Source organism: Novosphingobium gossypii, assembly GCF_050433305.1.
GTDB classification, from domain to species: Bacteria; Pseudomonadota; Alphaproteobacteria; order Sphingomonadales; family Sphingomonadaceae; genus Novosphingobium; species Novosphingobium gossypii.
Window position 1 is genome coordinate 664,060 of record NZ_JBNPXM010000001.1, and the last position, 56,238, is coordinate 720,297.

The following is a 56,238-nucleotide window of genomic DNA, read 5'->3' on the forward strand; positions in this document are numbered from 1 at the left end:
CATGCGGAACCACACGACGTCGTCGAAGCCGGGACGTTCGCGCTTCTGGCGGGCTTCGGGCGAATTGCCCAGCAGTTCCTCCGGCTGCGGCATCGCGGCGCGGTGTGCGCGCACCAGTGCAGCAGCGACGTCCTCTGCGCTCATCGTTTCGAGTACGACCTTGGCCAGTTCGCGGTCGTCGTCCTCGACCTCAACCGGGGCCAGCAGCTTTTCGAGCAGCCGGTCACGGTCCTGCGCCCGGATCGCTTCGGGGCTGGGTGCTTCGCCCCATTCGGCCTCGATGCGGGCGCCGCGCAGCATCATCTCGACGCGGCGGCGACGCGGATAAGGCACGAGGAGCACGGCAGTGCCCTTCTTGCCGGCACGACCGGTGCGGCCCGAACGGTGCTGGAGCGTTTCCGCATCGCGCGGGATTTCGACGTGGATCACCAGGCTGAGCGACGGCAGGTCGATGCCGCGCGCAGCGACGTCGGTTGCGACGCAGACGCGGGCGCGGCGGTCGCGCAGGGCCTGAAGTGCGTTGTTGCGCTCGTTCTGCGAATGCTCGCCCGAAAGCGCCACGGCAGAGAAGCCGCGCTCCACCAGCGTCGCGTGCAGGTGCTTCACGTTGTCACGGGTGGCGCAGAACAGGATCGCCGTTTCCGCTTCGTGGAAGCGCAGCAGGTTGACCACCGCATGCTCGATGTCGGACGGGGCTACCGTGACGGCCTTGTAAGAGATATCGCCGTGGCCACGATTTTCGCCGACCGTAGAAATACGCAGCGCGTTGGTCTGGTAGCGCTGGGCCAGCGCCTCGATCGGGCGCGGCATCGTGGCCGAGAACAGCAGCGTGCGGCGGCTTTCCGGCGTCGCGTCGAGCAGTTCCTCCAGATCCTCGCGGAAGCCCATGTCGAGCATCTCGTCCGCTTCGTCGAGCACGACGGCGCGCAGGGCCGAGAGGTCGAGCTTGCCGCGCTCAAGATGGTCGCGCAGGCGGCCTGGGGTGCCGACGACGATCGCCGCGCCGCGTTCCAGCTGCTTACGCTCCTTCACCGGGTCCATGCCGCCGACGCAGGTGACGATGCGAGCATGCGTCTTGGCGTAGAGCCATTCCAGTTCGCGGCTGACCTGCTGCGCCAGTTCGCGCGTCGGCGCAATAGCCAGCGCCAGCGGCTTGGCCGCGAAGGCCAGTTCATCATCGGCGAGCAGTTCGTCTGCCATGGCGAGGCCGAAGGCGACGGTCTTGCCGGAGCCGGTCTGCGCCGACACCACGAGGTCGCGGCCATGCGCTTCCGATTCGGTCACGGCGGCCTGAACGGGGGTCAGGGTTTCATAGCCATGTCCGGTCAGGGCGTCGGCAAGAAGCTGGGGAATCTGCGGAAAAGTCATTATAAGGTTCAACGAGTCCTGCCGCATCGAGGCGGCTTTCAAAGAGCATAAGGAGGGCTGCGTGGTCGCCCTCGGGCGCACCTGTTGCGCGGCCCATAGACCAGATCGCAGAAATTTGCGCGCTGAATTTCACGTTAGTGCGATTCGGCGGTTTCAGACACTACGGACTGGCGCCCGCGTCGGCAATTCAGGCGCGGGCGATACCGTGCGCAGCGCCTGCCGACGGCATGGCATGCGGACGTTCGGGCAGGTCTTCGAAACGAGGGTGAAAACCCAGCATCTCGTACATGTCGCGCTCAAGGAACGGCGCGGCGTCGCCTGCGCTCATCGCCACCCGCGCGCATTCGCCCATGCCGGGCAGCGTGGTGCGAAAAATTCCTTTGCGTTCAGGGTGCAAGCGCATCAATCTCATCTCGTGAAGGACCGACGCAATAGCATCGGACGCCAGGGAGCGCCCCGCTAACGGGGGCATCATCACTGATCAAGTCGCAGCTAAAACTGTCATAATTCCGCAAGACTGCCACAAAACGTTGATATTGAGCAATACTCAACGGTTCGTGAAACCCGGCGGGTCTGATGCCATCGCGCCAGACACCCTAAGTTGCAGCTGTCCGGATGCCCGACACGGGTTAGATCCGTCATACTATCTTTTTGTTCTCCAACCGTAAGGAACCACGATGCACGTTCACGCCTATGGCGCCCACGCCGGTGACCGCCCGCTCGAAGCCCTGACCATCGAGCGTCGCGAACCTGGCGCTCAGGACGTCTCGATCGAGATCGCCTACTGCGGCGTCTGCCATTCCGACCTGCACACCGTCCGCGCGGAATGGGGCGGCACGCTGTTCCCCTGCGTTCCCGGCCACGAGATCGTCGGCACCGTCAACGCCGTGGGCAGCGAAGTGACGCGCTTCAAGGTGGGTGACACCGTGGGCGTGGGCTGCATGGTGGACAGCTGCGGCCATTGCGGATCGTGCAATGAGGGCGTCGAGCAGTATTGCGAGAATGGCTTCACCGGCACCTACAACGGCGCCACCGCGGATGCGCCGGGCCATACGCTCGGCGGCTATTCGCGCGGCATCGTGGTGGACCAGCGCTTCGTCCTGTCGATCAGCCACCCGGCCGAGCAGCTTGCCGCCGTGGCGCCGCTGCTTTGTGCAGGGATCACCACGTATTCGCCGCTGCGCCACTGGAACGCGGGTCCCGGCAAGAAGGTGGGCGTCGTCGGCATCGGCGGCCTTGGCCACATGGCGATCAAGATCGCCCATGCGATGGGCGCCGAGGTGGTCGCCTTCACCTCCACCCCCGCAAAGCGGCAGGACGCGACCGATCTGGGCGCCGACAGCGCGGTGGTCAGCCGCGATGCGGAAGAGATGGCGGCGCAGGCGAACAGCTTCGACCTCATCATCGACACGGTGGCGGCCAGCCACGACCTTGACGCCTATGTAGCCCTGCTGAAGCGTGACGGCGCGCTGGTGATGCTGGGCGTGCCCGAGCATCCCCACCCCTCGCCCAACGTCGGCCAGATGATCTTCGGTCGCAAGTCGATCGCCGGTTCGCTGATCGGCGGTATCGCGGAAACGCAGGAAATGCTCGATTTCTGCGCGAAGCACGGCATCGTCTCCGACGTGGAGATGATCCGCATCCAGCAGATCGACGAGGCGTACGAGCGCATGCTGCGCAGCGACGTTCGCTACCGCTTCGTCATCGACAATGCATCGCTGGACGGGGCGGCCTGAGCATGAACTGAGGAAGACGGTCGCAGCTCCGCCACCGAAGCTGCGGCCGATCTTCTTTCGCGATGTACGGGAAAGTGGTGCGCCCGACGGGATTCGAACCCATGGCCCCCAGATTAGGAATCTGGTGCTCTATCCGGCTGAGCTACGGGCGCACTCAGGGGCCTCCTAGCGGCTGAGTTGCCGCTTGGCAATCAGTTCGCCTGATCGGGCGGAACCACCGGAAACGGCAGCGGCATCAGGCCGATACCCTCGTCCAGCAACTCCTGCGCCTGCGCCACGGTAGCGCGGCCGTGGATCGTCTCCGCCTCGCGATCGCCATAGTGCATCGCCCGCGCGTCGTTGACGAAGCTGTCGCCCACATAGCGCGAGGACTTGAGCGCCTCGGCCTGCATGGTAGCGAGGGTCTGCATCATCTCGGCCACTTGCGCAGGTGAAGGTGGCACAGGCGGCGTCGGCGCAGGCGGCAATGCCGGGGCGGCGGGGACCGCCCTTCCCTCCGGCTGCTGCACCGGCGCCTTCGTCTTTGCGCGCGGAGCATCCGGCAACTGGTTGCCCTTGCGCGCAAGGCGGGGCGCCTGCACGGCCTTGCCCACTTCGCCCGACCCGCAGTGCGGGCATGTGACGAAGCCGCGCTCATGCTGGCGCGCGTAATCGTCGGAGGACTTGAACCAGCCCTCGAAACGATGCTGCCCATCGCGGCATTCCAGGTCGTAGACGATCATCGCATGATTATCCTGCGATGACCCGGCGATTGGCCAGGCTGGGCAGTTGCGCGCGTACTTGCGCGATGCGCTCGGCATCGATGTCGACGAAGGCGACGTTCGCGCCCTCCCCGCCCATGTCGAGCAGCACGTCGCCCCAGGGATCGACCGCCAGCGAATGGCCGTAGGTTTCCCGCCCGTCATCGTGCGTTCCGCATTGCGCGGCGGACAGGACATAGGCGCTCGCCTCAACAGCGCGGGCGCGTTGCAGGAGGTGCCAGTGCGCCTTGCCGGTGGGCACGGTGAAGGCAGCCGGTATCGCGATGACGTCGCACCGCGCCCGGCCCAGCGCCTCGAACAGCGCCGGAAAGCGCACGTCGTAGCAGATCGCCAGACCCAGGCGGCCCACCGGCGTCTCCACCGTCACCACAGCATCGCCCGGCGTATAGGCGCTGGATTCGCGCCATGTTTCGCCGCTTGCAAGGTTCACGTCGAACATGTGGATCTTGTCGTAGCGGGCGCGGATCTCTCCGGCATCGTCGATCACGAAGGCGCGGTTGGCCCATTTGCCATCCTCGCGCGCGATCGCCAGCGAACCCAGATGCACCCACACGCCGTGCCGACGCGCCGCATCGCGCGCAGCGGCAAGGACGACGTCGTCCTGCTCGCTGCGGATCGAGGCGCGCGCGCGGGCGCGGTCCCGGTCCAGCAGGCCCGACATCTCGGGCGTGAACAACATCGCCGCGCCGCCCTCGCGGGCCTTGGTGACGGCGGCGGCGATGGCTTCGGCATTGACGTGCGGGTCGATGCCGGTGGTCATCTGGAACAGGGCTGCACGGATCATCGCGTCAAAGGCCCAGGATCGGGTCCAGCTTGCCCGCACGGTCGAGCGCGTTGATATCGTCGAACCCGCCATAGGCCTTGTCGTCGACCAGGATCTGCGGAACCGTGGTCGCGCCGGGCACGCGCTCCAGCATTTCGGCGCGCTTGGGTCCGCCCATGGTCAGGTCGTATTCCTCGTAGGAAACGCCCTTCTTGTCGAGCAGCGACTTGGCGGCGACGCAGTAGGGGCAGCCCCACTTGGTATAGATTTCGATCTTAGGCTGGCTCATGCCGAACTCCAGTTACGGACCCTTGAAAGCGCGGGCCGCTACCATATCTAGGAACGCGAGTCATGGCCCGCCATGGGCATGGCTCAGGAAACGGAGCGCCGACAGCGTCGGGCTCCATTTACACGAAGATTGCTCATCGGAGGATTTTTGTCATGAACCGCATCGATTTTTCCCCCTATCGCCGCACCATGGTCGGTTTCGATCGTCTTTTCGACATGATCGAGAACCAGAACCGCGCGAATACCGGGGACAAGTACCCCCCCTTCAACATCGAACGTCGCGGTCAGGATGCCTACCGCATCACGCTGGCGGTGGCCGGCTTCAAGCCCGCCGACATCGACATCACCGCGCAGGCCAACCTGCTGGTCGTCAAGGGCAACAAGCCCGAAGAATCGGCCGAGGGTGAGATGCTGCACGTCGGCATAGCCCAGCGCGGCTTTGAACGCCGCTTCGAGCTGGCCGACTACGTGCGCGTCGATGGCGCGGATCTGGCCGATGGCCTGCTGGTCATCGACCTTGTCCGCGAAGTGCCTGAGGCGATGAAGCCCAAGAAGGTCGCGATCGGCGGCAACGGCCTGACCGTGATCGACGGCGGCGAAAGCGCCACCGCGGCAGCATAAGCGGCGATTTCGGCGCGGCAGTTTCCCGTCCCTTTTCCGCCGTGCCGATATATGTTCGGGGGCGGCCTTCGCGAGAAGGCCGCCCCCTTTTGCATATCAGCTTAGAAAACGGAGCCGGCCTTGCGCCGGACCCATCGTCCGATCCGGCGCGGCGTCAGACCAGACGGGCCTGGCGCAGCGCGGCGGCGATGAAGCCAGCGAACAGCGGGTGCGGCTCGAACGGACGCGATTTGAGTTCCGGGTGGAACTGCACGCCGACGAACCACGGATGGTCCGGACGCTCGACGATTTCAGGCAGCAGGCCGTCGGGCGACATACCCGAGAAGATCAGCCCGTTGCCTTCAAGCGCCTCACGGTAGGAGCCGTTGACTTCGTAGCGGTGGCGGTGACGCTCGCTGATTTCGGTCGAACCGTAGATCGCGGCGACGTGGCTGTTGGGCGAAAGCGCGGCGGTATAGGCGCCCACGCGCATGGTGCCGCCTAGGTCGCCGCCCTCCGCGCGGATCTGCAGGCCGTCCTCGGTCATCCATTCGGTGATGATGCCGACGACGGGTTCCTCGGTCGGGCCGAATTCGGTGGAACTGGCCTTGTCGATGCCGGCCGACCGCGCGCCCTCGATGCAGGCCATCTGCATGCCAAGGCAGATGCCGAAGAACGGCACCTGACGTTCGCGGGCAAAGCGGACGGAGGCGATCTTGCCTTCGGTGCCGCGTTCGCCGAAGCCGCCGGGGACGAGGATGCCGTGCATCGGTTCGAGCGCGGCGGCGATCTCGGAATCTTCCTTCTCGAAGACTTCGGCGTCGATCCAGCGCACATTGACCTTCACGCGGTTGGCCATGCCACCATGGACCAGCGCCTCGTTCAGCGACTTGTAGGCATCCTGCAGGCCGACGTACTTGCCGACGACGCCGATCGTCACTTCGCCCTCGGGATTTTCGTAGCGGTCGGTGATGTCGTCCCAGCGGTCGAGCACCGGAGCCTTGGCCGCTTCCAGCATCCCGAAGTGATGCAGGACTTCGGCATCGAGCCCTTCGTGGTGGTACTGCAGCGGCACTGCGTAGATGTTCGGTGCGTCCAGCGCCTGGATCACCGCCTGCGGGCGCACGTTGCAGAACAGCGCGATCTTGCGGCGTTCGCTCTCGGGCAGTTCGCGGTCGGCGCGGCACAGCAGGATGTCGGGCTGAATGCCAAGGCCGGTCAGTTCCCGCACGGAGTGCTGCGTGGGCTTGGTCTTCAGTTCACCCGCAGCGGCGATGTAAGGCACCAGCGTGACGTGGACGAAGCAGGTCTGTTCGCGGCCCAGTTCATTGCGCAGCTGGCGCATCGCCTCGACGAAGGGCAGGCCTTCGATGTCGCCGACGGTGCCGCCGATCTCGCACAGCACGAAGTCCAGATCCTCGGTCTCCGCCAGCGCGAAGTCCTTGATCGCGTCGGTGACGTGCGGGATCACCTGTACGGTGGCGCCCAGATAATCGCCGCGGCGCTCCTTGGCGATGATGTCCTGATAGATGCGGCCCGACGTGATGTTGTCTGCCTTGCGGCCCGAAACGCCGGTGAAGCGTTCGTAGTGGCCAAGATCCAGATCCGTTTCCGCCCCGTCGTCGGTCACGAAGACCTCGCCGTGCTGGTACGGGCTCATCGTGCCCGGATCGACGTTCAGATAGGGATCGAACTTGCGAATGCGGACCTTGTAGCCACGCGCCTGAAGCAGCGCCGCAAGGCTCGCCGCCATGAGACCCTTGCCCAGCGAGGAGACCACGCCGCCGGTGATGAAAATATGCCGCGCCATGGGAATCGGGCCTTAAATTGCATGGGGGCCCTCAGGCAAGCGCCCGGAGCCTCATTCCACAGATCAAACACATGGAAATGCCGTCTGACTGCGCCAGACGGCATTCCGATTACGATGAAGCGCCCGCAGGCGCTCGCAAGGGTTACTGCTTGGCAGCACCACCAAGCGGATCGGCCGGGACCGAGTCGCCCTGCTGCGCAGGGGCCGGAGCAGCCGGGTTCGCCGCGCCGCCAAGCGGGTCGGCGGGCGCTGCGGGCTGGGCCGGGGCCGAGGCAGGCGCAGTATTGCGCTGAAGCGAGGTGTCGATGTCACGGCCCGAAGTCTCGTTGACCGCCAGCGCGGCGAGGCCGATGCTGAGCAGGACGAAGATCGCCGCCAGGATACCGGTGGCGCGGGTCAGGAAGTTGGCCGCGCCGCGTGCAGACATCAGGCCCGACGGGCTGCCGCCGACGCCAAGGCCGCCGCCTTCGGACTTCTGCACCAGGATCACGCCAACGAGCATGGCGGCAACCAGAGCCTGCACCACGGTCAGGAAAAGGAACATCTTCGTCTCAGCCTTATGTCGGGGCAAACCCCCGCGTTCTTGACGGCGCAGATAGGCGCTCTGTGTCGAGCGCGCAACCCGGCAACTTTATTGCGCTGCCGCCCCGACGGAGCGGCAGCGGATACCCGATCAGTCGACCAGCGAAACCGCCGCGCCGACGATCGCCAGAAAGCTTTCGGCGGTCAGGCTGGCGCCGCCCACCAGCGCGCCGCCCACTTCGGGCACGGCCAGCAGTTCTGCGGCGTTCTCGGCCTTGACCGAACCGCCGTAGAGAATGCGCACGTCCGCTCCCGCATCGCCATAGATGGCAACCAGCTTTGCACGAATCGCCTTGTGCATGGCGGCGACGTCCTCGACCGAAGGTACGCGGCCGGTACCGATCGCCCAGACCGGCTCGTAAGCCACCGAAAGCTTTTCCGGGGCGCCGTCGACGATCGGGCAGGAACCTTCCAGCTGTGCGGTAACGATGCCTTCGGCGTCGCCCGCATCGCGCTGCGCTTCTGTCTCGCCCACGCACAGGATCACCGCCAGCCCTGACGAGAGCGCAGCCTGCGCCTTTGCGTTGACATGTGCGTCGTTCTCGGCGTGGTATTCGCGGCGCTCGGAATGGCCGACGATGGTGAAGTCGGCGCCTGCATCCTTGAGCATCGGTGCGCTGAGGTCGCCGGTATAGGCGCCGTTCTCCTCGACATGGCAGTCCTGACCGCCGATGCCGATCAGATCGACGGACTCGCGCATCCGGTGAATCAGCGTGGCCGGGGGCGCAATGCCCACCTGTACCTTGGGAAAGCGGGCCGCCGCCCGGTCGATCGCGCGCGCTTCGTTCAGCATCGCGCGCGTGCCGTTCATTTTCCAGTTTCCGACGATGTAAGGCAATCCGGCCATATCAATCCCTTGATCCGATCTCGGCGAACCTTCGGGAACGCCCCCTCGGGTTCCCCTAAGCAGATTTCCGGTGATGTCGTTGCCGTGAGACCGGGAATCAGCTCGTCGCTTTCGCGGGCAGCTAGGGCACCGGCACCACGCTTGTCAAAATTCCTGCGCAGTTGCCTGCGCGGATTCTCCACCGTTGTCGTAGGAATGCCACGGGTGCAGTTTTGCCCCGCCCCTCGTGCAAGCGGCATTGCAGGATGGGCTAAGGCCCCTTAAAGCCTGCCCCCGTTTACACGCGACGCCGCACGGTTTCGCGCCAATATTCTGCTGATCGGCACGGTGCATGCTTCATTTTTTCCGCTCTTTTCTGAAGTCCAAGGTCGGCGCGGTAGTCGGCCTGTTGGTTCTCGGCCTTATCGCTCTGGCTTTTGCTAGCGGTGATATTGCGGGTCTTACGGGATCGGGCGGAGGTGCACCCGGTACTGCCGTAGCCACTGTAGGCGGAGAGAAGGTGACCGCCGACGAACTCGACCAGGGTGCCAAGCGCGGCCTTGAGCGGGTGAAGCAGCAGTCCCCCACCGCAACGATGAAGCAGCTGATCGCCGAGGGCGGCCTGCAGCAGATACTCGACAGCCTGATCGACGGTGTCGCCTTCTCCGTCTTCGGTGAGAAGCATGGCGTAGCCCTTAGCGATCGGCTGGTGGATAGCGAGCTGACGCAGATTCCGGCGTTCCAGGGCGTCGACGGCAAGTTCGACCAGAACGTCTTCCGGCAGGCACTAGCGCAGCAGCAGCTTTCCGAAGCGGCGCTGCGGGACGACATCCGCAAGAACATGATTGCGCAGGAACTGGTCGTACCATCGCAGATCGGCGCGATCATGTCGGAATATGCGGCGAAGCGCTATGCCTCGCTGCTCAGCGAAACCCGCAACGGCACCGTGATCGCCCTGCCCTCGCTGCTCTTCGCGCCGGAGCGCCAGCCCAGCGACGCCGAACTCGCCGCCTTCTACAAGGCGAACAGCGGCCAGTTCGTCCGCCCGGAACGCCGCACGATCCGCTATGCCGTGATCGACGCTGCCCAGCTGCCCGCGCCCCCTGCTCCCACCGATGCCGAAATTGCCGCGCGCTTCGACGCCAACAAGGCTGCCTATGCCGCCAAGGACGACCGCCGCATCACGCAGCTGATCGTCCCGACCGAAGCCGCCGCCAAGGCGATCGTTGCCGAAGTGGAGAAGGGCAAGTCGCTGGAACTCGCCGCCACCGAGAAGGGTCTTTCGGCGGCGAAGCTCGAAGCGTTCGACCGTCAGGATCTTTCCACGCAGTATTCGCCTGCCGTGTCGCAGGCCGTCTTCGCCGCGCCGGTCGGCAAGCTGGCCGCTCCGCAGAAGAGCGTGCTGGGTTGGCACGTCATCCGCGTCGATGCGGAAGTGAAGAGCCCGGCCAGGACGCTTGCCGAGGTCCGGGGCGAACTTACCAAGCAGCTCGTCGAGGAAAAGAGCCGCAAGTCCTACGCCGACGCGATCAACCGCATCACTGAACAGTTCACCGGCGGCGCCAACCTTGCCGAAGTCGCCAAATCGCTGAACGCGCAGGTCCAGCAGACGCAGCCGGTGACCGCCGACGGTCAGGTCTACATGAAGCCCGGCGAGACGGTGGCCGCGCAGTTGCAGCCGCTCATCAAGACCGCGTTCGATATGGACCAGGAACAGCCGCAGGTCGCCGAAGTCGAGAAGGGCAAGTCCTTCGCGATCTATGACGTGACCGACATTCAGGCCTCTGCTCCCGCCCCGCTGGCGCAGATCAGGAACGACGTGAAGGTCGCCTGGGCGATCGATCAGGGGTCCAAGGCCGCCAAGGCCGCCGCGATCAAAATGCAGGCCGCGATCCGGAAGGGTCAGACGGTGGAGCAGGTAATGGCCGCTTCCGGCAAGAAGCTGCCGCCCGCGCAGCAGGTTGCGATGTCTCGCCCCACTCTGGCTGCCGCGCTGCAGTCGGGCCGTCAGGTGCCGCCGCCGGTCTCGCTAATGTTCCACATGGCCAAGGGCACCGTAAAGGTGCAGTCGGCCGCCGGGGAACGCGGCTGGTTCGTGGTCCAGCTCAAGGACATCGTCCCCGCACAGGTAGACTCGCCCGACATGATCCGCCGCGCGCAAAGCGAACTGGGCCAGCAGTTGGGCCAGAGCTACGCCAAGGCACTGGGCGCCGCTATGCGCAAGGACGTGGGCGTGAAGCTGCACGATGCCGCCATCAAGTCGGTGCGCGACCAGCTCTCCGGCATCGCCGCCGCCAACTGACGTACAGGCAGGGGGCAGCGATGGAGCGCGAATACGATCGTCCGGCGGCGCTGGAGCAACTGGCTGCGGGCAAGCCCGTGCTGGTCTGGCGCAAGCTGGTGGCCGATACCGAAACCCCGGTGGGCGCAGCGCTCAAGCTGATCGAGGATGGGCGCGGCGACTTCCTGCTCGAATCGGTCGAGGGCGGCGAAGTTCGCGGCCGCTACAGCCTGCTCGGTCTGGACCCGGATCTGGTGTTCCGCGCCAGTGGCGAGGCTGCCGAGATCAACCGTGACTGGCAGGCTGATCGCAGCGCCTTCGCACCCCTGCCCGGCGGCACGCTGGCCGAATTGCGCACGCTGGTGGAAACCTGCCGCTGCGACGTTCCGGCGGCGCTGCCCAAGGCGCTGTCCTGTCTTGTCGGCTATTTCGGCTATGAGACGATCGGCCTCGTCGAAAAGCTGCCGCGCGCACCGCAAAGCCCGCTCGACGTGCCCGACATGCTGTTCGTGCGCCCCTCGCTAATCCTGATCTTCGACCGCCTTTCGGACGAACTGTTCTATGTCGCGCCTGTCTGGTCCACCAGCGGCGATGCGGCAACGCTGCTCGACCGCGCCGCCGAACGGATCGACGAAGCGCTGCGCAGGCTGGCCGCCCCGGCTCCCGGCCTGCCGCACGCCGCAGACCTGCCTGAACCCGTCCGCACGCCGATGATGGACCCTGAAGCCTACAAGGCGATGGCCCTGCGCGCGAAGGACTACATCGAGGCCGGCGACATCTTTCAGGTCGTGCTGGCCCAGCGCTTCACCTGCGAATTTCCGCTGCCGCCGCTGGCGCTTTACCGCTCGCTGCGCCGCGTGAACCCCTCGCCGTTCCTCTACTTCCTCGACCTTCCGGGATTTGCGCTGGTCGGCTCCAGCCCCGAGATCCTGGTGCGCGTGCGCGATGGCGAGGTCACCATCCGCCCCATCGCGGGAACCCGCCCGCGCGGCGCAACTCCCGCCGAGGACAAGGCGAACGAGATCGGCCTGCTCGCCGACCCCAAGGAGCGCGCAGAGCACCTGATGCTCCTCGACCTTGGCCGCAACGACGTGGGCCGCGTGGCGGCAGCGGGCACCGTGGAGGTCACCGACAGCTACACGATCGAGCGCTACAGCCACGTCATGCACATCGTCTCCAACGTGATCGGCAGGCTCGACACGGCAAGGCACGATGCCATCGATGCGGTCTTCGCGGGGTTTCCGGCAGGCACCGTTTCGGGCGCGCCCAAGGTCCGTGCCTGCCAAGTCATCGCCGAACTCGAACCGGAAACGCGCGGGCCTTATGCAGGCGGCGTCGGCTATTTCGCACCGGACGGCTCGGTGGACAGCTGCATCGTTCTGCGCACCGGTCTGCTCAAGGACGGCGTCCTTCACGTTCAGGCAGGCGCAGGCATCGTTGCCGACAGCGATCCCGCCTATGAGCAGCGCGAATGCGAAGCCAAGAGCGGCGCCCTCTTCGCCGCCGCCCGCGAAGCGATCCGCGTGGCCGGGGAACCGGGCTTCGGGCAGTGAACGCTGCCAGGGCGGTGGCACACAAGGCGACAGGCAAGGCGGCGTTTCTCTCGCTTGCGATGCTCAGCGCCCTCGCCGCCTGCTCCTCCGACCCCGCACCGCAGCCGCCCGCGCCACCGCCGCCGCCATGTCAGGGCGCGATGTTCGAGGGGGCCAGCTTCACGCACTGCACCGCCGTGCCGGGCCGCCACACCATTCATGCCGTACTCGGCCCCAAGGGCAGCGCGCCGTATCGCAGTCTGTCGCAGCTTGCGGTGGATCGCCCGGCCCGCAGCCACGAAGTCGCCTTCGCGATGAACGGCGGCATGTTCGATGCCGACGGGCAGCCCATCGGCTATTACGTCGAGGACGGCGAGAAGCGCCATGCGCTCAACCTCAAGGAGGGCTGGGGCAATTTCCACATGCTGCCTAACGGCGTCTTCTATGGCGACGCGGCGGGCAACTGGCATGTGCGTGCCGCCGACCGGTTCGAGCAATCGGTTACCGACCGCCCCGATTTCGGCACCCAGTCCGGACCGATGCTGGTCATCGACGGCAGGCTGCATCCCAGGATCACCGACAACGGCCAGTCTCTCAAGCTGCGCAATGGCGTGGGCGTCGATGCCAAAGGCCGCGCGCACTTCGTGATTTCGGACGAGCCGGTATCCTTCGGCAAGCTGGCGCGCTACTTTCGCGATGCGCTGAAATGCGACAATGCGCTGTTCCTAGATGGCAGCGTATCATCGCTGTGGGACCCGGAACATGGCCGGGTAGATGGCGGCCCCCCGCTCGGCCCCTTGATCGTCGTCGAGAAAAGCGCAAAGGCGGGTAAATGATCCTCGTCATCGACAATTACGACAGCTTCACCTGGAACCTGGTCCATTACGTCATGGAACTGGGCGTGGAAGTGGAGGTCGTGCGGAACGACGCGCTGAGCGCCGGACAGGCCATTTCCAGCGGAGCCAGCGGCTTCCTGATCTCGCCCGGTCCCTGTACCCCGAACGAGGCCGGTATCAGCCTCGACCTCGTCGGTGCGGCGGCGGATGCCGGGATGCCGTTGCTTGGCGTGTGCCTCGGCCATCAGTCGATCGGCCAGTATTTCGGCGGCAAGGTGGTGCGCGGTGGCCTGATGCACGGCAAGACTTCGCCTGTCTCGCATGACGGCACCGGCGTGTTCACGGGCCTGCCCTCGCCCTTCACGGCGACGCGCTATCACTCGCTCATCGTCGAGGACATTCCGGGGGCGCTTGTCGTGAACGCGCGTTCGGACGACGGCCACGTCATGGGCTTCCGCCACGCCACGCTGCCCATCCACGGCGTCCAGTTCCATCCGGAAAGCATCGCCACGCAACACGGCCACGCCATGCTGGCCAACTTCCTCAAGGCTTGCGGCATCGAAGCCCGCCTGCCGGAACGACTGAGCGCGTGACGGCCAGCATGACCCTGCCCGATCCCCGACACCCGATCCCTGAGGAAGAGGCGCATGCCGCTTTCGCCGCCATCCTGGATGGCGACGTGCCCGAGGCGGCGATCGCCGAGTTCCTGATCGCCTTGTCCGACCGCGGCGAAACGGCGGCAGAGATCACCGGCGCCGCCCGAGCCATGCGCGAACGCATGATCCCGGTCGAAGCACCTGCGGGCGCCATCGACGTCTGCGGAACCGGCGGTGATGGGTTCCACACCCTCAACGTCTCCACCGCCGTGTCGCTCGTGGTCGCGGCTGCGGGCGTGCCGGTCGCCAAGCACGGCAACCGCGCCGCCAGTTCCAAGGCCGGCGCCGCCGACACGCTGGAAGCACTGGGCCTCGACCTTGATCGCGCCGTGGAGACTGCGGAATCCACCTTGTCGGAAATCGGCATCGGCTTCCTTTTCGCCGCACGTCACCATCCGGCGATGGGCCGCCTCATGCCGCTGCGCAAGTCGCTGGGTCGGCGCACCATCTTCAACCTGATGGGGCCACTTGCCAACCCGGCCCGCGTTTCACGCCAGCTCGTCGGCATCGCCCGGCCTGCCTACGTGCCGATCTATGCCGAGGCGCTGATGCGGCTGGGCACCGAACATTCGATGGTGATCTCGGGCGACGAAGGGCTGGACGAACTGAGCCTTGCCGGCGGCAACGAAGTGGCGGATATCAGGGGTACCGAACTTTCCATGGGCCGCATCACCCCGCAGGCTGTCGGTCTGCCGGTGGCGTCCGTGGAAGCCATTCGTGGCGGCGACCCCGCCTACAATGCCGCTGCGTTGAATAGTCTGCTGCTGGGCGAACCTGGCGCTTATCGCGACGCCGTGCTCCTCAACGCAGCCGGTGCACTGATGGTGGCGGGCGAAGTCGAAACCTGGGAAGAAGGCGTCGAGGAAGCCGCCGAAACCATCGACAAGGGTCTTGCCAAGGGCCTGCTCGACTGCTGGATCGCGGCTACCCGCGCGTAAAGAGGAAGCGATGTCCGACAAGCTCACCGAGATCTGCAATACCAAGCGCCAGGAAGTCGCTGCGCGCAAGGCAGCTGCAACGCTGGACGATCTCGACGCCCGCGCCGCCACCCAGACCGCGCCCCGTGGTTTTGAGGCGGCCCTTCGCGCAAACGCTGCCAGCGGCTACGCACTGATCGCGGAAATCAAGAAAGCTTCGCCATCCAAGGGATTGATTCGCGAAGATTTTCGTCCTGCCAATCATGCCATTGCCTATGAGCGCGGCGGCGCGGCTTGCCTCTCGGTGCTGACTGACGCGCCCTATTTCCAGGGCCATGAAGACTACCTGATCGAAGCGCGCGCCGCCTGTACGCTTCCCGTTATCCGCAAGGATTTCATGGTCGATCCATGGCAGGTGGCCGAAGCCCGTGCGATCGGCGCCGACGCCATCCTCATCATCGTGGCCGCTTTGGACGATGGCCTCATGGCAGAACTTGAGGCTGCAGCACATGAGCGCGGCATGGACTGTCTTGTCGAAGTTCATGATGAACATGAGATGGAACGTGCAAGCGCCTTGAAATCCAGACTTATCGGTGTGAACAACCGAAACCTGAAGCTCTTCGCTACCGACATTGGCACCACCGAGCGGTTAGCTCCCCTGGCACCAGCGGGAACCCTGCTCGTCAGCGAAAGCGGCATCAACAGCCACGCTGACCTCCAACGCCTGTCGGCCTGCGGCGCCCGAACCTTTCTTGTCGGCGAAAGCCTGATGCGTCAGCCCGATGTGGAGGCGGCCACTCGATCGCTACTGACCGGCAACTGATAGGACTGTGGCAATGGCCAATTCATTGACCCATATCGACGCGCAAGGGATCGCCCGCATGGTCGACGTGGGCGGAAAAGCCGAAACGGCGCGGGTCGCCGTCGCTTCGGGTCGGATTGTCATGCAGCCTGAGACACTGGCCGCCATCCGCGAAGGGAACGCGCCCAAAGGCGACGTGCTGGGCCCGGCGCGCATTGCAGGTATTATGGCCGCCAAGCGCACTGCAGACCTCATCCCAATGTGCCATCCCCTTACGCTCGATGCCGTGAACATAGACTTCATCTTCGAGCAGGACGCTGTTCGCGCGGTGGCCACCGCTTCGCTGACGGGACGCACTGGAGTGGAAATGGAAGCAATGTCAGCCGTTTCCATCGCGCTCCTCACAATCTACGACATGGCCAAGGCGTTGGACAAAGGCATGGCCATCACGCAGATCGCTCTGATGGAAAAGCGCGGTGGCAAGTCCGGTCACTGGAAGGCCGAGGGTTGGCAAGGGTGACCACTGGTCCCCTTACGCTTGAAGAGGCCCAGGCCCGTCTGCTTGCATTTGCAGAGCCGCTGCCGATCGAACATGTAGACGTGGAGAACGCGATCGGGCGCTACCTTGCGGAACCGCTTCGCGCCCGCCGGACTAACCCGGCTGTCGATCTTTCCGCGATGGACGGCTATGCCATGGTGTCAGGCGACGTAGCCGGACCTTGGCAGATCATCGGCGAAAGCGCGGCCGGGCATCCGTTTACTGGTAGCATCACAGCCGGGCAGACCGTGCGCATCTCCACCGGCGCAATCCTCCCTGAAGGCGCGGCTGGAATCATCCTGCAGGAAGACGTCATGCGCACGGGCGATCGTGTCGCGCTCTCCGGCGATGCACCTCAGCCAGAAGACAAGCACGTGCGCCGTCGCGGAATGGATTTCGCCGCCAGCACGGAAATCCTGCCCGTCGGCGCGCGGATCGGCTCGGCTCAGGCAGCGCTTGCGCTGGCAGGCGGCCACCGTCACCTTCCTGTCCGGCGTATGGCCCGTGTCACCATCATCGACAGCGGTGACGAACTCTCCGCCGATCCCGAGAACTGCGCGCCCGGCCATATTCCCGCGACCAACGGGGTGATGCTGACAGCCATGGCGCGGACCCTCCCGGTCGATGCACGGCGGATCGGACCCGTAAAAGACACGCTAGCGTCGATCACGCAGGCGCTTGAAGCATCCGGCGACGCAGATCTTATCGTTACCAGCGGCGGCGCGTCGGTGGGAGACCACGACCTGATCCGCCCGGCACTTGAACGATGGGGTGCGCGGATGGATTTCTGGCGCGTGGCGATCAAACCGGGCAAGCCCATCCTGGTGGCGACGCGAGAAGTCGCCGGACGGCGCCAAATCATTCTCGGCCTGCCCGGCAACCCGGTCTCCAGCTACGTCACGGGACATCTGTTTCTGCTGCCGCTCCTGCGGGCATTGTCGGGGGCTGCTCAGCCATTGCCCCTCCGGATCGTGACACGGCTGGGTGCCCCGATCAGGGCAGCCGGCAAGCGCCGCGAGTTCCTGCGGGGTAGCTGGAACGGGCGCGAAGTGATCGCTCATCCTCTTCAGGATAGCGGCGCGCTGTCACCGCTTGCTTATTGCAACGCTCTGATAGACCGACACGCTCACGCAACCGCTGCCGAAATTGGCACGGAAGTGGAGATATTCCTGCTCGAAAACGGCTGTGGCGGATGAAAAACGCGAATTTGGTTGCTTGATTGTTCCCGCAATGTTCACTACGAGAACAAAAAGGTCAGGAAGGTCCTGATCCGGCGGCGAAGAAAAGGCAGCGACAATGTTGACGCGCAAGCAGCACGAATTGCTCCGGTTCATCCAGACCCGGCTGGAAGAAAGCGGCATATCGCCCAGCTTTGAAGAGATGAAGGAAGCTCTCGACCTCAAGTCGAAATCCGGCGTCCATCGCCTGATATCCGCGCTGGAAGAACGCGGCTTCATTCGCCGCCTGCCCAATCGCGCGCGGGCTTTGGAAGTGCTGCGGCAGCCTGACGACACTAGCGTCAAGACGCCCAAGGCTGCAGCTGCGAACGGCAACGATAACGCTTTGGCAGGCACTGTCGCAGCGCCGAGCATCCGACCAGTGGTTCCCGCCAACGACGTCATCGAAATTCCCCTGCACGGTCGCATTGCTGCTGGTGTTCCGATCGAAGCGCTGGAAGGGCAGTCTACCCTTCCCGTTCCTGCGGCGCTGCTCGGGTCCGGAGAACATTATGCTCTGGAAGTATCAGGGGATTCGATGGTCGAGGCCGGCATTCTTGATGGCGATTTCGCGCTTGTGAAACGTACCAATTCCGCACGGGATGGGGAGATCGTGGTCGCGTTGGTGCGCGGAGAGGAAGCGACGCTGAAATACCTGCGGCGTGAAGCAGGTATGGTCCGTCTGGATCCCGCCAATGCCGCTTACGAGCCCCAGATCTACGGCCCGGACGAGGTCGAGGTGCAGGGCAAGCTGGCGGGCCTGCTGCGCCGTTATCACTGAGAAGCGCTTTTCAGTCCGCACCGGGATTGAGCTGCACATCGGTATGGAGGCCATCGATTACGCGGGAGAGATGGACGGAGCTCAACTCTTCGTGGAGGGATGACTTACCTCGCCTCCTTTTTTACGGCTTCCGACATCCTCTGCCGGTGGCGTTTACTCCTTGATGTGAGGAGCAGCCCAGTAGCCTGATCACGGTGCACGATCGCCATCTTGGGGCGTTTTCCCGCCTACCTTGTTCGTCCTGGATTCATTGACGGAAGATGGGTTTGTGCCGGTAAATGGGCGACGATTTCGCGAAGGTGGTTCCCGCCGCCAGTCATGTTCGCCCTGAGTTTCTGTCACGGTGACGATCCGATGGCTCGAAAGATACAGCGCCAGCCCGCCCGTGCGTCCAAGGCTGTCGCGATCGGCTTTCAGCCAGCGCGGATGGCAGCTGCGCGGCAGCCATCGGTCTGAAATCACAATGTCGCTGCGTTCACAAGATGCCGCCAGTCCGCGTTCCGGAACCGCATCACGACCTCGTGAAATGAGCAGCCGCCAAGCCTTGTCAGCACGCATGACGGTGAGCATACAGAAATCGCGATTGCACAGCGCGCCCGGCCATTTCTCTATAGATGTGGGAGCACCGTCCATACCGGCCAGTTCGATGAGATTGTCCCTCGCATATCCTTCACCGCCGTCGCGGAGCAGGAACAGCTTCTCCCCTCCGTTTTCGACTATGCCGACATGGCGACCATCGCCCGATATCAGGACATCCGCCGGGGGCGCCATCGCCAGCAAGGCCGCTCCTGTTGTCGCAGCGATCAGGCCCAGCCAGCGGATACGGCCGGTCCACAAGCCCAGCCACAATCCTCCGGCAACGAACAACAGGAACGCGCCAGCTCCCGTTCCGGGGAGCACTTTGACGGCACCTGGGCGGGAGGCGAACCAATGTGCAAGATCGGTTAGCAGATCGATGGAAAGCCCTGCCAACCACCAGAAGGGCGCGCCCAAACCAACGACGTCGAACATCAGGGCAAGTGCCAGAAGCGGCATGACGATGAAGGTCGAGAGCGGGATTGCCAGCACATTGGCCAAGGCGCCATAAACGCCCGCGCGATGGAAATGGTATAAGCCGATCGGCATCAGGGCAAGGTCGATCACAGCTCCTGTGACCAGCAGCATCCCAAGATGCCTCAGTGCCCGCCCGCCCAGTGATTCGTCCCGCGGGCCAAGGAACCGCCGCACCGGTTCGGCAGTGCTTATGGCAACAAGTGCAAGCACGGCACCGAAGCTCATCTGAAAGCTGGGCCCCATTACCGCTTCGGGCCACAACAACATGACGCAGAACGCCGCCGTGGCCAGCATCCGCAACGACAGCGGCTCTCGGCCGAGGGCCAAAGCGGCCAGCACCAGCAGAGAGCCGATGCAGGATCGCACCGTCGGCACTTCGCTGCCCGACAGCAGCGTGTAGGCAACGCCGGCTAGCGCTCCCGCTCCGGCGGCGATCACCGGCAGCCGGAAGCGCAGCGCCACCCATGGAAACAACACCAGCAGCCGGACTACAACGACGTATACGGCACCGACCATCGCGCTGACGTGCAATCCACTGATCGAAAGCAGATGCGCCAGCCCCGAATCGCGCATCGCCGCCGCGTCCGCTTTGGATATGCCGCCCCGGTCCCCTGTCACGAAGGCCGCCGCTATGCCGCCAGCCTCCGGACCGATGCGGGTCTGGATGTGGGCAGTCAAACTGCGACGCAGGCCGCTGAGCACCCCCTCGTCTGCACCGCGCCCTTCGATCATGCGCACTTCGCCGATTGCCGATCCGGTGGCGGCAATCCCGTTGAACCATGCCGTTCGAGCGAAATCATACGCGCCGGGAAGCATAGGCGGCGCCGGCGGCATCAATCGCGCTCGAAATTCGACCACGTCACCGTCGTGAATGGCCGCCGCAGCGCCTGCTCCCGGGACATTCACTCGAACCTTGATGGTTCTCCCGCCTCCTGGCTCGTGCATCGCCACCGTGAGGCGGTCCCGTTCGAGCGCCGGCTGCGGCTCCACACCCAGAACCCGCCCTCTGAAAACGCCCGATAACGGCCGCTCGATCGCCGGCTCGCCCACCAGTTCCGACCTGGTCCAGATGACAAGGCAGCCTGCTCCGACAAGGAGTGGCAACACTACCAGCGCCCGCGCTATGTGCGGGTATGCCTCCAAGCGTGGAAACCACGCATGCGCGATTGCAAAAACAACAACAAGGGACGCGCACAAACCCGCCCACCACGCAGCGGAAGGCAGCACAAACCAAGTAATTATGCCGGTTGCAAACGCCACCGCCACCCATGGACCCTGCTCGAAACCAGCTTGCGAAAGAAATCGCTCGACGACCGCCAAAAGCCTCGACAAGAGGCGTTGGGCGGTCCATGGCCCATGCTGCAATGCAGCGGCTCCGGATGCTTCCGGGGGCTGAATTTCGGAAATTGCGGCGTGGGTCCCCATAGCCGCCAATAGGCAGGAAGGTCGGGAAGATGGCAAGCGGCAGTGCATCGGGCGAAGCGATTGGCAGCGAGGGCGCTGCGCCCCGGCCCGTCGTCACGCGCTTTGCTCCCTCGCCCACCGGCTACCTGCATATCGGCGGCGCGCGCACCGCGCTGTTCAACTGGCTCTTCGCGCGTCATCACGGCGGCAAGTACCTGCTCCGCATCGAAGACACCGACCGTGCCCGCTCCACCGATTCCGCGATCGATGCGATCTTTGACGGGCTGTCATGGCTCGGCCTGGACGGCGATGAAGCGCCGGTCTTCCAGTTCGCCCGGTCCGACCGCCATGCACAGGTCGCTGCCCAACTGTTGGAAAACGGCCATGCCTATCGCTGCTACCTGACGCAGGAAGAACTGGCCGAACGCCGCCAGAAAGCGCAGGAAGAACGCCGCCCGTTCCGCATCGACAGCGAATGGCGCGATGCCGATCCCGCGACCTGGCCGGCCGACCGTTCGTGGGTCGTGCGTGTCAAGGCACCACGTGAAGGCGAGACGACCATCGACGACCTCGTCCAGGGCACGGTCACCGTGCAGAACGAAGAGATCGACGACTTCGTTATTCTGCGTAGCGACGGCACGCCGACATACATGCTGGCCGTGGTGGTTGACGACAACGACATGGGCGTGACGCACGTCCTGCGCGGTGACGATCACCTCAACAATGCGTTCCGCCAGTTGGTCATCACCCATGGCATGGGCTGGGACGTGCCGGTCTACGGTCACGTTCCGCTGATCCACGGCTCTGACGGTGCCAAGCTGTCCAAGCGCCACGGCGCGCTGGGTGTGGACGCCTATCGCGATGAGATGGGCCTGCTGCCGGAAGCGGTGTTCAACTACCTGCTGCGGCTGGGCTGGGGCCACGGCGATGAGGAAATCATCAGCCGCGAGCAGGCCATCGAATGGTTCGACATGGTCGACGTGGGCAAGAGCCCTTCGCGCTTCGACCTTGCCAAGCTTCAGAATCTCAACGGGCACTACGTGCGCGAAGCCGACGATGTGCGGCTGGCCGGCCTTGTCGAAGCGCGCCTGACTGGCGTTAATGGCGACATCTCGGCAGACCAGGGGGCCGACCTGCTGGTTCGCGCCATGCCCGTGCTCAAGGTCCGTGCCAAGGACCTCAACGAACTTGCAGAAGGCGCGGCCTTCCTGTTTGCCCAGCGCCCGCTTGCCATGAGCGAGAAGGCGCTGGCCCTCCTGACCGTCGAGGGGCGTGAGCGCCTTGCGGCGATTCACGAGCGCCTGTCCGGCCAGGCCGACTGGACACTCGAGGCATTGGAAGCCAACCTGAAGGCAATGGCCGAGACCCTGGGATTGGGGCTCGGCAAGCTCGCGCAACCCTTGCGGGCAGCCCTGACAGGTCAAACGACCTCGCCGGGGATTTTCGACGTACTGGTATTGCTCGGACGGGAAGAGAGCCTCGCGCGCATCGGCGAGCAGGCGCAGATTCCCGCCGGGTCGCAGTCATAAGGAGATAATAGGTGGGTGATCAGGCTAAACTGAGCGTCGCTGGCGCCGAACACGACTACGCGGTTCTCAAGGGAAGCGTGGGTCCGGACGTCATCGACATCCGCAAGCTCTATGCCCAGACGGGCGCGTTCACGTTCGATCCGGGATTCACCTCGACGGCCAGTTGCGAATCCGCGCTGACCTACATCGACGGTGACGAAGGCGTCCTGCTCCATCGCGGCTACCCGATCGGCCAGCTGGCCGAAAACTCGTCGTTCATGGAAACCAGCTACCTGCTGCTCAATGGTGAACTGCCGAGCAAGGATGAGCTGGCCTCTTTCGAGAACACCATCACGCGCCACACCATGCTGCACGAACAGCTGGCGAACTTCTACCGCGGTTTCCGCCGTGACGCTCACCCGATGGCGATCATGTGTGGCGTCGTCGGCGCGCTTTCGGCGTTCTACCACGATTCGACCGACATCTCCGATCCCGAGCATCGCAAGATCAGCTCGCATCGCCTGATCGCCAAGATGCCGACGATCGCCGCTGCTGCCTACAAGTATTCGGTCGGCCAGCCCTTCGTCTATCCGGACAACAAGCTGAGCTACACCGGCAACTTCCTGCGCATGACCTTCGGCGTGCCGGCGGAAGAATATGAAGTGATCCCGGCCGTCGAAAAGGCGATGGACCGCATCTTCATCCTCCACGCCGACCACGAGCAGAACGCGTCGACCTCAACCGTGCGTCTTGCCGGCTCATCCGGCGCCAATCCCTTCGCGTGCATCGCGGCGGGCATCGCCTGCCTGTGGGGCCCCGCGCATGGCGGCGCCAACGAAGCGGCGCTCAACATGCTCAAGGAGATCGGTACGCCGGACAGGATCCAGCACTACATCGATCGCGCCAAGGACAAGAACGACCCGTTCCGCCTGATGGGCTTCGGCCACCGCGTCTACAAGAACTACGACCCGCGCGCGACTGTCATGCAGTCGACCGTGCGCGAGGTGTTCGACGCGCTCAAGGTCAACGATCCGCTGTTCGAAACCGCGCTGCGCCTGGAAGAGATCGCCCTCAGCGATCCCTACTTCGCGGAGAAGAAGCTGTTCCCGAACGTGGACTTCTATTCGGGCATCATCCTTTCGGCGATCGGTTTCCCGACCACGATGTTCACCGTGCTCTTCGCCCTTGCCCGCACCGTGGGCTGGGTTGCGCAGTGGAACGAAATGATCTCCGATCCCGGCCAGAAGATCGGCCGCCCGCGCCAGCTCTACACCGGCCCGACGCAACGCGACTACGTGCCGCTCGACCAGCGCTGAGTCCGAAGCCCGCGAAGCCTCGCGGGTCATACCGGAACGAAGAGGCCCTTGCGAAAGCGGGGGCCTTTTTCGTTGCCCCGCTCAATCGCGCGCCCGCCACATTCCCGCCGCATCCGTCACGCAATATCCGAAGCTTGAATGGGGCGCTGGAAAACAATGATATTCATCCGAATCCTGGCCGTAGCCATCGGCATACTGGCCATTGCCGCCGGGCTCTTCGTGGTTCTTCAAGGCACGGGCGTGCTGAGATGGCCGGCTGACAGCTTGATGGTCAACGATCGCGCATGGGCAGTAAGAGGCGCTGTGCTGGCGATGGTCGGCGGCATCGTCGTCTGGCTGGGCCGCCGCTGCTGAGCACTGCCGGGTTCTGAGTTTCAGCCAGTCGGAAGGTCAGCCTTCCGGGTCGGCGGGTACGGTCAGGATGAAGCGTGCGCCCTGCCCCGGCATACTTTCGACACCCAGATCTCCGCCCATAGCCCGGGCCAGGCGGCGGGAAATGTAGAGGCCCAGACCGGATCCGCCGTCGCCACTCCGGCCCAGACGCTCGAACTTTTCGAACACCCGTGCCTGCTGCTCCGGCGACAGGCCCGGACCTTCGTCCGATACTATGGCGCAGACATGCGCGCCCTCGCTGCTGACGTTCACGGAAATGCGGGATTTTTCAGGCGAATAGCGGATGGCATTGCCAATGAGGTTGAGGAGAATCTGCAGCACGCGGCGAAATTCCGCCAGCGCAGGTGCTTCCGGCCCACAGGGCGGCGCGTCCAGCGTGATGTCTTTTTCACGCGCACGCACCCCAAGGATGCCCACTGCCTGTCGTGCCACTTCGGCAAGGTCGATGGAGTCGGCCGTGGTTGCGAAGCCTTCATCCTCGACGACTTCGAGGTCGGCCATGTCTTCGAGCAGGCTCAGCAGCAGCTTGCCCGCACTGGCGATCTCGCCCGCATAGTCGGCGTAAGCGTCGGGCAACGGCCCAGCCAGGCGGGTGCGTATCGTCTCCGCATTGGCGACGATACGCGCGATCGGCTGCTGCAGAACCGGTGCCAGGTCCCGCCCAACCAGCCCTCGACGTGCAGCGACCGGCGCAGGCAAGGGCGCTGGTTCTCCGACTGCGGGTGCCTGGTCCGAAAGCAACAGCAGTTCGAAGCCTTCAGGCTCAAATCCGGGGCGCATCTGCGGGATCAGCGTGACCCGCCAGTCACGGCTGGAACCCGGCACCGTCACGGGCGCGCCATCCAGCAGGCGCCAATGCAGCGGCTGCGCGTGCGTTACGTTTTCGGGAGCCAGAAAATCGGTCCAGCTGCGCCCCGCCCCGCCCTGCATGGCAGCTGCAACGCCTGCGAGTTCGGGAACGTCGGTGGTCACCGCCATTACCCGTTGGCCGGAGTCGAGCCATGCAGTCAGTTCGGCAAGATGGCGATCGGTCTCCGCGCGGCGCTGCTCGGCTATGGCCCCTTCTTCCGCAATCAGCGGCGTCGCCCGCCAACTGCGGATGCGGATCGCGCAGCCGGGGCCATCCGGCTCGGCCTCCACCCACATCGCTATGGCGTCGCTGCCGTCCTGCGCACCGACCATGCCAGCCACCGGCAGTCCGGTCAGGCGGACCTGCCGGGTGAGCGACAGAAGTTCGGGCACCGCAATCGTGCCCGGCAATTCCCCGCCACATCGCAAGTGCAGTCCGGCCAGCGGTTCCTGGACGTCAAGCAGACGATCATGCTGATCGCTGCGGGCGTGTGCCAGAATGGCCCCGCTCATGCCGCATCTCCCGACAGGATGGCGGCCGCAAGCGCACGATCGGGCACGATCCGTTCGACAGGGTCATCAGCGCCATGGAACATGGCCAGTTGGCGCTTCACCGTCGCGGTGGAAGCACCCGCTGCCGCCAGCGCCAGCGTCAGGCGCGCCTGCTGCCCCGGCTGCGTGGCCAGCAACGCCGCTTCGCGTGCTATCCCGGAACGCTGAGCCAAGGCTGTCAGGAACAGCGCCGCCCCCGCCTCTTCGACATGGAGCAGCGCTTCATCCTGCAGACGTGCGGCAAAGCGGGCGGCGGCATCCAGACGGCTCGAACCTGCCGCATGGCGTTCTCGCACATCGGCCTCCACCTGTCGTGCCCGCTCTGCAAGCGACGGTTCAGCACCCACCAGCCTGCGCAGAATGCCGAGAACCGCGTCCAGCACGAATTCCGGCAGTTCCGACAATGGCAGCGACATACCTTGCTGAGCCTGGGTCCAACGAGCCTGCGTGCTCACGAAGGCGCGTGCAGCAGCCTCGTCTGCCAGCAGGAACTTGCGCACGAGCGGCGAAACGACCGGGTCCAGCGCGAACTGCGCTCGCAGTCGTCCGGTCAGGTGCCATTCCAGCGCCAGCGTATGAACATGGCCCAGCAGATCCGCGTCATGCAGGAAGGCCCCGGTGAGCACCGCGATTTCCTCAGGCGCGTGAGAGCGGCGGTCGGCGTCGCCGATCAGGCCGTCAAGCAGTTGCGCGGCGATGTCGGCCAGCATGGCCCGTACCCGCGTCATTACTTCTTCGCTGAGCAGGGCGTTTTCCTCTGCCGCTATAAGATGCCGCAGCACCGGCAAGGCGGATGCAGCGGCAGCATCGCCACGCGCAAGGTCGCGACGCAGGATGGCCTCTGCATGCTGTCTGTCCGCCGCGTGGATGTCCAACGGAGGAGCCGCCTGATCGATCATGGAGTTCGTCTAACGCGCATCTGGTTAATTCGCGGTTAGCCGTCGCGTCGGCGCGGCAGCACGAGTGCCGCGATGACCAGTGCAACCGACAACAGCCGAACGACCACCAGCACCTGCCCCAAGCCCGATGCGAAACCCAGAATCAGGCCCAGCAAGGCGCGATCTCCGAACAGCCCGGCAAAGCGCCCGGTGGCGACCCGCGGCAGCAACAGCAGCAGGAGCAGCAGGATCACCGGCGTACACAGCCATGCGATCACCGGCTCGCCCATGAACCGCGGCGTATCGAGAAGGATCAGCGCGGCGAATCCGACATCGACCAGCCACACCAGAGCATCCGCGCGCGGGATGGCCGGACATGCCTGCCCCAGCGCATGGCGTTCCGTCGCACGGAGGAGGCGGCTGGCCTCCACCAGCAGCCACGCGATCGCTAGGAATGCGAAGGCGCACCACATGAAGCCGAACCAGCCCGCGCCTGCAGCAATAGCCACTGCGCCCAAAACGGCCGCGGACACCACATTGCTGGCGTTGCCGGCGTGCAGCAACGAGGAACCGAAGCTTAACACTGCGAATCGCGCTACGGTACGCCCCGGTGTCCGGGGCCCTTCCTGCGCGAACCGGGCGCGCATCCATTCGTCTTCCAGTGCGTAGGCTTCTGCCTCGCTGCGGACCATCCGCCAGCCTGAACCGGTGCGCGCCGCCGCCGGGACTTCGCGCATGGCGATCCCGGACTGCAGTGCGATGCGCGTCAGCGCGGAAACGGCGTCAACATCGACCGGCAATTCATGCAACCGCTCTACCAGCGCACCGGGCACGCGCATCAGTCCGGCGGTTGCACGGTTGATATCGATCCGCTCGAAACCTGCTGCCAGAGCACCCTCGACAGGCTGGACCACCACCACCGGAGATCGCCCTTCAAGCAAGGCGCTTGCCTGCTCGGGATCGGCGAACAATCCTTCGGAGATCACGACCAGCTCGTCCGCAGCCGTCACCAGCCCGGCAAGTTGGCCCGCACTTGTGGCGATGGCGAACTGCAGCCCGGCATCCTCGGCATCATGCTGCAGCGCGATAAGCTCCGGCGACGTACCGCGCGCCATGCAGATGATCCGATGGCACTCCAAAGCCATCGCCATGCCGAGTTGATGTTGCGCGACGCTTGCACCCGCAACGCGCAGGAATGCGCGCGGGAACGGCTGCCCTGTTACGGCAGGCTCCGTCATGGCCAACAATGCTATGCGCAAATCGCGAAAACTCCAGCACCCGGCCTTCGATGTAGGCAGGTCCGCGCCGGGTGCCAAGCCCCGGCGCCATCCAGGGTGGATCAGTCTCCGGAAAACTCGGCGACATAACCTTTCAGGCGTCGGACCACGGTGGGCTCGCCGGGCGCCGCATCGAGCGCGGCCTGTGCCAGCACCAGCAGCTGCGCGGAATGGAAACTCGCGGCCAGCCCCTTGAGCCGGGTCGCTGCGACAACCCAGTTGCCGTCACAACGTGCCCGCTCCAGCAGATCGACCTGCCGCCCCACGCTTTCGATGTAAGCGGCGCGCAGTTCCGCCATGAGTACCGGGTCGCCGCCTGCAGCCGCAGCGAGAGTTGCTTCGAGGGCGCCTGCTTCATAAGCCATTTCCCCAGATTTATGGCGCAAGTGTTAAGGCGGGGTTTATCGGCGCGACGATCTTGGTATCTTCGCCCGATGGCTGGGGAAAACAGGATCATCGCATTCGGCACCGGTAACGGCGAGCAGCCCACACCGGAAGCGCCCGAAACCGGACAGGATCAGGCCGCCGCGCCCGCTGCCGAAGCTTGGGACGACGCCTGGGTAGCTGCCGACACCGAAGATGCGCAGGCTGGTGAACCCGCCGTCCGCTCTTGGTTGGCGCCTGCACTTGCCGGCGCTGCCGTTGTTGGATGGAGCGCCCTGTTCATCGCCGCGCAGTTGCCGGCATTGCGCACCGGCATCGCGCTGGCGCAGGCCGTCGCGCTGGTAACGCAATGGAGCGTTCCTGTGCTGCTGATCGGTGTCGTCTGGCTGCTGGTTATGCGGCACAGCACCCGCGAAGGCCGGCGCTTTGGCGATGTCGCGCGCGCTCTTTCCGCTGAGTCCGCGACTCTCGAACAGCGCCTGCTGACTGTCAATCGCGAACTCAGCCTCGCGCGCGAGTTCATCGGCGCACAGTCTCGCGACCTGGAAACACTGGGCCGCCTTGCCGCAGAGCGTCTGTCCCAGAATGCGGACCGGTTGCAGGAGCTCGTGCGCGACAATGGCGCCCGGGTCGATTCGATCAGCACCGTCAGCACCGCCGCGCTGGACAACATGGAGAAGCTGCGCGGACAGCTGCCTGTCATCGCCAGCTCCGCCAAGGACGTCACCAATACGATCGCCAACGCCGGCCGAACTGCGCATGCCCAGCTGGAGGACATGATCAACGGCTTCAACCGGCTCAATGAATTCGGCTCCGCCAGCACGCGGCAGGTCTCGGTCCTGCGCGAACAGGTGAACGAGACGCTGGACGGCTTCAACGCGCGCGGGGCGGAACTGGAACAGGCGCTTGCCGCCCGGTTCACTGCTCTGGATGAACGCGGCGGCGAGTTTCGCGTGCAGCTCGAACGGCACGAAGTGGAGGCGCTGGCCGCCATCCGCACCCGTGCTAAGGCCCTGTCCGACGAGATCGACGACAGCCGTCGGCAGCTTGACCGTCAGGAAGCCGAAAGCCTCACGTCGCTGCGTGCCCGACTGGTCGCACTACGTGATGAGAGCGATGTCGTTTCGCGCGCGCTGCATCAGGCCGAGGAACGAGCGACCGACGCGCTGCGCACGTCGCTTGCGGAACTTTCCGACGAACGCATCGCAACCGGGGAAGCCATCACCGAAGCGCAGGAAACCGCCATAGACGCGCTGGCAGCCCGCTTGGTGACCATTGCTTCCGAGGCGCGCCAGATCGACGAATCCATTGGTCTGCGCGCTGAACGCCTGACCATGGAAGCCGAAGAGCGGCAATCGCGCCAGGTTGAGCAGGAACGGCACGCCATCGCCCGGATCGACCACATGCTGAGCGAACTGGACGCATCGATCGCCGAACGGCTTGAACGCCATCGCATCCAGGCAGAAGCGCTGGCGGATCGCGCCAACGCCGTCACCGGCGAACTCGGTCGGTTCGAGGCCCGGCTGGAAACCATCGCCTCGCAGACCGGTGAGGCGGAGGGACGCCTTTCGGCCAGCCTCGCCTCGCTGACCGAGCGCCTGACGGCGGCCCGCGCCACCCTGGCCGCGACGGACGACGAGGTCGAGAAGCTGACCGACGACAGCGTCCGCCTGCTCGAACTGATCCAGGCCAGCGCGCGCCAGACGCACACCGCCCTACCCGAGGCACTGGCGGTGTCCGAAGACCGTCTGCGCCGTGTGCAGGAAGGGCTCGGCATCGTGCTGGCGCAACTACGCGAAGCAGCGCAAGGTGGCGAGGAGATCGTGGCGGAGATCGGCGTTTCGGCGCAGGATCTGGATGCACTTATCGCCGGGCTATCGCAGGCCCAGGCTCAGATCGCCGCACGGGGCGAGGATCACGCGGCGCTGTTGGCCCGCCTGAAGGACACTGTCGCCGAGATCGACACCGCTACCCAGGCCGCCGCCGACAAGGCAGGGGGTGCGCTCGTTGGGGCATTGGCATCGCTGGGATCGACGCTGGATGAAACCGTCTCCGCCATCGAGGACGACAGCGCAGAACGCATCGCCCGCGTCGCCGATACGCTAGCTGACGACAGCGCGGCAGCGATCGAGAAGGCGATGCGCGGCAAAGTGGCGGAAATTTCCGGCCAGCTCGAACAGGCGGTCGCCCATGCATCTGGCGTCACCCGCGAGGCCAGTGCGCAATTGCGAGAATCGGTGGCCAAGGTCGAGGATCTTGTCGGGAACCTCGAAGGCCGGGTCGCCAAGGCGCGGCAGGATGCCGAGGAGCAGGTGGACAACGACTTCGCGCGCCGTGCCGCCGTCATCACCGAATCGCTTAACTCCAACGCCATCGACATCGCATCGGTGCTTTCGGGCGAAATCGCCGACAGCGCCTGGGCGGCCTATCTGCGCGGCGATCGCGGCATCTTCACGCGCCGGGCGGTCAGCCTGCTCGATGCCGGAGAGGTCAAGGCGGTTCAGCAGATCTTCGAGCGGGACGACGCATTCCGCGCCAACGTCAGCCGCTATATCCACGATTTCGAGAGCATTCTGCGCCAGGTTCTCTCCACGCGTGACGGCAATGCGCTGGGCGTAACCCTGCTGTCATCGGACATGGGCAAGCTCTACGTTGCGCTGGCTCAGGGGATCGAGCGCCTGCGGGGATAAGGGGCGGCGGCCACGGCGGGCCCTGCTCCCCGATAACGGTCAGGCCGCACGAAGCCTCCGCCTTCCTCAGTCCGGGCGCCCTTCGTACACCGCGCCGACATGCGCCTCGCCGCGCTTTGCGGCCAGTTTCTCCTGTCGCTCACGCTCTCGATAGGCGGCGCGCTGTTCGTCCGTCCGCTCACCGTGGCAAGCCGGGCAGCTGACGCCGATCTCGTAGAGTTCGGAAGCGCGGTCCTCTGCGCTGATCGGCCGGCGACAGGCGTGGCACAATTCGTAAGTGCCTTGCGCCAGACCGTGGCCGATCGTCACCCGCTGGTCGAAGACGAAGCACTCGCCCTCCCAAAGGCTCTCATCCTGCGGTACGGTTTCCAGATATTTCAGGATGCCGCCCTTGAGGTGGAAGACCTCCTCCACCCCTTCCTGCTTGAGGAAGGCGGTAGATTTCTCGCAGCGGATGCCGCCAGTGCAGAACATCGCAACCCTGGGCTTTGTCCCTTCGCCCAGCAATCGCTCGCGCTGGTCGCGGAACCACTGCGGAAATTCGCGAAACGTCCGGGTCTGCGGATCGATGGCTCCGGCAAACGTGCCGACAGCCACTTCATAGTCGTTGCGGGTATCGATCACGATCGTGCCCGGATCGGAAATCAGGGCGTTCCAGTCCTGCGGGTCCACATAGGTGCCGACGCTTGCCAGCGGATCGATGTCGGGTTCGCCCATCGTCACGATCTCGCGCTTGAGGCGGACCTTCATGCGATGGAACGGCATGTCCGGCGCGTCGGAAAACTTCACGTCCAGATCCGCGCAGCCCGGCAGGCCGCGCACATGCGCCACCACGGCGGCGATGCCGTCCGGCGTTCCCGCGATCGTCCCGTTGATCCCTTCAGCCGCCAGCAGCAGCGTGCCACGAATGCCGTTGGCGTCGCACAGTCCCTCCAGCGGGGCTTTCAGCGCAGCGGGATCGGCAAATCGGGTGAAGCAGTAGAGCGCTGCCACGCACAGGCGCGGCGCGCTGGTGTCCAGCGGTTCCATGGCGCGCCTCTAGAGCATTTGGGCGGGAGGTGGAAAGCCCCGATCAGTACCCCAGATCCTTGACCGGCGGCGTGCCGAACAGGTTGAGGTCGTCCACCGTGATCCACTGGTTCGCATAATTGGCGTAGTAGAGCACGAAAAGGACCGCAGCGACCACCGTGGCGCGCCTTGCTACCAGCAGCGGACGGAAATTGACCGGCGCGCTGGTGGCATGGCCCTTGCCGATGACATGGCCGTCCACCTCGTCCGGCGTGCGCAGGCCCACCGGCAGGACAAGGAAGGCGCTCATCACCCAGAACAGCAGGTAGATCGCCACCATCGACGTCCAGTTCATCGCCATGCCCGTCAATCCTCCAGCAGCAGCACCTGCACCTGCGGCTTCTTGCCCGACCAGCGGGTTGCCGCCCGCCGGGCCGCCAGACGCGCAGCCTCGGAGCGGGTGTCGCGGTCGGCCTTGCCGGCCCGCTTCAGCGCTTCGGCGACATCGCGCTTCGCCTCTTCCACGAACCCGGCATAATCCTCGTCCAGCGGGAGGCCAAGCGCGGAAATCTCCACCCTGCCCTTACGATCCGCCGCGACCGAGACGACGCCGTTGAAGGCGATGCGGCGCCGAACGACGATGGCCTCGCCGTCAGCCGGGGCGATGATGTCGCCATCCAGCACCAGACGGCCCGAATGCACTTCGCCAAACTTGCCGGCGTGGCTGGGCGCAAGCCGCACGAGGTCGCCGTTCTTCTGGAAGATGGCCTTGGGGATGCCGCTGTCGATGCCGAGGCGCGCCTGCTCCTTCATATGGCGAATTTCGCCATGGACAGGCAGCAGGATTTGCGGCCGGATCCACGAATAGAGCGCTTCGAGCTCGGGACGGCCGGGATGACCCGATACGTGGATCGGGCTCTGCCGGTCAGTGACGACGATCACGCCCTGATCGGCCAGACGGTTCTGGATGCGGCCGATCTGAATCTCGTTCCCGGGGATCTGGCGGCTGGAAAACAGCACGACGTCGCCCTTGTCGAGCTTGATCGGGTGATTCCCTTCGGAGATGCGCGCCAGCGCCGCACGGGGTTCGCCCTGCCCGCCGGTTGCCACGATCAGCACATCGCCGCGCGGCAAGTCCATCGCCGTATCGGGATCGACAAGGTCAGGCAAATCCTTGAGATAGCCACACGACTGCCCGGTCTGGATGATCCGGTCCAGCGAACGGCCCGCGACGCACAGCTGCCGCCCGGTCTTCTTCGCCACGTCGCCCAGCGTCTGCAGACGCGCGACATTGGAGGCGAACGTCGTCACCAGAACCCGGCGGCCCTTGTGCTTCTTCACTTCCTCCAGCAGCCCGCGATAGACCTCGCCTTCGGACCCGGACGCTTCCGGATTGAAGACATTGGTGGAATCGCAGACCAGCGCCAGCACGCCTTCGTCACCGATGGCGGTCAGTTCTGCCTGAGTTGCGGGCGTGCCGACCTGCGGCTCGTCATCCAGCTTCCAGTCGCCCGTGTGGAAGATGCGACCGTATGGCGTGTCGATCAGCAGGGCGTTGCCCTCTGCGATGGAATGCGCCAGCGGAACGTAGCGGATGTCGAACGGGCCAAGCTGGAAATTTTCCAGATCATCGACGACATTGAGTTCCGCCTGGTCGAGGATGCCCGCCTCTTCCAGCTTGGCGGCGACCAGCTTGGCGGTGAACGGCGTCGCATAGAGCGGCACGTCCAGTTCCTGCGCAAAGTACGGCACCGCGCCGATGTGATCCTCGTGCGCGTGCGTCAACACGATGCCCAGCAGGTTCTCGCGCTCGTTCTCGATGAATTCCAGATCGGCGAAGACCAGATCGACGCCGGGGTATTCGTTGCCGGAGAACGTCATCCCCAGATCGACCATCAGCCACTTGCCCTGACAGCCATAGAGATTGACGTTCATGCCGATCTCGCCCGAGCCGCCGAGCGCACAAAATAGAAGTTCCTTACCGGGAATCACTTAGAAGCTGCCCTTTCGGCAATGATAGCGAGGCCGTCGATCGTCAGATCGGCATCGACCGCGTCGAAAATATCGGTGGCTTCGTCGAACAGGACGGCAAGGCCGCCGGTCGCGATGATCTTGGCGGGACGACCGATCTCTGCGCGGATGCGGGCGATCAGGCCCTCCATCATGGCGACGTAGCCCCAGAACACGCCGATCAGCATCTGGTCCTCCGTGTTGCGCCCCACTACGCTGTTGCTGCGCGGCGCTGCGATGGCGATGCGCGGCAGCTTCGCCGTGTTACCCACCAGAGCGTCCAGCGACAGATTGATGCCCGGCGCGATGATGCCGCCCTTGTAGGCGCCGTTGAAATCGATGACGTCGAACGTGGTTGCGGTGCCAAAATCGACGACGATGAGGTCGCCCGAATGGCTGGCATGTGCCGCCACTGCGTTCACCGCACGGTCCGCGCCCAGCGAGCTGGGCTGCTCAACGTCGATGTCGATGCCGTATCCGGCCCTGCCTTGCCCGGCCACCAGCGGCTCTATGTCGAAGTAGTGCCGTGACAGGATTTCCAGGTTGTGCAACGCGCGCGGCACCACCGTGGAAATGATGATCTGCGTGACCTGCTTCGCCTCGTACCCGCGAATGGCCAGAAGCTGCATCAGCCAGACGGCGTATTCGTCCCCGGTGCGGCGCGGATCGGTGGCGATGCGCCAGCGCCCGCGAATCTCGCGGCCTTCCAGCAGCGCGAAGACCACGTTGGTATTGCCGGCATCGATGGCGAGCAGCATGGCTCTTCAATTCCTCATACGAGCAGGACGTCGCCCGCGTGGATCGTGCGGATCGATCCGTCGGGCAGCGCTAGACGCAGGTTGCCGTCATGCGCCAGCCCCGCGAACGCGCCGTCCACAGCGCTCTCGCCGGGGGGGAGCACCCGAAGCGGCGTGCCCTGCGGATGCGCCGCACTCTGCCAGCGCCGCAGCAGCGGGGCAATACCGACCGTACGCCAGCGTTCCAGTTCGGTGTCGAAGCAGGTGGCGAGCGCATCGGCAAACGCATCCCGCCCGGGACTGCGCTCACCTAGAGCGGCAGTCTTGCGGTCAGATAACAGGGGCGCATGGACGAGGTTCACCCCGATCCCGACGATCACCGTGCCCTTCACCATTTCCAGCAGGATTCCGGCGACCTTGGCGGCATCCAGCAGCAGATCGTTCGGCCACTTGAGCATCAGCCCCTGCGGCACGAAACGCGACAGCGCCTCATGGACGGCAAGTCCCGTCATCAGCGCCAGTGTCGCTGGCGGCGGGTCTTGCGGGCTGACATGCACGACCGTCGAGCCCATGAAATTGCCCACTCCGTCGTCCCAGACCCGGCCAAGCCGTCCACGTCCCGCAGTCTGCCGGTCCGCAACGAGCCAGCGGCCCTCGGACAGGTGATCCCCATCCGAAAGCCGCTGCGCCAGATCCCCGTTCGTGGACCCGGTCTCTGCCAGGATTTCGATCAAAGCGTGTGGAACAGCGCAGTCGCGGCCGTGTCGGTCAGGCCCTGAAGCCATCCGCTCAGCAGATAGCCCAGCGGCGAGATGAACAGGCAGGTGACGATCAGGATCGCCTTGTGCCACACGTCGCTCTCACCCTTCACCACATCGGCAGGCTCGTCGAAATAGACGACCTTGACGATCTTGAGATAGTAGAACGCGCCGATCACCGAAGCTGCGAAGCCGATAGCGGCAAGCGGCATCATGCCGGCATCGACTGCCGCCTTGAAAACCAGGAACTTACCCCAGAAGCCGAACAGCGGCGGGATACCGGCAAGGCTGAACATCACGATCGCCAGACCCAGCGCCAGTCCCGGGCGGGTGCGCGAAAGGCCTGCGAAGCTGCCGATGTCCTCTACTTGCTGGCCGTTCTCGTCCTTGAGCATGAGCACGGTGACGAAACCCGCCACGGTCATGGCAACGTAGATCACCAGGTAGAACAGCATGGCCGACGCGCCCTGCATGTTCGCTGCGGCCAGGCCGACGAGGATGAAGCCGACGTTGTTGATCGACGAATAGGCCATCAGGCGCTTGATGTTCTTCTGGCCGATGGCGCCCAGCGCACCGATCACGATCGAGGCAAGCGCCACGAACACGATGATCTGGCGCCATGCATCCGCCTGCCCGCCGAAAGCGTCGAGCATGACACGCATGGTGAGGCCAATGGCCGCGACCTTGCCCGAGGTGGCGAAGAACTTCGTCACCGGGGTCGGCGCGCCTTCGTAAACGTCCGGCGTCCACATGTGGAACGGCACGGCGCTGATCTTGAAGGCAAGACCGGCGAGCATGAAGATGATGCCGAACAGCGCCCCGTGCGAAAGGCCGCCGCTGAGCGCGGCGTTGATGCCCGCGAACGAGGTCGTCCCGGTGAAGCCATAGGTCAGGCTCATGCCGAACAGCAGGATGCCCGAAGCGAGCGCGCCCAGCACGAAGTACTTGAGGCCCGCTTCCGCCGAGCGCCCGTCCGTCCGCACGAAGGCAGCGAGAACGTAAGCGGCCAGCGAGTTCATCTCGAGCCCGATGTAAAGGGTCAGCAGGTCTCCGGCCGACACCATCAGGCCGCTACCCAGCGCCGCGAAGACGACGAGGATCGGGAACTCAGCGCGCATGGCGCCGAGCCGGTCGAAGAAGGCAGGCGCGACGACGAGCGTGGCGGCTGCCGAAAGGTAGATCAGTATCTTGCCGAAGCTGGAAAACGCGTCGGCATGAACCTGGCCGAAGAAGGCTGAGGTTTCCGGCCCCATCGCGCCGCCGCACAGGGCAGGCGCGACCAGGAACGTGGCGCCCACCAGCGCCGCGACGGCGAGTATCGAGATCAGGCGGCTTGCCTTGTCACCACCCCAGGCGGCGATCAGGAGCAGGACGAGGCCTGCGATGCTCAGCGTTTCTTCCGGCGCGATAAGGCGCAGGGAGTGCGACCAGTCCATCAGTGTGACCCCCCATGCGCAGCGGCTTCTTCGTGCGCAGGCTTAGCTTTTCCAGGTGTAGGCGCGCTGTCCCCTTGCGGCTTGGCACGGGCGAGGCGCGCGTCGAGCGCGGCAATGTCGGCGCGCATAGGAGCGATGAAGCTCTCCGGATAGATACCCATCCACAGCGCGGCAAGCGCGAGCGGGATGACCATCGCCAGTTCGCGACCGTCGAGATCCGGCATGGCGGCGGCATCGGCGTTCTTCTGCTCACCGAACACAACACGGCGGTACAGATACAGCATGTAGGCCGCACCCAGGATGATGCCGGTGGTGCAGATCAGCGCCGCCCAGGTCGATACCTGGTAGATGCCGCCGAGGCTCAGGAACTCACCAACAAATCCGCTGGTGCCCGGAAGGCCGATGGAGGCCATCGTGAACAGCAGGAAGAACAGCGCATAGCGCGGCATGTTGATGGCCAGACCGCCGTAGCGGCTGATCTCACGCGTGTGCAGGCGGTCGTAGATGACGCCGACGCACAGGAACAGCGCGCCCGAGACCAGACCGTGGCTCAGCATGACCAGCATCGAGCCTTCGAGGCCCTGCACGTTGAAGGCGAACAGGCCGATCGTCACGATCGCCATGTGCGCGACCGACGAATAAGCGATCAGCTTCTTCATGTCGCTCTGCACCAGCGCGATCAGCGAGGTGATGACGACCGCGGCCATCGACAGGCCCCAGACCAGCGGCGCAAAGTAGGCCGACGCTTCGGGGAACATCGGCAGCGAGAAGCGGATGAAGCCGTAGCCACCCATCTTCAGCAGCACGCCGGCCAGGATTACCGAGCCCGCAGTCGGCGCCTGAACGTGGGCCGCCGGAAGCCAGGTGTGGACCGGCCACATCGGCATCTTCACCGCGAAGCTGGCGAAGAACGCGAGCCACAACCAGGTCTGGACGTGAGGATCGAAATCATAGGCCATCAGCGTCGGCACGTCGGTCGTGCCGGCGGTGTGGACCATCCACAGCATCGCCACGAGCATCAGCACCGAGCCGAGCAGCGTGTAGAGGAAGAACTTGTACGACGCGTAGATGCGGTCGGCCCCACCCCAGATGCCGATGATCAGGTACATCGGAATCAGGCCAGCTTCGAAGAACATGTAGAACAGGAAGATGTCCTGCGCCATGAACACGCCGAGCATGAGGGTTTCGACCAGCAGGAACGCGGCCATGTATTCGCCCACGCGCTTTTCGATCGAGCGACTTGCGCCGATGCAGATCGGCATGAGGAAGACTGACAGTTCGATCAGCAGCAGGGCGATGCCGTCGATGCCCAGCTTCCAAGAGAAGCCGGAGAAGATGTCGAGCCGTTCGGTGAACTGCCACTGGGCGCCACCGATGTCGAAGTTGAGCCAGAGCACCACGCCAAGGGCGAGGTTTGCCAGCGTGGCAAGCAGCGCGACGGTGCGTGCTGCTTGCGCCTGAAGGAAAAGACAGGCCAGTGCCGCCGCAAGCGGCACCAGCAGCATCAGACTGAGGATCGGAAAACCGTTCATCATCTTATCCCGCGATCACCCAGCTGATGGCGCCGACAAGGCCCAGCAGCATGACAAGTGCGTAACTGTAGAGATAGCCCGACTGGACTTTCTGAGCGTAAGTCGCCCCCTTGGCGACGACAGCAGCCGCGCCGTCCGGACCGAAGCGGTCGATGATGCCGATATCAAGCACCTTCCAGAACACCTGCCCAAGCCAGAATGCCGGCTTGACGAAGATGTTGTGGTACAGTTCGTCGAACATCCACTTGCGGTACACGAAGGTGTGAACTGGCCCGAGCTGGTCCGCGACGGCCTTCGGGAACGCGGTGTTCCGGATGTAGCCGTACCAGGCCGTGACGAAGCCGATGGCCATTACCGTGAACGGTGTCCATTTCACCCAGGTCGGCACGCCGTGCATGGCGTGGATCAGGTGTTCGTGGAAGACCAGCGCGCCCTTCCAGAACTCGCCCTCGCCTTCGGAAACGAAGGCATGGTTGAAGACGAAACCGGCGGCGACGGCGCCGACCGACAGGATCAGCAACGGCAACAGCATCACCAGCGGGCTTTCGTGCGGGTGGTAGCCACCCGTCCCATCGCCCTGCCGGGTATAGTCCGGACCGCGCGAACCGAGATCGTGCGCACCATGAGCATGGGCATCGTGATGATCGGTGCTTTCGCCCGCATCTTCCTCGGCAGCGGTGCCGTGGCCATGCGTGTCGTGAGCATCATCGTCATGGCCGTGACCGTGTGGGTCGTGGATGGCGTGCTGGATGTGCTCGGACTGGTTCCAGCGGGCTTTTCCGAAGAAGGTCAGGAACACCAGACGCCACGAATAGAAGCTGGTCATCAGAGCTGCGAAGATGCCCATCCAGAATGCGAACGAGCCAACCGAAGTGCCCGATCCGAACGCAGCCTCGAGAATCGCGTCCTTCGAGTAGAAGCCCGCGAAGCCCACCACGCCGGCGATGCCGACGCCGGTGATGGCCAGCGTTCCCGCCGTCATCGTCCAGAAGGTGATCGGAATGCGCTTACGCAGCGCGCCATAGAAGCGCATGTCCTGTTCGTGGTGCATCGCGTGGATGACCGAACCGGCACCCAGGAACAGCAGCGCCTTGAAGAAGGCGTGGGTGAACAGGTGGAACATGGCCGCGCCATAAGCGCCGACGCCCGTGGCGAAGAACATGTAGCCCAGCTGCGAGCAGGTCGAATAAGCGATGACGCGCTTGATGTCCCACTGCGTGCAGCCGACGGTGGCGGCGAAGAAGCAGGTGCAGGCACCGATCACGGCGATGACGTGCATCGCGGTTTCGCTCTGCTCGAACATCGGCGACAGACGGCAGACCATGAAGACGCCTGCAGTGACCATGGTCGCCGCGTGGATCAGCGCCGAAACCGGAGTCGGGCCTTCCATTGCGTCCGGAAGCCAGGTGTGCAGGCCAAGCTGCGCCGACTTGCCCATGGCGCCCACGAACAGCAGCAGGCAGATCACCGTCATGGTGTCGAACCGCTGGCCAAGGAAACCGATGGTCGAACCGGCCATCGAAGGCGCGGCCTGCAGGATCTCGGGGATCGAGACGGTGCCGAACACGAGGTACGTGCCGAAGATACCGAGCATGAAGCCGAGGTCGCCGACACGGTTGACCACGAAGGCCTTGATCGCGGCAGCGCCGGCCGAAGGCTTGCGGAACCAGAAACCGATCAGCAGGTACGAGGCCAAGCCCACGCCTTCCCAACCGAAGAACATCTGCACCAGGTTGTCCGCCGTCACCAGCATGAGCATGGCGAAGGTGAACAGCGACAGATACGCGAAGAAGCGCGGCTGATCCGGCTCCTCGCTCATGTAGCCCCACGAGTAGAGGTGCACGAGCGCCGAGACCGATGTGATGACGACCAGCATGACCGCAGTCAGCGTATCGACGCGCAGCGCCCAGTCGAAGGTCATCGTGCCCGACGCCACCCACTTGAGGACGGGCGCCACCGATGCTTCAGCCGAACCGGTCAGGAACGAGATGAAGATTGGCCACGACAGGGCGCAGGCGATGAACAGGGCGCCAGTGGTCAGTACTTTGGGCACGACCAGACCGAGCGACTTGTTCGCAAACCCGGCGACGATTGACGCAAGAAGCGGAAGGAAGACGATGAAGTGGATCGGTTGCACGAACTTATCCCTTCATCCGGTTGACGTCGTCGACGGCGATGGTGCCGCGGCCACGGAAGTAGATCACGAGGATAGCAAGCCCCACTGCGGCCTCGCCGGCGGCCACCGTCAGCACGAACATGGCGAATATCTGGCCAGTCAGGTCGTGCAGGAAGGCGCTGAACGCGACGAGGTTGATGTTCACCGCAAGCAGGATGAGTTCGATCGACATCAGGATGACGATGATGTTCTTGCGGTTGATGAAGATGCCGAGCACGCCGAGCACGAAGAGGATCGAGCTGACAACGACATAATGTTCGACGCCGATCACAGCTGTACCCCCTGCCCGACTTCAGGCTTGACGTTGAACGTGGCATCCTGCGGACGGCGCTGGTTCTGCTTGGCGATCTTCTGACCCCGCGTATCGTTGCGCTGACGGTGCGTCAGGACGATGGCGCCGATCATCGCGACGAGCAGGATGACGCCGGCGGCCTCGAACAGGAACAGGTAGCGACCATAGAGCAGCCCGCCGATAGCCTCGATGTTAGAGAGGCCCGGCGCCGTTGCGGCCGTGCCGTCAGGCGTGCCCAGTTCGAGCGAACCGGCGCGGTAGGCACCGATGCCCAGGACGATTTCCGCCAGCAGCACGATCGCGACAAGCGCGCCGAACGGGAAATAGCGGACGAACCCGGCGCGCAGTTCGGCGAAGTCGATGTCGAGCATCATGACGACGAACAGGAACAGCACCGCGACCGCACCGACGTAGACGATGACGAGCAGTGCCGCGATGAATTCGGCGCCGGTCAGCACCATCAGGCCGGCGGCGTTGAAGAACGCCAGGATCAGCCAGAGCACTGAGTGCACCGGGTTGCGCGAGAGGATGGTGATGGCGCCGGAGGCCACCGTCATCACCGCGAAGAGGTAGAAGGCGATAATATGGATCATGGGAAGCCCGTTTCCTTGCGCGCGCCGGTTAACGGTACGGCGCGTCGGCTTCAAGGTTCGCGGCGATAGCACGCTCCCACTTGTCCCCGTTCGCCAGCAGCTTGGCCTTGTCGTAGAGCAGTTCTTCGCGCGTTTCGGTCGCGTATTCGAAGTTCGGCCCTTCGACGATGGCATCGACCGGGCAGGCTTCCTGACAGAAGCCGCAGTAGATGCACTTGGTCATGTCGATGTCGTAGCGCGTGGTGCGGCGCGAACCATCCACGCGGGGTGCCGCTTCGATGGTGATCGCCTGCGCCGGACAGATCGCCTCGCACAGCTTGCAGGCAATGCAGCGCTCCTCGCCGTTGGGATAACGGCGCAGGGCGTGCTCGCCGCGGAAGCGGGGCGAAAGCGGGTTCTTCTCGAACGGGTAGTTGATCGTCGCCTTGGGCTTGAAGAAATACTTCAAGGTCAGCCAGTGCGCCTTCACGAACTCCCAGAGCGTGAAGCTCTTGATGAGGTATCCGACGGTCATGCGAAGTGTCCGGTAGCCATGAGGTAGCCGCTGACGATGACAACGAAAGCGAGCGAAACGGGGAGGAAGACCTTCCAGCCCAAACGCATCAACTGGTCGTAACGATAACGGGGCACCGTCGCCTTGATCCAGCTGAACACGAAGAAGAAGAAGAAGATCTTGAGCAGGAACCACACGAAGCCGGGGATCAGGTAGAGCACCGGAATGTCGAGCGGCGGCAGCCAGCCACCCCAGAACAGCGTCGCGTTGAGCGCGCACATCAGGAGCACGTTGGCATATTCACCCAGCCAGTAGGCGGCGAAGGCCATCGACGAATATTCGGTCTGGTAACCGGCGACGAGTTCGGATTCCGCCTCGGTAAGGTCGAACGGTGCACGCTGCGTTTCGGCCAGGCTCGACACCAGGAACATCACCCACATCGGGAACAGCAGCGGGTTCGCCACGAAACCGTTGATGATGCCGAGGACGTGCCCCTTCTGCGCGAGGACGATGCCGTTCATGTTGAACGTGCCCGACCACAGCACAACGCAGATCAGGATGAAACCGATCGAGACTTCATAGGAGATCATCTGCGCCGAAGCGCGCATCGCCGAGAAGAACGGGTACTTCGAGTTCGAAGCCCAGCCCGCCATGATCGTCCCGTACACGCCCAGCGAACTGATCGCGAGCACGTAGAGCAGGCCGATGTTGATGTTGGCCAGGATCGCGTTCGAATTGAACGGGATCACGGCCCACGCCATTAGCGCAACGGTGAAGGTCACCACCGGCGCGATCAGGAAGATGCCCTTGTTGGCTGCCGACGGGATGATGGTTTCCTGCAGGAAGACCTTCAGGCCGTCAGCGAAGGACTGCAGCAGACCGAACGGACCGACGACGTTGGGGCCACGGCGCAGCGCCATGGCGGCCCAGATCTTGCGGTCGACGTAGATGATCATCGCCACGGCCAGCATCAACGGCAGTGCGATTAGCAGGATGCCGCAGATGGTCGAGAGCAGCCAGGCGCCCTCGAAGGGCATGCCGAGCGACTGGAAGAACGAGGTCATTCCGCCGCCTCCGCAAAGTCCTGGCCATGCAGCAGTTCAGCCGAACAGCGCTGCATCGTCGCGCTGGCGCGCGCGATCGGGTTGGTCATGTAGAAGTCCTTGATCGGATAGGCGATCGCGCCCGAAACCGAACCGCCGCCTGCCGGAAGCCCTGCTCCGTAATCAGCCAGACCCTCGACGCCAAGCGCGGGGACTGAAGCCACCATCGCGGCGCGAAGCTGGTCGAAGCTGTCGAAACCGACCGAAACGCCGAAGGCGTCGGCAAGAGCGCGCAGGATCGTCCAGTCCTCACGCGCATCGCCGGGCGCGAAGACGGCCTTGTCGGCGAACTGCACGCGGCCTTCGGTGTTGACGTAAGTGCCCGCCTTCTCGGTGTAGGCCGAAGCCGGCAGGACGACGTCGGCGGCATGCGCGCCCTTGTCGCCGTGGTGGCCGATGTAGACGATCATCGAGTCCGCGAACCGGGTGTAGTCCACTTCGTCGGCGCCGAGCGAGATCAGCACCTTGGGCTTGGCGGCGACGAGGTCGGCGATGCCACCCTTCTGCGCGTAGCCCAGCATCAGGCCGCCCATGCGCGACGCCGCCATGTGCAGGACATTGAAGCCGTTCCAGGCAGTGCCATCCTCGAGATCACGCACGAGGTTGAACTGGCCGGCCAGTGCAAGGCCCGCCTCAAGGCCGCCACGGCCAAGCGCCGCACCGCCAAGGATCACCGCCGGACGCTTGGCGCCCGAAAGCGCATCCGAAACGTGGCCCGGCAGATTGGCCAGCAGCGACAGGTCTTCGCCGAGGAACTCGCCGCCGAACGTCGTTTCCCATTCGGGCCCGATCAGGAACACCTTTGCGCCGCGCTTCACCGCCTTACGCAGGCGGACGTTGACCGTCGGAGCTTCCCAGCGGACCATCGAACCGACGATCAGGATTGCGTCGGCGGTTTCGATGTCGTTGAAGGTGGTGTTGAAGTTGACAGCAGCCAGGCTGGACGTGTCGTAGTCCATACCGGTCTGGCGACCTTCGAGCAGGGTCGAGCCAAGTGCGCCGACCAGCGCCTTGGCGGCGAACATGGTTTCGCAATCGATCATGTCGCCTGCGACCGCAGCGATCGAAGCGCCGGGGTTCAGGGTCGACAGAGCTGCGAAAGCCTCGTTCCAGGTGGCCTGAACCAGCTTGCCGTCACGCCGCAGGAACGGCTTGTCGAGGCGGCGTTTCGTCAGGCCGTCGACCTGGAAGCGGGCCTTGTCGCTCAGCCATTCCTCGTTGACGTCGTCGTTGTTGCGCGGAAGCGCACGCAGCACTTCGCGGCCACGCGCATCGATGCGAATGTTCGCGCCGGTCGCATCGGAAACGTCGATGCCAAGGGTCTTCTTCAGTTCCCAGGGACGCGCTTCGTAGGCGTAGGGACGGCTGGTGAGCGCGCCGACCGGGCAGAGGTCGATGACGTTGGCCGACATCTCGTGCGCTGCGGCCTTTTCCAGATACGTGGTGATCTGCATCGTCTCGCCACGATAGAGCGCGCCGATTTCGTCCACGCCGGCGATCTCTTCCGAGAATCGCACGCAGCGGGTGCAGTGGATGCAGCGCGTCATCGTGGTCTTGATGAGCGGGCCCATGTACTTCTCGGTCACCGCGCGCTTGTGCTCATGGTACCGCGAACCACCGCGACCGTAGGCGACCGACTGGTCCTGCAGGTCGCACTCGCCGCCCTGATCGCAGATCGGGCAGTCGAGCGGGTGGTTGATGAGAAGGAATTCCATGACCCCTTCCCGCGCCTTCTTGACCATTTCGGAATCCGTGCGGATTTCCTGGCCTTCGGTGGCGGGAAGCGCGCAGCTTGCCTGCGGCTTGGGCGGTCCGGGCTTCACCTCGACCAGGCACATGCGGCAGTTGCCGGCGATGCTCAGACGCTCGTGATAGCAGAAGCGCGGGATTTCCTTGCCGGCGAGTTCGGCGGCCTGCAGCACGGTGGCGCCTGCAGGGACGTCGATCTCGACGCCGTCTACTTTGACCTTGGGCATTATTCAGCTGCCTGTTGCAGAGATCCGTGGCGCTCCTCGATGCGGCGCTCGATCTCGGGACGGAAATGCTTGATGAGGCCCTGGATCGGCCATGCCGCTGCGTCGCCAAGCGCGCAGATGGTGTGGCCTTCGACCTGCTTGGTGACCTGCTGGAGCATGTCGATCTCGTCGACATGCGCGTCGCCGGTGCGCAGGCGCTCCATGACGCGCCACATCCAGCCGGTGCCTTCACGGCACGGCGTGCACTGCCCGCAGCTCTCGTGCTTGTAGAAGTACGAGAGGCGCGAAATGGCGCGCACGATGTCGGTGGACTTGTCCATGACGATGACTGCGGCGGTGCCGAGGCCCGAGCCGACAGCCTTGAGGCCGTCGAAATCCATCGGAGCGTCCCAGATGTCGGCGGACGGCACCAGCGGCACCGATGAACCGCCGGGGATCACCGCCAGCAGGTTGTCACGGCCGCCGCGAATGCCGCCACAGTGACGCTCGATCAGTTCGCTGAACGGGATCGACATCTCTTCCTCGACCACGCAGGGGCGGTTCACGTGCCCGCTGATCTGGAAGAGCTTGGTGCCCTTGTTGTTCTCGCGCCCGAAGGACGAGAACCACGCGGCACCACGACGCAGGATGGTGGGCGCGACCGCGATCGATTCCACGTTGTTCACCGTGGTTGGGCAGCCGTAAAGGCCCGCGCCAGCCGGGAACGGCGGCTTCAGGCGGGGCTGGCCCTTCTTGCCTTCGAGGCTTTCGATCATCGCGGTTTCTTCGCCGCAGATGTAGGCGCCGGCGCCGCGGTGGACGAAGACGTCGAAGTCGTAGCCCGAACCGCTGGCATTCTTACCCAGCAGGCCCGCAGCATATGCTTCATCACGGGCGGCAAACAGCACCTCGGCTTCGCGGATGTATTCACCGCGAATGTAGATGTAGGCCGCGCGCGCACCCATGGCGAAGCCCGCGACCAGCGCGCCTTCGAGCAGGAGGTGCGGATCATGGCGCATGATCTCGCGGTCCTTGCACGAACCGGGCTCGGATTCGTCCGCGTTGATGACCAGGAAGCTGGGCTTGGGATTGCCGTTCTGGTCGAGCGGCGGCTGCTTGGGCATGAAGGACCACTTCATGCCGGTGGGGAAGCCCGCACCGCCGCGACCGCGCAGGCCCGATGCCTTCATCTCGTCGATGATGGCGTCACGGCCCTTGGCGATCAGGTCCTTGGTGTTATCCCAGGCGCCGCGCGCCTGCGCTTCCTTCAGGTTCCACGGCTGGAAGCCGTAGAGGTTCGTGAAGATGCGGTCCTTATCGAGGAGAGCCATTACCACTCGCTCCGATAGTCATGGTTTTCACTCATCATGGCAACGAGGTTGGTCGGCTCGCCCACCGGTTCGACGGTGTGACGTGCCGGATCCTGCGTACCCGCCTTCGGGCTTTCGCCGCGCGCCAGTGCATCGAGCACGGCGTTCAGGCGTTCCGAGGTCAGATCCTCGTAGTTGTCGTCGTTGATCTGGACCATCGGGGCGGAGGCGCAATTGCCCATGCACTCGACCTCGGTAAACGACCACAGGCCGTCTTCCGAGATGTGGCCCTTCTTCATGCCGCGCGCCTTGCAGGTCGCCAGCAGGTCGTCCGAGCCACGCAGCATGCACGGCGTCGTGCCGCAGACCTGAACGTGGAAGCGGCCGATCGGCGCGATGTTGTACATCGTGTAGAACGAGGCGACTTCGACCACGCGGATGATCGGCATATCGAGCTGCGCAGCGATGTATTCCATCACCGGGATCGGCAGCCAGCCTTGCGTGTTCAGTTCGGCACCGACCTGGCGCTGCGCAAGGTCGAGCAGCGGCATCACCGCAGAGCGCTGGCGCCCTTCGGGATAGCGGGCGATGATGTCCTTTGCCCTGGCGGCGTTCGCCTCGGTCCAGGCGAAGTTACCCCAACGCGCCCGCAATTCGGGCGTATCGGGTTCGATATAGCGGTCAGCCATGCTTACCTCTGCGCTTCAGCCACTGATCCTGGCCGAAAAAGAAAATCTCGAAGCCGCCGATCGCGGTCGCCAGCATGGCGATCATCGGCGAAGGCGCGACGCCGAGCCACAAGACGACGAAATAGAGGCCGATCAGGAACAGGCCCGTGAGGGTCGCCCAGATGCGGATCATTTCGACTGTGTTGAACTTCGTCATAGGTCCCACCCCTTCACGATCAACGCCCCACGCTCAACGAATGAACTCGACGCGCGAACACTTGTCGCCATCGAAGCTGTAGACGGCGACGACGTCGAACGGCTCGACGAGTTCGGACCCGTCGGTCGCGGGGCCACGCGTCACATGCTCACGCATCAGCACGTAAGTGCCGATCTGCTGCGCCTCGACGATCTCGGCGTGGTTCTGCGGCCAGCGGGCGAAAGCTGCGGCAAGCCCCGAACGGGTGCCTTCCTTGCCTTCGCGCACGACGGAACCGCGATAGTTCGCCTCGCTCGCCTCGTCGGTCATGTACGAGACGTAAGTGTCAACGTCCTGCGCGTTGTAAGCCGCGATCATCGCCTTGGCGGTCTCGAGGTTGCTCACCGGTCGCACTCCCCGAACACGATGTCCATGGCGCCCAGGATCGCGGTGACGTCTGGCAGCATATGGCCCTTGGCCATGAAGTCCATCGCCTGAAGGTGGCTGAACGCGGTCGGACGGATCTTGCAGCGGTACGGCTTGTTGGAGCCGTCAGACACCAGATAGACGCCGAACTCGCCCTTCGGGCTTTCGGTGGCCACGTAGACTTCGCCGGCGGGAACGTGGAAGCCTTCGGTGTAGAGCTTGAAGTGATGGATCAGCGATTCCATCGAGCTCTTCATCTCGGCGCGCTTGGGCGGCACGACCTTGCGGTCGGCAGAAGCTACCGGACCTTCGGGCATTTCCGCCAGACACTGCTTCATGATCCTGGCCGACTGGCGCACTTCCTCAACGCGGACCATGAAACGGTCGTAGCAGTCGCCGCTGGTGCCGACCGGAACCTCGAAGTCCATGCGATCGTAGACGTCGTAAGGCTGCGCCTTGCGGATGTCCCAGGCAATGCCCGAACCGCGCAGCATCGGGCCGGAGAAGCCCCATGCCAGCGCGTCTTCCTTGGACACGGTGGCGATATCGACGTTGCGCTGCTTGAAGATGCGGTTGTCGACGACAAGGCTCATCGCGTCCCCGAACAGTTCGGGAAGGCGGGTGTCCAGCCAGTCGGCGATGTCGGTCAGCAGCTTGAGCGGCACGTCCTGATGCACGCCGCCGGGCCGATACCACGCCGAGTGCATGCGGGCACCCGAGGCACGCTCGAAGAAGTTGAGGCAGTCTTCGCGGATTTCGAACAGCCACAGGTTCGGCGTCATCGCGCCGATATCCATGATGTGCGAGCCCAGGTTCATCATGTGGTTGCAGATGCGCGTCAGCTCGGCGAACAGCACGCGCAGGTACTGTGCGCGCAGCGGAACCTCGAGGTTCAGCAGCTTTTCGACCGCGAGCACATAGGAGTGCTCCATGCCCAGCGGCGAGCAGTAGTCCAGGCGGTCGAAATACGGCAGCGCCTGAAGGTAGGTCTTGTGCTCGATCAGCTTTTCGGTGCCACGATGCAGCAGACCGACATGCGGATCGATCCGCTCGACGATCTCGCCGTCCAGCTCCATGACCATGCGCAGAACGCCGTGGGCCGCAGGGTGCTGGGGACCGAAGTTGATGGTGTAGTTGGTGATGACATCGTCGCCAGTGGTGGGCGACTGTTCAAGCTGCATGCTCATGTTCAGCTTCCCTCCGGCGCGGAGCCGGTGCCTTCTTTGGCGCTGGCGCCGCCCGTCGATCCGTCCGTGGGACGGTCACCGGTCGGGTTCGGGGCGCCCGGCTCCATCTTGCCGGTGGTGACGGGAGCGGGATCGCCGCCGCCCTGCCCCGCGATCGTGCCGGTGGGCGCCGCAGGGGCGACCTTGTCCGCAGCCTTTTCGTCGGCCTTGGCACCCGCGCCAGTGTCGGCGGGCTTGTCCGTGGTCTTCTTTTCGACAACCGGCGGCGGGGTCGGAGCGACCTTCTCGTCGCCCGGCAGCACGTAGTCGGCGCCTTCCCACGGGCTCATGAAGTCGAAGCTGCGCAGATCCTGCGGCAGGCTTACCGGCTCGTACACCACGCGCTTGTCCTCTTCGGAATAGCGCAGTTCCTGGTATCCGGTGAGCGGGAAGTCCTTGCGGAACGGGTGCCCCTCGAAACCGTAGTCGGTGAGGATGCGGCGAAGATCACGATTGCCGGCGAAGATCACGCCGTACATGTCGAAGACTTCGCGCTCCAGCCAGCCCGCGTTGGGCCACAGCGTGGTGACGGTCGGCACCGGCGACGTTTCGGTCGCGGTGACCTTCAGCAGCAGGCGATGGTTCTTCGTCACCGACAGCAGCATGTAGACGACTTCGAAGCGCTCGGGACGCGAGGGGTAGTCCACCCCGGCGATCTCCATGAGCTGCTGGTAGCCGTGTTCGTCGCGCAGCGCGCGCAGGGCGTTCTCGATCTCATCGCGCGCGATGGTAAGCACGATTTCGCCGTGCTCCTCCTTCGAGGCGACGACCTTCTGGCCGAGCGCGGCGACGAGGGCGTCCAGGACGCCCTCGTTCGAGGCGATCTTCGGTGCGGAATGCAGAACGGGCATCTGGTCCTTACCTCTCGACGGTGCCCACGCGGCGGATCTTGCGCTGCAGCTGCATCACGCCATAGAGCAGCGCTTCGGCAGTCGGCGGGCAACCCGGCACGTAGATGTCGACGGGCACGATGCGATCGCAACCGCGCACCACCGAGTAGCTGTAGTGATAGTAGCCGCCGCCGTTGGCGCAGCTGCCCATCGAGATGACGTACTTGGGCTCCGACATCTGGTCGTAGACCTTGCGGAGCGCCGGAGCCATCTTGTTGCACAGCGTTCCGGCCACGATCATCACGTCGGACTGGCGCGGAGACGCGCGCGGCGCGGCGCCGAAACGCTCCATGTCGTAGCGGGGCATGTTGACGTGGATCATCTCGACCGCGCAGCACGCAAGACCGAAGGTCATCCACCACAGCGAGCCGGTACGGGCCCACTGGAACAGCTCTTCCGTGGACGTGACGAGGAAGCCCTTGTCGGACACTTCCTGGTTGAGATCCTTGAAGAACGACTGGTCGGGCGCGGTGATCGCACCTCCAACCGGCGAAGTCGGGGCCAGTGGCTGGCCCGCCGAGTTAACGAGCGTGCTCATTCCCAGTCCAGAGCTCCCTTCTTCCATGCGTAGGCGAGGCCGATGGCCAGTTCGCCGAGGAACACCATCATCGTCGCCCAGCCGGCCCAGCCGGTCAGCTTGAGCGAAACGGCCCAGGGGAACAGGAAGGCGGCTTCAAGGTCGAAGATGATGAAAAGGATCGCCACCAGATAGAAACGCACGTCGAACTGGCTGCGCGGATCTTCGAAGGCGGGGAAGCCGCACTCATATTCGCTGTTCTTGTCAGCGCTGGGCTGGTGCGTGCCGGTCAGCCGGGCAACGCCCAGCGGAAGGAACACGATCACGGACGAAAGCCCAAGCGCGATCACCAGGAAGATGAGGATCGGCAGGTATTGCGACAGATCGGTCAATGTTCTTGCCTCTTACCGCGAATGCGACGTTGGCGGACTCGGATTGGTCATGGTGAGCCCGTCAAGTTGGCGCGTCCTTAGGCCAGCCCACCGCTGGTCGCAAGGGTATCCCTCGACAATAATCACCCACCTGCATTGCATTGCAACACGGCAAACTGTCCAAGTCCGCAGTTTCCCGCGTGTCCGCCGCAGGGCTGCGCCGCGCGCAATCGTCATAGCGCGCTATGCAACCGCATTTTGCGAATTATTCGCGAAACGCCAGCGACATACCTTGGCAACACGATACGGACTACCATGTCATGGCGGATAGAGACCAGCGACCATACACGCCCCGTATTGTCGCATGATTGCAATTGACGCAGCGCAACATTATCCCGTTCGTCAAATCAGAACAGTTCATAGTGTGAAAGGTATGCCAATGGCCCAGATTTCGGCTTCCGACCCGATCGTCGTTCTTTCCTATGCACGCACGCCCATGGGCGGCCTGCAAGGTGCGCTGGCGGACGTCTCGGCCACTGACCTCGGCGCCACCGCCGTCAAGGCCGCCGTCGAACGCGCGGGCGTGGCCGGCGACGACATCGAACGCATCTACATGGGTTGCGTCCTGCCCGCGGGCCTCGGCCAGGCCCCTGCCCGTCAGGCGGCGCTGAAGGCCGGCTTGCCCAAGTCGGTCCAGGCGACGACGGTGAACAAGGTCTGCGGTTCGGGCATGCAGACGGTGATCATGGGCGCAGAGGCGCTTGCCGCCGGCTCGCTCGATGTCGTCATCGCGGGCGGCATGGAATCGATGACCAACGCCCCCTACCTATCGAAGAAGCATCGTTCGGGCGCCCGCGCCGGCCACGACACGATCTACGACCACATGTTCCTCGACGGCCTTGAAGACGCCTACGAAGGCGGCTCGATGGGCTCCTTCGCACAGGTGACGGCAGACGAATACCAGCTGACCCGCGAGAACCAGGACGATTTCTCGATCGAATCCCTGCGCCGCGCACAGGAAGCGATCAACACCGGCGCCTTCGCCGCAGAGATCGTTCCCGTGACGGTGAAGACCCGCAAGGGCGAAGTCGTCGTCGACACCGACGAGCAGCCGCCCAAGGGCAACCCGGACAAGATCCGCACCCTGCGCGCCGCCTTCGCCAAGGACGGCACCATCACCGCAGCCAGCTCCAGCTCAATCTCGGACGGTGCCGCTGCCGTGGTCCTGACCCGCAAGTCGGTGGCCGATGCCAAGGGCCTGGCACCCGTCGCGACCGTCGTCGGCATCGAGGCGCATGCGCATGAACCGGCGAAGTTCACCACCGCTCCGGTCGGCGCCATCCAGAAGCTGCTGAAGAAGGTGGGCTGGGAACTGGGCGACGTCGATCTGTTCGAAGTCAACGAAGCCTTCGCCTGCGTTGCCATGTTCGCGATGCACGACCTTGGCATTCCGCACGACAAGATCAACGTCAACGGCGGCGCCACGGCGCTGGGCCATCCCATCGGCGCATCGGGCACGCGCATCATCGTGACCCTCATCAACGCCCTTAAGGAAAAGGGCCTGAAGAAGGGCGTGGCCAGCCTGTGCATCGGCGGCGGCGAAGCCACCGCGGTGGCAGTCGAACTGGCCTGACCCTGCCCCGCTCAACGGGACGACGATGCCCCCGCCCTCACCGGCGGGGGTTTTCGTATCCGGAGAAGATCGTTCCGGTCCCGCGCCGGGAATTATCTATCTGCAAGGTGGACAAGGCGGCCCACGGGGCCCATGAGGCGCGCAGTCCGCCCATCCTGCCGTCACCATGTGAAGGCCCGTACGTTGAAACTTCCCCATCACATGTCGCCTCGCCGGATTCGCGTAGTCCTGCGCCGGCATGGGCCCGAAGCACTGGTATGGCGCCGCCGGGTCGCCATCGTCGGCGGCGCAGTGATGGTCGGCATCGTGGCGCTGATATTCGCCGATGTCGCGGACCGGGCCAATGCGCTGTTCCATGGCTTCGTCGCGCGCTGGTGGTGGGCCCCACTGATCGCCACGCCCGCAGGCTTCGCGCTGATCGCGTGGCTGACCATCCGCTTTGCCCCTCTGGCCCGGGGATCGGGCATCCCGCAGGTGATGGCCGCCACGAAAGCGCCAGAGGCGGCGCTGTCGACGCTCGTATCGGTACGCGCGGCAGTCGCCAAGTTCGTGCTGACAGCGGGCGCGCTGCTGATCGGCGCATCGGTGGGCCGTGAGGGACCGACCGTGCAGATCGCCGCCGCGATCATGGGCCGGATGCACCGGCTGCTGCGCATTCCGCTGCGCTCTTCGGTTTATATTGCTGGCGGCGCGGCGGGTGTGGCAGCGGCGTTCAACACCCCGCTGGCCGGCGTCGCCTTCGCCATCGAGGAACTTGCCGCCGCTTACGAACAGCGCATGACGCTCCTGGTGATGGCCGCCGTGCTGATCGCAGGCATGGTCAGCCTCGGCATCGCGGGCGATTACATCTATTTCGGAGCGATGCGCCAGACGCTGGGCTTCACGCAGGCGCTGGTCGCCGCTCCCGTCGCGGGCATCGTTGGCGGCATTGCGGGCGGGGTGTTCTCACGCCTGATGCTCGAGGCAGGCAGGACGACCCTGCCGCCCTTTGGGCGGTTGCGCACGCGTCCCGTGCTGTTCGCGTCGCTGTGCGGAGCGGTGGTGGCGATCACCGGCGTCGCGACCGGCCTGACCTGGGGCACCGGATACGAAAGCGCGAACCACATCATTGCGGGCGGAGACGTCCCCGCATGGTTCGGAATCGCCAAGTTCGTGTCCACTCTTGCCACTGCCGTGTCCGGCATACCGGGCGGCATCTTCGCACCGTCGCTGTCGATCGGCGCCGGGATCGGCGCCCTGCTGCGCGAGGTATTTCCCGGCTATTCCCCCGGCGCCATCGTGCTGCTGGGGATGGTCGGCTACTTCACCGGGGTCGTGCGCGCGCCGCTGACCGCCGTCATCATCATCTCGGAGACGACTGCAAGCCGGGGTCTGATGATGCCGCTGCTCGCCTCTGCATTGACCGCGGATTTCGCAGCCCAGTTCGTTTGCAAGGAAAAGCTCTACCACGGCCTGTCACAGCGATTCCTGCAGGCACCGAAGTAGCGGCGATCAGGGCGCTTCGGTGCCCCAAAGCTTTTCCGCGCGCACGAAACCCCTGTGGCCGTCCGTATCGAACGGACACCAGCCATCCTTGCAGTCGCCGATGGTGCCGACCACGCCCGGCGCCACCCGCCAGAGCATCGGCGATCCTGCCTCGGCCCTGGCGTGCATTTCGATCAGGCCGCCTTTTTTCACGATGCCTGCGCGCTGGCGGGAGAGCAGCAGGTCGCGCATCCAGCCCTGCGTGCCGTCGGGATCCTCCACCAGACGCCATGGCCCTTCCCGGCGAATCACCTTCACCGGCAGATGCGGACGGCGATAGACCCAGTCGATCCGATATGAATCGCCCGGCCCCACGCGCAAGTTGGCGATCTCCGCGTCGATGGACGCCCAGTAAGGCACCTTGTCGTCATTGGCCGCGCTGGCAGGAGCAGCAATGCCAAGGGCCAGCACGGCAGCGCAGATCGCGGTCGGCAGTGGGAAGAAACGGGACGTCATCGCCGACCGACATACTCCCGCGAACTGCGGCCATTCAAGGTTGCGCGGCCATTCGTCTGTGGAATGACCCGGCTGATCGTTCACTCCGGGCCGACCCGCGCTTGCGGCGGATTAGCCGCGTGATCTAACATGATGGCACGGGGGCGTCGGCAACGGCGGGCGCAATCCGAAAGGGATCAACCGCTTGCCCATGCACTCTACGTGACGCGCCTATCGATACGTGCCGCCCGGCTGACGGTTGCGCTGGTAATGGCGCTCGCGCCCGTCGCGGCCGAAGCGCAGGACGGTCGGCTGGACCTGGCCGACGGTGGAGACACGGCCTGGCTGCTGGGCGCCACGCTGATGGCAATGCTGGCGTTGCCCGGTCTGGCGCTGTTCCAGTCGGCGCGGGTGCGGCAGCGTAACGCCCTGTCGATGCTGCTTCAATGCTGCGCGATTTTTGCCAATGCGTCGGTGCTGTGGGTCGTGGTGGGCTATACACTGGCTTTCGGCAACGTGGGCAACGGCTGGCTGGGCCAGGGCAATGCGTGGATGCTGATCGCGCTGGGCAATGTGCGCGATGGCACCGGCGTACCGGAAAGCGCCTTCGTTCTGTTCGAGATGGTCTTCGCCATGTTCGCCCCCGCCCTGATCGCGGGCGCGGCGGCGGAGCGGGCGCGGTTCGGCTGGATCGTGCTGTTCGCGTCGCTGTGGAGCCTCGTTGTGCTGGCCCCGGTCATGCACTGGGCCCGGGGCGGCGGATGGCTGGCACAGGGTGTCGGCACGCTGGACTGGTCGGGCGGCATCATGGTGCACCTGAGTGCGGGGGTGTCGGGCCTTGTCGTCGCTGTCATGCTCGGCCCGCGCAAGGGCATCGCGCGGGGACAGGGCGTAGTCCCCCATGCGCCGGCGCTGGGTTTTGGAGGAACGGCGCTGCTGTGGATCGGCTGGCTGGGCCTGAGCGGTGGCAGCGCGCTTGCCGCCAGCGACGATGCGGCAGCGGCGATGATCGCGATGCACGTCGGTGTGGCAGGCGCCGCTCTTGCATGGCTGGCGATCGAGCGGATGACGAGCGGGCGCCCCACCCTCACCGGCTTCGGCAACGGCGTGATGGCGGGCATCGCCATGTTGGCCCCGGCGGCTGGCTATGTCTCCCCGGGAACAGCGCTGCTGCTGGGCCTGATGGGCGGCGTGACCTGCAATCTGGCGTGGCAGTTCGTGCGGGCGAAGCTGCCGATAGACGATGCACTGAGCGTGTTCGCGATCAACGGCATCGGCGGTGCGCTGGGCGCGATGCTGCTGGCGGCAGCGGTGTCGCAGACGCTGGGCGGCGTCGGGTATGCAGAGGGCATGAACCCGGTCGCGCAACTCGTGGCGCAAAGCATCGGTGTCGTGATCGTGACCATGTGGTCGCTGGTGGCCACCGTCATCCTTGCGCTGATGGCGTCGCTGGCGTTCCCGATGCGCGTCTCCGAAGATGCCGAGCGTGAGGGTCTGGACCTTGCCAGCCATGGCGAAAAGGCGTGGAATTTCGATTGACTTGCGCGCCTTTCCCGCCGGAAGGACGAGCACGATGACCCATCCGATCCGACAGGCAGGCCGCACCGCAGCGTGCAGTTTCGATTTCAGGGGCCGTTCGTCCCGGAGCGAGACGATCGGCTATCTCGTACTTTCGCAACTGCCGGTGGTGGTCGCAGGGATTGCAACCGCCTTGGTCGAGGACGCATGGCTGGCGTGGGCAATCATGGTGGGCGTGCTGTTGGCCGTTACCATGCCGTTGTTCGCGCTGGCCGTCAGGCGTTTTCGCGATTTTGGCCGCAGCGGCTGGTGGAGCGCACCGCTTCTGGTGCTAGTCGGCCGAACGCTCGTGCTTGAGGTCATCGGTCTGGCGGCGGGCTGGAACGTACGCGCGGCGATCGAGGCCGCCATCAGTCATGTCGACTGGCTGTTGATCCTGCCCGCCGCCGCCGGTTTCCTCGCCATAGTGGCATGGCCATCGGCAAGGGTGCCCCGTCCAAAAGAAACGACCGGCGCGGAGGGTTCCGCACCGGTCGCTTGAAGATCATCCCTGTCGGCGCGATCAGTCGCCGGTCAGGATGCGGTCCACCAGTTCCTTCACAGTCGGCGTGAAGCCGTTGGAATAGAACGGATCCTGCTTGAACTTGTAAGCCGCGTGGCCGGCGAACATCAGGTTCTGGTCAACCGGGCCACCGTGCGCGATGTCCTGCAGGGTCTTCTGGATGCAGAAGCTGCGCGGATCGGCCAGACGCCCGGTGGTGTAATCGTCGTGGTCCTTCCACGAGGAGAACCCGCAGTGCGACAGGCAGCCCATGCAATCCGCCTGATCCTTG

At 64.7% G+C, this 56,238-nt stretch carries 55 protein-coding genes and 1 tRNA gene (2 of these 56 cut by a window edge); 19 read left to right on the plus strand and 37 right to left on the minus strand.

The features are described from left to right. Both GGR40_RS03505 and GGR40_RS03510 read right to left on the minus strand, forming a co-directional pair. Positions 1 to 1,368 carry the 5' portion of a DEAD/DEAH box helicase gene (locus tag GGR40_RS03505; protein ID WP_429274802.1) on the minus strand. It extends 435 nt beyond the left edge of the window, so the window shows 1,368 of its 1,803 coding nt (coding positions 1-1,368); its start codon is at positions 1,366 to 1,368; the stop codon falls past the left edge of the window. 187 nt (positions 1,369 to 1,555) lie between these two features. Further along, positions 1,556 to 1,771 (minus strand): hypothetical protein, encoded by a 216-nt coding sequence (locus GGR40_RS03510; protein WP_429274803.1) that lies wholly within the window; start codon positions 1,769 to 1,771, stop codon positions 1,556 to 1,558. A 274-nt stretch (positions 1,772 to 2,045) separates the two neighbouring features. Between GGR40_RS03510 and GGR40_RS03515 the strand changes: the two genes are divergently transcribed. Then, a complete protein-coding gene (locus tag GGR40_RS03515; RefSeq protein ID WP_429274804.1) occupies positions 2,046 to 3,104 on the plus strand; it encodes an NAD(P)-dependent alcohol dehydrogenase in 1,059 nt (352 codons plus the stop codon). 75 nt (positions 3,105 to 3,179) lie between these two features. Here GGR40_RS03515 and GGR40_RS03520 read toward each other — a convergent pair. From GGR40_RS03520 to grxC, 4 genes are all read right to left on the minus strand, one after another. Then, positions 3,180 to 3,256, minus strand: a tRNA-Arg gene (locus GGR40_RS03520). A gap of 39 nt (positions 3,257 to 3,295) precedes the next feature. After that, positions 3,296 to 3,826: a DUF1178 family protein gene (locus GGR40_RS03525; protein WP_429274805.1), complete on the minus strand. Its 531-nt coding sequence runs from the start codon at positions 3,824 to 3,826 to the stop codon at positions 3,296 to 3,298. Between the two features lie 7 nt (positions 3,827 to 3,833). Then, positions 3,834 to 4,649: a carbon-nitrogen hydrolase family protein gene (locus GGR40_RS03530; protein ID WP_429274806.1), complete on the minus strand. Its 816-nt coding sequence runs from the start codon at positions 4,647 to 4,649 to the stop codon at positions 3,834 to 3,836. Positions 4,650 to 4,653: 4 nt separating this feature from the next. Then, on the minus strand, positions 4,654 to 4,917 hold the full coding sequence (gene grxC / locus GGR40_RS03535) for a glutaredoxin 3 (protein WP_429274807.1): 264 nt from the start codon (positions 4,915 to 4,917) through the stop codon (positions 4,654 to 4,656). Positions 4,918 to 5,069: 152 nt separating this feature from the next. Between grxC and GGR40_RS03540 the strand changes: the two genes are divergently transcribed. After that, positions 5,070 to 5,537 carry an Hsp20 family protein gene (locus GGR40_RS03540; protein WP_429274808.1) on the plus strand — a complete coding sequence of 156 codons (468 nt, stop codon included), beginning with the start codon at positions 5,070 to 5,072 and terminating at the stop codon, positions 5,535 to 5,537. Positions 5,538 to 5,691: 154 nt separating this feature from the next. On the opposite strand, the gene GGR40_RS03545 is transcribed toward GGR40_RS03540, so the two are convergent. The 3 genes from GGR40_RS03545 to tpiA form a co-directional block, all read right to left on the minus strand. Beyond that, entirely contained in the window at positions 5,692 to 7,326 is a 1,635-nt protein-coding gene (locus GGR40_RS03545) for a CTP synthase (RefSeq protein WP_429274809.1), read from the minus strand. 142 nt (positions 7,327 to 7,468) lie between these two features. Further along, on the minus strand, positions 7,469 to 7,870 hold the full coding sequence (secG, locus tag GGR40_RS03550; RefSeq protein WP_429274810.1) for a preprotein translocase subunit SecG: 402 nt from the start codon (positions 7,868 to 7,870) through the stop codon (positions 7,469 to 7,471). Between the two features lie 129 nt (positions 7,871 to 7,999). Further along, entirely contained in the window at positions 8,000 to 8,755 is a 756-nt protein-coding gene (gene tpiA / locus GGR40_RS03555) for a triose-phosphate isomerase (RefSeq protein ID WP_429274811.1), read from the minus strand. 331 nt (positions 8,756 to 9,086) lie between these two features. Between tpiA and GGR40_RS03560 the strand changes: the two genes are divergently transcribed. The 9 genes from GGR40_RS03560 (at position 9,087) to lexA (ending at position 18,294) form a co-directional block, all read left to right on the plus strand. Continuing rightward, positions 9,087 to 11,036, plus strand: a complete 1,950-nt coding sequence (locus GGR40_RS03560) for a peptidylprolyl isomerase (RefSeq protein ID WP_429274812.1) — start codon at positions 9,087 to 9,089, stop codon at positions 11,034 to 11,036. A gap of 20 nt (positions 11,037 to 11,056) precedes the next feature. Beyond that, on the plus strand, positions 11,057 to 12,568 hold the full coding sequence (locus GGR40_RS03565) for an anthranilate synthase component I family protein (protein ID WP_429274813.1): 1,512 nt from the start codon (positions 11,057 to 11,059) through the stop codon (positions 12,566 to 12,568). Positions 12,569 to 12,627: 59 nt separating this feature from the next. Next, entirely contained in the window at positions 12,628 to 13,383 is a 756-nt protein-coding gene (locus GGR40_RS03570; RefSeq protein WP_429275208.1) for a phosphodiester glycosidase family protein, read from the plus strand. Then, positions 13,380 to 13,976: an anthranilate synthase component II gene (locus tag GGR40_RS03575; protein WP_429274814.1), complete on the plus strand. Its 597-nt coding sequence runs from the start codon at positions 13,380 to 13,382 to the stop codon at positions 13,974 to 13,976. Before GGR40_RS03570 ends, GGR40_RS03575 begins: the two co-directional genes overlap by 4 nt. A gap of 8 nt (positions 13,977 to 13,984) precedes the next feature. Continuing rightward, positions 13,985 to 14,977, plus strand: a complete 993-nt coding sequence (trpD, locus tag GGR40_RS03580; RefSeq protein WP_429275209.1) for an anthranilate phosphoribosyltransferase — start codon at positions 13,985 to 13,987, stop codon at positions 14,975 to 14,977. A 10-nt stretch (positions 14,978 to 14,987) separates the two neighbouring features. Then, the gene (gene trpC, locus GGR40_RS03585; RefSeq protein WP_429274815.1) at positions 14,988 to 15,779 is read left to right on the plus strand and encodes an indole-3-glycerol phosphate synthase TrpC; all 792 of its coding nucleotides are present in this window, start codon (positions 14,988 to 14,990) and stop codon (positions 15,777 to 15,779) included. A 13-nt stretch (positions 15,780 to 15,792) separates the two neighbouring features. After that, complete coding sequence (gene moaC, locus GGR40_RS03590) at positions 15,793 to 16,278, plus strand: cyclic pyranopterin monophosphate synthase MoaC (RefSeq protein WP_429274816.1); 486 nt, start codon at positions 15,793 to 15,795, stop codon at positions 16,276 to 16,278. Further along, on the plus strand, positions 16,275 to 17,492 hold the full coding sequence (locus tag GGR40_RS03595; RefSeq protein WP_429274817.1) for a molybdopterin molybdotransferase MoeA: 1,218 nt from the start codon (positions 16,275 to 16,277) through the stop codon (positions 17,490 to 17,492). Before moaC ends, GGR40_RS03595 begins: the two co-directional genes overlap by 4 nt. Before the next feature lie 100 nt (positions 17,493 to 17,592). Next, positions 17,593 to 18,294, plus strand: a complete 702-nt coding sequence (lexA, locus tag GGR40_RS03600; protein ID WP_429274818.1) for a transcriptional repressor LexA — start codon at positions 17,593 to 17,595, stop codon at positions 18,292 to 18,294. Between the two features lie 189 nt (positions 18,295 to 18,483). Here lexA and GGR40_RS03605 read toward each other — a convergent pair whose 3' ends face one another. After that, positions 18,484 to 20,820 (minus strand): ComEC/Rec2 family competence protein, encoded by a 2,337-nt coding sequence (locus GGR40_RS03605; protein ID WP_429274819.1) that lies wholly within the window; start codon positions 20,818 to 20,820, stop codon positions 18,484 to 18,486. On the opposite strand from GGR40_RS03605, the gene gltX reads away from it, so the two are divergent. The 3 genes from gltX to GGR40_RS03620 all read left to right on the plus strand — a co-directional run bounded on the left by gltX (position 20,802) and on the right by GGR40_RS03620 (position 23,929). Beyond that, complete coding sequence (gltX, locus tag GGR40_RS03610; protein WP_429274820.1) at positions 20,802 to 22,280, plus strand: glutamate--tRNA ligase; 1,479 nt, start codon at positions 20,802 to 20,804, stop codon at positions 22,278 to 22,280. The two genes, GGR40_RS03605 and gltX, sit on opposite strands and share 19 nt — an antisense overlap. 11 nt (positions 22,281 to 22,291) lie before the next feature. Next, a complete protein-coding gene (locus GGR40_RS03615; RefSeq protein WP_429274821.1) occupies positions 22,292 to 23,575 on the plus strand; it encodes a citrate synthase in 1,284 nt (427 codons plus the stop codon). Positions 23,576 to 23,713: 138 nt separating this feature from the next. Further along, positions 23,714 to 23,929: a hypothetical protein gene (locus GGR40_RS03620; protein ID WP_429274822.1), complete on the plus strand. Its 216-nt coding sequence runs from the start codon at positions 23,714 to 23,716 to the stop codon at positions 23,927 to 23,929. Positions 23,930 to 23,965: 36 nt separating this feature from the next. Here the strand turns inward: GGR40_RS03620 and GGR40_RS03625 are convergent, their stop codons facing one another. From GGR40_RS03625 to GGR40_RS03640, 4 genes are all read right to left on the minus strand, one after another. Then, positions 23,966 to 25,330 carry a sensor histidine kinase gene (locus GGR40_RS03625; RefSeq protein ID WP_429274823.1) on the minus strand — a complete coding sequence of 455 codons (1,365 nt, stop codon included), beginning with the start codon at positions 25,328 to 25,330 and terminating at the stop codon, positions 23,966 to 23,968. Beyond that, positions 25,327 to 26,268: a hypothetical protein gene (locus GGR40_RS03630; protein WP_429274824.1), complete on the minus strand. Its 942-nt coding sequence runs from the start codon at positions 26,266 to 26,268 to the stop codon at positions 25,327 to 25,329. Before GGR40_RS03630 ends, GGR40_RS03625 begins: the two co-directional genes overlap by 4 nt. A 35-nt stretch (positions 26,269 to 26,303) precedes the next feature. Further along, positions 26,304 to 27,362 carry a hypothetical protein gene (locus tag GGR40_RS03635; RefSeq protein WP_429274825.1) on the minus strand — a complete coding sequence of 353 codons (1,059 nt, stop codon included), beginning with the start codon at positions 27,360 to 27,362 and terminating at the stop codon, positions 26,304 to 26,306. 224 nt (positions 27,363 to 27,586) lie between these two features. After that, complete coding sequence (locus tag GGR40_RS03640) at positions 27,587 to 27,889, minus strand: type 1 glutamine amidotransferase family protein (protein ID WP_429274826.1); 303 nt, start codon at positions 27,887 to 27,889, stop codon at positions 27,587 to 27,589. 69 nt (positions 27,890 to 27,958) lie between these two features. On the opposite strand from GGR40_RS03640, the gene GGR40_RS03645 reads away from it, so the two are divergent. Beyond that, entirely contained in the window at positions 27,959 to 30,598 is a 2,640-nt protein-coding gene (locus GGR40_RS03645; RefSeq protein WP_429274827.1) for a coiled-coil domain-containing protein, read from the plus strand. Positions 30,599 to 30,664: 66 nt separating this feature from the next. On the opposite strand, the gene trhO is transcribed toward GGR40_RS03645, so the two are convergent. The 21 genes from trhO to GGR40_RS03750 are packed head-to-tail and all read right to left on the minus strand — an operon-like array spanning position 30,665 to position 50,316. Further along, the gene (trhO, locus tag GGR40_RS03650; RefSeq protein WP_429274828.1) at positions 30,665 to 31,627 is read right to left on the minus strand and encodes an oxygen-dependent tRNA uridine(34) hydroxylase TrhO; all 963 of its coding nucleotides are present in this window, start codon (positions 31,625 to 31,627) and stop codon (positions 30,665 to 30,667) included. 43 nt (positions 31,628 to 31,670) lie between these two features. Continuing rightward, positions 31,671 to 31,961 (minus strand): DUF1467 family protein, encoded by a 291-nt coding sequence (locus GGR40_RS03655; protein ID WP_429275210.1) that lies wholly within the window; start codon positions 31,959 to 31,961, stop codon positions 31,671 to 31,673. An 11-nt stretch (positions 31,962 to 31,972) separates the two neighbouring features. Further along, positions 31,973 to 33,598, minus strand: coding sequence for a ribonuclease J (locus GGR40_RS03660; protein ID WP_429274829.1), 1,626 nt, complete (start codon positions 33,596 to 33,598; stop codon positions 31,973 to 31,975). After that, positions 33,595 to 34,374, minus strand: a complete 780-nt coding sequence (locus GGR40_RS03665; RefSeq protein ID WP_429274830.1) for a type III pantothenate kinase — start codon at positions 34,372 to 34,374, stop codon at positions 33,595 to 33,597. The genes GGR40_RS03660 and GGR40_RS03665 overlap by 4 nt, the downstream gene beginning before the upstream one ends. A 14-nt stretch (positions 34,375 to 34,388) precedes the next feature. After that, the gene (locus tag GGR40_RS03670; protein WP_429274831.1) at positions 34,389 to 35,087 is read right to left on the minus strand and encodes a biotin--[acetyl-CoA-carboxylase] ligase; all 699 of its coding nucleotides are present in this window, start codon (positions 35,085 to 35,087) and stop codon (positions 34,389 to 34,391) included. Further along, positions 35,084 to 36,547, minus strand: a complete 1,464-nt coding sequence (nuoN, locus tag GGR40_RS03675; RefSeq protein ID WP_429274832.1) for an NADH-quinone oxidoreductase subunit NuoN — start codon at positions 36,545 to 36,547, stop codon at positions 35,084 to 35,086. Before nuoN ends, GGR40_RS03670 begins: the two co-directional genes overlap by 4 nt. Further along, positions 36,547 to 38,079 (minus strand): NADH-quinone oxidoreductase subunit M, encoded by a 1,533-nt coding sequence (locus GGR40_RS03680; RefSeq protein ID WP_429275211.1) that lies wholly within the window; start codon positions 38,077 to 38,079, stop codon positions 36,547 to 36,549. Before GGR40_RS03680 ends, nuoN begins: the two co-directional genes overlap by 1 nt. Before the next feature lie 4 nt (positions 38,080 to 38,083). Next, the gene (nuoL, locus tag GGR40_RS03685) at positions 38,084 to 40,216 is read right to left on the minus strand and encodes an NADH-quinone oxidoreductase subunit L (protein WP_429274833.1); all 2,133 of its coding nucleotides are present in this window, start codon (positions 40,214 to 40,216) and stop codon (positions 38,084 to 38,086) included. A gap of 4 nt (positions 40,217 to 40,220) precedes the next feature. Beyond that, entirely contained in the window at positions 40,221 to 40,526 is a 306-nt protein-coding gene (gene nuoK / locus GGR40_RS03690; RefSeq protein ID WP_008833052.1) for an NADH-quinone oxidoreductase subunit NuoK, read from the minus strand. Beyond that, complete coding sequence (locus tag GGR40_RS03695) at positions 40,523 to 41,140, minus strand: NADH-quinone oxidoreductase subunit J (protein WP_429274834.1); 618 nt, start codon at positions 41,138 to 41,140, stop codon at positions 40,523 to 40,525. The genes nuoK and GGR40_RS03695 overlap by 4 nt, the downstream gene beginning before the upstream one ends. Before the next feature lie 28 nt (positions 41,141 to 41,168). After that, positions 41,169 to 41,654: an NADH-quinone oxidoreductase subunit NuoI gene (gene nuoI / locus GGR40_RS03700; protein WP_103094658.1), complete on the minus strand. Its 486-nt coding sequence runs from the start codon at positions 41,652 to 41,654 to the stop codon at positions 41,169 to 41,171. After that, positions 41,651 to 42,697: an NADH-quinone oxidoreductase subunit NuoH gene (nuoH, locus tag GGR40_RS03705; protein WP_429274835.1), complete on the minus strand. Its 1,047-nt coding sequence runs from the start codon at positions 42,695 to 42,697 to the stop codon at positions 41,651 to 41,653. The genes nuoI and nuoH overlap by 4 nt, the downstream gene beginning before the upstream one ends. After that, positions 42,694 to 44,712 (minus strand): NADH-quinone oxidoreductase subunit NuoG, encoded by a 2,019-nt coding sequence (gene nuoG, locus GGR40_RS03710; RefSeq protein ID WP_429274836.1) that lies wholly within the window; start codon positions 44,710 to 44,712, stop codon positions 42,694 to 42,696. The genes nuoH and nuoG overlap by 4 nt, the downstream gene beginning before the upstream one ends. Continuing rightward, entirely contained in the window at positions 44,712 to 46,022 is a 1,311-nt protein-coding gene (nuoF, locus tag GGR40_RS03715) for an NADH-quinone oxidoreductase subunit NuoF (RefSeq protein ID WP_429274837.1), read from the minus strand. Before nuoF ends, nuoG begins: the two co-directional genes overlap by 1 nt. Then, positions 46,022 to 46,690, minus strand: a complete 669-nt coding sequence (locus GGR40_RS03720) for a complex I 24 kDa subunit family protein (RefSeq protein WP_429274838.1) — start codon at positions 46,688 to 46,690, stop codon at positions 46,022 to 46,024. The genes nuoF and GGR40_RS03720 overlap by 1 nt, the downstream gene beginning before the upstream one ends. Then, complete coding sequence (locus GGR40_RS03725) at positions 46,683 to 46,862, minus strand: hypothetical protein (protein WP_429274839.1); 180 nt, start codon at positions 46,860 to 46,862, stop codon at positions 46,683 to 46,685. The genes GGR40_RS03720 and GGR40_RS03725 overlap by 8 nt, the downstream gene beginning before the upstream one ends. Before the next feature lie 57 nt (positions 46,863 to 46,919). Next, positions 46,920 to 47,270 carry a nuclear transport factor 2 family protein gene (locus GGR40_RS03730; RefSeq protein ID WP_429274840.1) on the minus strand — a complete coding sequence of 117 codons (351 nt, stop codon included), beginning with the start codon at positions 47,268 to 47,270 and terminating at the stop codon, positions 46,920 to 46,922. Beyond that, positions 47,267 to 48,478, minus strand: coding sequence for an NADH-quinone oxidoreductase subunit D (locus GGR40_RS03735; RefSeq protein ID WP_429274841.1), 1,212 nt, complete (start codon positions 48,476 to 48,478; stop codon positions 47,267 to 47,269). Before GGR40_RS03735 ends, GGR40_RS03730 begins: the two co-directional genes overlap by 4 nt. Positions 48,479 to 48,480: 2 nt before the next feature. Continuing rightward, complete coding sequence (locus GGR40_RS03740; RefSeq protein WP_429274842.1) at positions 48,481 to 49,368, minus strand: NADH-quinone oxidoreductase subunit C; 888 nt, start codon at positions 49,366 to 49,368, stop codon at positions 48,481 to 48,483. Positions 49,369 to 49,375: 7 nt separating this feature from the next. Then, entirely contained in the window at positions 49,376 to 49,945 is a 570-nt protein-coding gene (locus GGR40_RS03745) for a NuoB/complex I 20 kDa subunit family protein (RefSeq protein WP_043975218.1), read from the minus strand. Beyond that, a complete protein-coding gene (locus GGR40_RS03750) occupies positions 49,942 to 50,316 on the minus strand; it encodes an NADH-quinone oxidoreductase subunit A (protein ID WP_036522900.1) in 375 nt (124 codons plus the stop codon). The genes GGR40_RS03745 and GGR40_RS03750 overlap by 4 nt, the downstream gene beginning before the upstream one ends. Before the next feature lie 418 nt (positions 50,317 to 50,734). On the opposite strand from GGR40_RS03750, the gene GGR40_RS03755 reads away from it, so the two are divergent. Both GGR40_RS03755 and GGR40_RS03760 read left to right on the plus strand, forming a co-directional pair. Then, positions 50,735 to 51,928: an acetyl-CoA C-acyltransferase gene (locus GGR40_RS03755; protein ID WP_429274843.1), complete on the plus strand. Its 1,194-nt coding sequence runs from the start codon at positions 50,735 to 50,737 to the stop codon at positions 51,926 to 51,928. Positions 51,929 to 52,129: 201 nt separating this feature from the next. Continuing rightward, positions 52,130 to 53,413 carry a chloride channel protein gene (locus tag GGR40_RS03760; protein ID WP_429274844.1) on the plus strand — a complete coding sequence of 428 codons (1,284 nt, stop codon included), beginning with the start codon at positions 52,130 to 52,132 and terminating at the stop codon, positions 53,411 to 53,413. 6 nt (positions 53,414 to 53,419) lie between these two features. On the opposite strand, the gene GGR40_RS03765 is transcribed toward GGR40_RS03760, so the two are convergent. After that, positions 53,420 to 53,908, minus strand: coding sequence for an SH3 domain-containing protein (locus GGR40_RS03765; protein WP_429274845.1), 489 nt, complete (start codon positions 53,906 to 53,908; stop codon positions 53,420 to 53,422). A gap of 201 nt (positions 53,909 to 54,109) precedes the next feature. Between GGR40_RS03765 and GGR40_RS03770 the strand changes: the two genes are divergently transcribed. Both GGR40_RS03770 and GGR40_RS03775 read left to right on the plus strand, forming a co-directional pair. After that, complete coding sequence (locus tag GGR40_RS03770; protein WP_429274846.1) at positions 54,110 to 55,426, plus strand: ammonium transporter; 1,317 nt, start codon at positions 54,110 to 54,112, stop codon at positions 55,424 to 55,426. Positions 55,427 to 55,460: 34 nt separating this feature from the next. Further along, complete coding sequence (locus tag GGR40_RS03775) at positions 55,461 to 55,946, plus strand: DUF805 domain-containing protein (protein ID WP_429274847.1); 486 nt, start codon at positions 55,461 to 55,463, stop codon at positions 55,944 to 55,946. A 21-nt stretch (positions 55,947 to 55,967) separates the two neighbouring features. On the opposite strand, the gene GGR40_RS03780 is transcribed toward GGR40_RS03775, so the two are convergent. Next, positions 55,968 to 56,238: the 3' portion of an NAD(P)H-dependent flavin oxidoreductase gene (locus tag GGR40_RS03780; RefSeq protein WP_429274848.1), read on the minus strand. The gene runs 1,136 nt beyond the window's last position; 271 of the gene's 1,407 nt are visible here — the last part of the coding sequence; the start codon falls outside the window, past its right edge; its stop codon occupies positions 55,968 to 55,970.

Excerpts from the sequence above, each read along its gene's own strand:
- GGR40_RS03510 (WP_429274803.1), bottom strand. The coding sequence starts at position 1,771 with ATGCGCTTGCACCCTGAACGCAAAGGAATTTTTCGCACCACGCTGCCC.
- GGR40_RS03515 (WP_429274804.1), top strand. The coding sequence starts at position 2,046 with ATGCACGTTCACGCCTATGGCGCCCACGCCGGTGACCGCCCGCTCGAA.
- GGR40_RS03525 (WP_429274805.1), bottom strand. The coding sequence starts at position 3,826 with ATGATCGTCTACGACCTGGAATGCCGCGATGGGCAGCATCGTTTCGAG.
- GGR40_RS03530 (WP_429274806.1), bottom strand. The coding sequence starts at position 4,649 with ATGATCCGTGCAGCCCTGTTCCAGATGACCACCGGCATCGACCCGCAC.
- grxC (WP_429274807.1), bottom strand. The coding sequence starts at position 4,917 with ATGAGCCAGCCTAAGATCGAAATCTATACCAAGTGGGGCTGCCCCTAC.
- GGR40_RS03540 (WP_429274808.1), top strand. The coding sequence starts at position 5,070 with ATGAACCGCATCGATTTTTCCCCCTATCGCCGCACCATGGTCGGTTTC.
- GGR40_RS03545 (WP_429274809.1), bottom strand. The coding sequence starts at position 7,326 with ATGGCGCGGCATATTTTCATCACCGGCGGCGTGGTCTCCTCGCTGGGC.
- secG (WP_429274810.1), bottom strand. The coding sequence starts at position 7,870 with ATGTTCCTTTTCCTGACCGTGGTGCAGGCTCTGGTTGCCGCCATGCTC.
- tpiA (WP_429274811.1), bottom strand. The coding sequence starts at position 8,755 with ATGGCCGGATTGCCTTACATCGTCGGAAACTGGAAAATGAACGGCACG.
- GGR40_RS03560 (WP_429274812.1), top strand. The coding sequence starts at position 9,087 with ATGCTTCATTTTTTCCGCTCTTTTCTGAAGTCCAAGGTCGGCGCGGTA.
- GGR40_RS03565 (WP_429274813.1), top strand. The coding sequence starts at position 11,057 with ATGGAGCGCGAATACGATCGTCCGGCGGCGCTGGAGCAACTGGCTGCG.
- GGR40_RS03570 (WP_429275208.1), top strand. The coding sequence starts at position 12,628 with ATGCTCAGCGCCCTCGCCGCCTGCTCCTCCGACCCCGCACCGCAGCCG.
- GGR40_RS03575 (WP_429274814.1), top strand. The coding sequence starts at position 13,380 with ATGATCCTCGTCATCGACAATTACGACAGCTTCACCTGGAACCTGGTC.
- trpD (WP_429275209.1), top strand. The coding sequence starts at position 13,985 with ATGACCCTGCCCGATCCCCGACACCCGATCCCTGAGGAAGAGGCGCAT.
- trpC (WP_429274815.1), top strand. The coding sequence starts at position 14,988 with ATGTCCGACAAGCTCACCGAGATCTGCAATACCAAGCGCCAGGAAGTC.
- moaC (WP_429274816.1), top strand. The coding sequence starts at position 15,793 with ATGGCCAATTCATTGACCCATATCGACGCGCAAGGGATCGCCCGCATG.
- lexA (WP_429274818.1), top strand. The coding sequence starts at position 17,593 with ATGTTGACGCGCAAGCAGCACGAATTGCTCCGGTTCATCCAGACCCGG.
- gltX (WP_429274820.1), top strand. The coding sequence starts at position 20,802 with ATGGCAAGCGGCAGTGCATCGGGCGAAGCGATTGGCAGCGAGGGCGCT.
- GGR40_RS03605 (WP_429274819.1), bottom strand. The coding sequence starts at position 20,820 with ATGCACTGCCGCTTGCCATCTTCCCGACCTTCCTGCCTATTGGCGGCT.
- GGR40_RS03620 (WP_429274822.1), top strand. The coding sequence starts at position 23,714 with ATGGGGCGCTGGAAAACAATGATATTCATCCGAATCCTGGCCGTAGCC.
- GGR40_RS03625 (WP_429274823.1), bottom strand. The coding sequence starts at position 25,330 with ATGAGCGGGGCCATTCTGGCACACGCCCGCAGCGATCAGCATGATCGT.
- GGR40_RS03630 (WP_429274824.1), bottom strand. The coding sequence starts at position 26,268 with ATGATCGATCAGGCGGCTCCTCCGTTGGACATCCACGCGGCGGACAGA.
- GGR40_RS03635 (WP_429274825.1), bottom strand. The coding sequence starts at position 27,362 with ATGGCGCGCGGTACGTCGCCGGAGCTTATCGCGCTGCAGCATGATGCC.
- GGR40_RS03640 (WP_429274826.1), bottom strand. The coding sequence starts at position 27,889 with ATGGCTTATGAAGCAGGCGCCCTCGAAGCAACTCTCGCTGCGGCTGCA.
- GGR40_RS03645 (WP_429274827.1), top strand. The coding sequence starts at position 27,959 with ATGGCTGGGGAAAACAGGATCATCGCATTCGGCACCGGTAACGGCGAG.
- trhO (WP_429274828.1), bottom strand. The coding sequence starts at position 31,627 with ATGGAACCGCTGGACACCAGCGCGCCGCGCCTGTGCGTGGCAGCGCTC.
- GGR40_RS03655 (WP_429275210.1), bottom strand. The coding sequence starts at position 31,961 with ATGAACTGGACGTCGATGGTGGCGATCTACCTGCTGTTCTGGGTGATG.
- GGR40_RS03665 (WP_429274830.1), bottom strand. The coding sequence starts at position 34,374 with ATGCTGCTCGCCATCGATGCCGGCAATACCAACGTGGTCTTCGCGCTG.
- nuoN (WP_429274832.1), bottom strand. The coding sequence starts at position 36,547 with ATGGACTGGTCGCACTCCCTGCGCCTTATCGCGCCGGAAGAAACGCTG.
- GGR40_RS03680 (WP_429275211.1), bottom strand. The coding sequence starts at position 38,079 with ATGAACGGTTTTCCGATCCTCAGTCTGATGCTGCTGGTGCCGCTTGCG.
- GGR40_RS03695 (WP_429274834.1), bottom strand. The coding sequence starts at position 41,140 with ATGATCCATATTATCGCCTTCTACCTCTTCGCGGTGATGACGGTGGCC.
- nuoI (WP_103094658.1), bottom strand. The coding sequence starts at position 41,654 with ATGACCGTCGGATACCTCATCAAGAGCTTCACGCTCTGGGAGTTCGTG.
- nuoH (WP_429274835.1), bottom strand. The coding sequence starts at position 42,697 with ATGACCTCGTTCTTCCAGTCGCTCGGCATGCCCTTCGAGGGCGCCTGG.
- nuoG (WP_429274836.1), bottom strand. The coding sequence starts at position 44,712 with ATGCCCAAGGTCAAAGTAGACGGCGTCGAGATCGACGTCCCTGCAGGC.
- nuoF (WP_429274837.1), bottom strand. The coding sequence starts at position 46,022 with ATGGCTCTCCTCGATAAGGACCGCATCTTCACGAACCTCTACGGCTTC.
- GGR40_RS03720 (WP_429274838.1), bottom strand. The coding sequence starts at position 46,690 with ATGGCTGACCGCTATATCGAACCCGATACGCCCGAATTGCGGGCGCGT.
- GGR40_RS03725 (WP_429274839.1), bottom strand. The coding sequence starts at position 46,862 with ATGATCCGCATCTGGGCGACCCTCACGGGCCTGTTCCTGATCGGCCTC.
- GGR40_RS03735 (WP_429274841.1), bottom strand. The coding sequence starts at position 48,478 with ATGAGCATGCAGCTTGAACAGTCGCCCACCACTGGCGACGATGTCATC.
- GGR40_RS03740 (WP_429274842.1), bottom strand. The coding sequence starts at position 49,368 with ATGCCCGTTCTGCATTCCGCACCGAAGATCGCCTCGAACGAGGGCGTC.
- GGR40_RS03745 (WP_043975218.1), bottom strand. The coding sequence starts at position 49,945 with ATGAGCACGCTCGTTAACTCGGCGGGCCAGCCACTGGCCCCGACTTCG.
- GGR40_RS03755 (WP_429274843.1), top strand. The coding sequence starts at position 50,735 with ATGGCCCAGATTTCGGCTTCCGACCCGATCGTCGTTCTTTCCTATGCA.
- GGR40_RS03760 (WP_429274844.1), top strand. The coding sequence starts at position 52,130 with ATGTCGCCTCGCCGGATTCGCGTAGTCCTGCGCCGGCATGGGCCCGAA.
- GGR40_RS03765 (WP_429274845.1), bottom strand. The coding sequence starts at position 53,908 with ATGACGTCCCGTTTCTTCCCACTGCCGACCGCGATCTGCGCTGCCGTG.
- GGR40_RS03775 (WP_429274847.1), top strand. The coding sequence starts at position 55,461 with ATGACCCATCCGATCCGACAGGCAGGCCGCACCGCAGCGTGCAGTTTC.